The organism is Noviherbaspirillum aridicola, assembly GCF_019656455.1.
In the GTDB taxonomy this organism is placed as follows: Bacteria; Pseudomonadota; Gammaproteobacteria; order Burkholderiales; family Burkholderiaceae_D; genus Noviherbaspirillum; species Noviherbaspirillum aridicola.
The window spans coordinates 165,276-222,946 of sequence record NZ_BPMK01000007.1 but is presented as its reverse complement, the minus strand read 5'-3'; the positions used below and the strand labels follow the sequence as shown (position 1 = coordinate 222,946).

Genomic DNA, 57,671 nt, shown 5'->3' with positions numbered 1-57,671 from the left:
CAATGCGGCGGCGGCCATCATCCCGAGAAATCTGATTGGGGCCGTCCGATTCTTCGATTGTCGCCAACTTTTCCAGCGGTACGCGGCCGTTAGGCGTGTCGATGAGCAGTTGGCGAAGACCGTCTACCGACCTGGCCGTTTCCGGCAGACGCAGCATCAGGTTGAAACGCCGACTGCCTTCGATGACCTGGGTAACACGCTCGCCGTCGATAAGCGTCTGCAGCTCCGCCGTCAGCATAGAAGGCGCGATGCCGTACTGCTCGGCCCGGTCGTAGTCCACTCGTACCTTGATTTCCGGCGTCAGTACCTGCTTCTCCACCTCCAGGTCAGCTATTCCGGGAATGCGGGACAGAGCCGCGCGTAGCGACTCAGCTTGGCCGCGGAGCGTGTCCAGGTCGTCGCCAAAAATCTTGATGGCGATTTGTGCACGTACCCCGGAGAGCATGTGGTCGATACGGTGGGATATCGGCTGTCCGATGTTGACCGCGGCGGGTAGCGTGGAGAGGCGCTGGCGGATGTCGGCGTAAATCTCCTCCTTCGTCCGGTCTGACGGCTTCAGGTTCAGGTCCAGCTCAGAGACGTGGACACCTTCCGCGTGTTCGTCCAGCTCGGCTCGCCCTGAGCGTCGCCCGACATACGCAACCTCCGGCACTTGCTGCACCAGACGCTCGGCCTGACTAGCAAGACGGACCGATTCGGCAAGCGTAGTACCGGGATTCAGTCGCAAGCCGATAAGCACTGAGCCTTCGTTGAACGGCGGCAGGAAGGTGGTGGGGAAAAACGGGATGGTTGCCACTGCCAGCACAACCGCCACGCCGGCGGCTCCCAGGAGCACGCGTCCGTGTTCAAGAGCCCAACCTAAACCGTGCGAGTAGCGTTCCTTGAGCCAGCGCACCAGAGCCGGGTCACCATGGTCCAGCTGCTTCATCCGTGGCAGCAGGTAGTACGCCATGACCGGGGTCAACGTGACCGAGACCAGCATCGACGCCAGAATCGAGACGATATAGGCAATACCCAGCGGTACGAACAAGCGACCTTCCATGCCTGGCAGGACAAACAGCGGCACGAATACAAGGACGATGATGACGGTTGCGACCACAATTGCAGACCGCACCTCCAGAGTCGCTCGCGCTATCAGCTCCACTGGATTGAGCCGGTTTGCATGCCCGCGTTCCAGCTTCAACCGTCGCAGAACGTTCTCGACGCCGACAACCGCGTCATCCACTAGCTCGCCAATGGCAATGGCTAGGCCACCGAGCGTCATCGTGTTGATGGACAGCCCAAAGTACTTGAATACCAGCACCGTTATCAGTATCGAGACCGGTATTGCGGTCAACGAAATCAACGTCGTCCTGAAGTTACCCAGGAAGAAGTACAGAATGACGGCAACCAGGACCGCGGCCGTTATTAGCTTGCTCTGGAGGTTGCCAATGGACGACTCGATGAAGTTCGCTTGGCGGAAGGTGACCTGTGGCGCCTCCATCCCGGCTGGCAGGGTTTTCTTCATCTCCGCCAGCGCGTCCTCTATCTGGCGCGTCAGTTTGACCGTATCAGCATCCGGCTGCTTCTGCACGCCCAGGATGACAGCCGGGCTGCCGTTGTATCCGGCGTCGCCCCGCTTAATGGCGGGAGCGAAGGTAACGTCGGCAACCTGCTTCAAGAGGATGGACTGCCCCTCCCTTGCCGTTAGCGGCAACCGCTGCAGGTCCTCTAGTCTGGACGTGCGTCCAATATTGCGGATGAGGTACTCACGCGCGTTCAGTTCGAGGAAGCCGCCGCTAGTGTTCGCAGCAAATCCCTTTAACGCTGCCTCAACCTGTTCGACCGTGATACCGAGCGCGGACATCCGAGTGGTGTCGGGTTGGACCTGGTACTGCCGGACCTCTCCGCCAATTGGAATCACTTGAGCAATCCCGGGAATCGTCAGCAGACGCGGCCGGAGCACAAAATCTGCATACTCCCGAGTCGCCATAGGAGATATTTTCGCTGGGTCAATCGGGATTGCGATGAGCATGATTTCACCCATCACTGACGAGATTGGTCCCATTGAAGGCGTAATCCCCTCTGGCATTTGCTCCCGGACCAGATTCAGTCGCTCGGACACCATCTGGCGGGCCCGATATATGTCCATTCCCCAGTCAAACTGGACGTAGACAAACGACAGGCCGACGGATGACACAGAGCGAACCGCGGTCACGCCCGGCATACCGTTCATCGTCGTCTCGAGCGGGAACGTGATGAGCTGCTCGACCTCCTCAGGCGCCATGCCACCGGCTTCGGTCATCAGCGTGACTGTCGGCCGATTCAAGTCAGGGAATACATCGACAGGCATCCGCACAAGCGTAAGTGCACCGTAGACCATCAACACGACCGCCAAAGCCAGGACGAACAGGCGATTTTTCAGGCCTGCGCTAACAAGGTAATTGAACATCGATTACCTCACCTGGTTGACGAGTGGCGCACCCTGAACGACCACGCGCTCGCCGCCTTGCAGCCCGCTCGTCACCGTCACTGTATTTGCGTCCAAGGGCGCAAACCGGATTGGATGCTGCACAAACCTCTCAGCGCTTTCATGCACCCACACGATGTCCTGATTGCTCGGGTTCTTGACGATAGCGCTTGCTGGAACGGCGACGCCCGAGACTGTGGTTTTCGACTGGGTGATGACCTTCATCGGCTGACCGACGGTCAGGACAGGCAAAACGCCGTCCTTTACAGGGCGGGTGCGGAACTGAATTGGAACCGTCTGTTCCCGCAGTGTCCGGCCAGCGCCGACGAATTCGAGAGGTATAGATTCGCCCGAATTCGCCCGCGCCGTTGCCGTTGCGATGTTTGTTGCGAGAGTGGCGTCGTGTGCCACGGCTTCCACACGCAAGCGGCTGGGGTCGACAATCTCGAACAGGACTTCTCGCGCATCGACAACCTGCCCGGCGACGACGTTGGCTGCAGAAATGACCCCGGAAACCGGCGCGGTCAGCGCCTCCGTTGTCGACAGGCTCCCGCCGATAGCTGCCAGTCTCTCCTTTGCGCTCGCCACTTCCGCTTCGGCAGCCTCAATTTCCTTCTGCGGCACCGTGCCTTCCAGTTGCCTCAACCGCGCCACGCGCTTTTCCGCCAAAGCTCTTGTCGAACGGAGTTCCGCAGCCTGCGCAACCTGGTTTGCGCGCTCAAGCGCTCCAGTGGACGGACGCACGTAAGCTAGCACTTCACCCTTCCGAACCGTTTGCCCTAGGGAAGGCAGTCCCTTAGGACCGGGCTCTACTCGCCCCGCTACCATTGGCTGCACCTTACCGCCGGCGTTGGGGTCCATGACGACCCTTCCAACGAGTTCGAATGCTTGCGGTTGTTCTTTGCTTTCCGTGACGATGGTTCGTACTGCTAGCTGCCGTTGGGTGATTTTTGGAAGGAAGACGCTCCCGTCGGGAAGCCGCTTTGGACCGTTGGAGCTGGCCGCAGGCTCTGCGCCATGGTCGTGGTCGTGGCCGGGACCTGCAAAGGCACTTGCGGAAAAGGCAGCGGCAATCAGCCCCACCATGATAGTTTGGGATAGGTTTTTCATTATTTCAGTCCTCCTGCGCCGCGGGTCTTCTTCAGGCGACGAACGCCGAGTATCAGGAGCGCAAGCACAACCAAGGCAGCGGCTCCGATTCCAATTCGTTGATACAGTGGGCTTGAGGTGTTATCACCATGGGCATGGTCTTCTCCGGCATGACCATCAGGAATAACCAGATTCGCGGCAAGGATGTCGACATCGTCGCCTGCAGTGACAGTCAGCGTGACCGGGTATTCGCCAGGCTTCTCGAATGACTTGACGGCAAACTTGTAGTCGCCGCTATCCTCATGAAACTCGCCAACTGCCTTTGTCGACCCGCTTTCGAGCTCGACTTTGGCCTTCAGGACCGGGGCATTGTCGGCATACTGGTCAACGAACACCGATAGCTCGTGGCCCCCAAATACGCCTACAACTTCAAAGAGGTCTGAGTGCGCTTCAAACCGAGGAGACACGGAACCGGACGAAGCCACTGGCGCTTCGTCGCCGTGGTCATGTCCAGGACCTGCGATAGCTGTGCTGAATGAAAATGCCAACGCCACCAGTGGCATGGCGAAACGAGAGAAAGGTCGGTTCATGGGATGAGCCCTAGTGCTTGGTTGAGCTTAGAAATAGCGCGCCCGACCTCGAGTCGTGCACGGGTGAGTGCGAGTTCAGCCTCAAAACGGTCGTTTTCGCTGCGCAGCCGGGTCGGAAGGTCCAGTTCGCCTAGCTTGAATGCTTTGGCGTAGAGGCCTTGCGTCTCCGACGCTAGTCGGAAGCGCTCCTGTGCCAGAGCTTCTATAGCCGTTGCCTGTTCGAGCTCCGCCCTTGCCGCGTCGGACTCAGCCTGGATGCGTTCCTGCTCCAGCGACAAGGCGGCTTGCATCTCAATGAGTTCTGCATTCGCAGCGGTTACCCGAGGGGCATTGCGGGCGTGAGTAGCTAGCGGGATACGTACGGCAACACGAACCGATTTGTCGTACCCGTCCCCTGCAGTAGGGCGCTCGCGGACGAACCCCAGGGCGATTTCGGGCGGGTCCCGCCGCTCGGCACTTGCCTGAGCAAGGCGGGCTTGCCCTACTTGCACGGCCACGCTCGTGGCAGCAAGCAGCGGGTGAAGCGCAGGAGCTTGTCCGGCGTCGGACAGTGTCTCACCAGCCTCTGGAAGCTGTGCGAGGCCCGTCAGCACACTGAAAAGCCGCTGAGAGCGATTGGCACGGGCCTCCGCTTCGGCTGCCGTAGCTCTGGCAAGGCGCTCGGCTACTTGAGCCTGGTTCAGGTCGGCTCGGGCCAGGTCGCCTGCCTTGAATCGCCGTTCCACGTCTTCCAGAAGCACACCTGTTTCGCTGACCTTGCGCAGTGCTACATCCTTGTCGTTCTGGGCAAAGCGCGCTTGCCAGTACGCTTCCCGAACCTCGCCTGCAAGCTTCAGCCTCGCAGCGAGCGTTTTGGCGTCAAGTTGCGTCGTTTCTGCTGCAGCCAGACGCTGAGCTGCGTTACGCGTCCCTGGCATCCAGAGAGGTACCGCAATTTCAGCCTCAGTCTCCCGCTCGCCACGGTTTTGGTTCAATTGGTCCGTCCGTTGGGACAGACCTATGACGGGTGCGCCGGGAAACAATGCCGACGCGGCGCCCCGCTTTGCCGCCGCTTCATCTTGCCGGGCGTCAAGTGCCCGTGCTTCGGGTTGTCGAGACCACGCAGCCTCGACAGCTTCTTTAAGGGTCAGGGGGGCAGCATAGGCAGCGCTTGCGCTCCCGATAACGGCTGCCACCGCCAGTTTGGATAACAAACTAGAGGACGAACGAAATCGTCGCATTCAGATTCTCCTAAGTTAAAAGACCAGGGGAATCCGGCGGATACGTTTTATCTGCTAAGGACGGCTAAGCGTAGATTGATGTGGTCCGCCGGATTAGACGGCGGCGAACCATTTAGGCTTTTCGGGCCTGGAAGATGAAGCGGATATGAGCCGCGAAGTCGCATTGTCGGGTGGCCCTGCTATGGGACCCGCAGATGGAGTATTGAAGTTTGTAATGACCATACCACTGTACAAGCCGTGGCAGTCAAGGCAGTCAGTTGTCTTAAGACTCTTCGAGTCTTCGTCAGCATCCTGACCGATTCGGGCGTGGTGACGCTCGTGCTGATGCTCGTGATGGCCGAAATGCTTGGTCGTGACCTCAGTCTCGGGCTGACAATACGCCGCCACAACAGCCCAGGAGGACTGCAGCGGCATGACAAGCAGCAAGAGAATGAGGAAGAGCTTTTTCACGGCCGAAATCATAACATCTTGGAACCGTCTTGGTGTCAGTTAGGCGATTTGCTTACTCGATTAAGCGGCGAAGGCCGTCATCGATTGGTAGCCGCTTGAACATGCTGATGTTCGTACCACCCGTATTGCCGACTGGGACGACACCGACGGCTGAGCCGAGTGCACCGAGAACGATTCGTACCGCCTGGCCAACGACTTCCGATGTCGCGCGGCGTTTCAGGCCGATTTTCAACATCCACCAATGGGTCACCACATGCGGCATGACATGGCGTTGACCGAGGACGTGCGCGGTTTCCAGGCGCCCGAAGGATTGCCCCAACCGGCCCTTCCTGTACAAGTCGATGGCTACCGCCATTTCTGCGTCAAAAGCTGCTCTTAGCTCGCTTCTCATTCTAATTTCGCTCCCTAAATAACGTCACAGCCAGCGACGGGTCTTGCGGACGTATTCTTCGTATGTGGCGCCGTGCTGCTTCAAAAGAAAATCTTCTTCCAGTCTGACCTGAATCTGGATGAGGACGTCAGCGGCTATGGCTGCTGCCACTGTCACAACATTGGGGCGTAGCAGGACCAGGCCCAGCAAGCTCAGGCGCATGCCAAGAAATATCGGGTTCCGCGACCAGGCGAACAGGCCCGCCGTCACCAAGCTTGTCCGGTTCTTTTGGTCGATGCCTATCCGCCATGATTTCCCCATCTGGGCTTGTGCGATGACCGTCCATACCAGCGAGGCAATCAGGAGCGCCCAGCCTGCTATACGCGCCGCGGAGTGCGCCAACCAGTCGAGCGTGCCCAGCAGACTGTCGATGTCTTCCCAGACAGCCTGCACCACGACGTAGAGGCCCAGCCCCACGAGGACGAAGCGGAAGCCGGAGGTAACGAACCCATAGGCATCGTCGCTCGAGGGAAGGACGTACGGGTTGAGGCCTGTCTGCCGCCAGACCCGGACCGACGGCCAGACAAACGCCACTCCAAAGTACGTCAGGAACAACACAGCAAGAATCGACCGGTCCATTCTTCACCTCGGGCGCGCAACAACCTGAATAGCGGGCTCGGGAGCCAGTTCCGCACGAGCCTGTGTCACCACGGTACGGGCAGCCGACAGGCCCAGGACGCCCATAATGCTCGCGACAACTGTGTCCGGCCATCCAGCACCTGTCCCAAACACGCCGAGCGCCGCCAGCATCACGGCCAAATTGCCGATGACGTCGTTACGAGTGCAGAGCCAGACCGAGCGCATATTGGAATCGCCGTTTCGATAAGAGAACAAAAGCACGGCAACCAGCAGGTTTGCCAAGAGCGCAACAAAGCCGATAACGCCCATGGTCGTGTGCTGGGGCACCGTACCAGAAGCCGCGTTCCAGAGCGCTGCCCCAAGGACGAACAGGCCATAGCCGCCCATGGTCAGCCCCTTGATGAGGGCGGTACGGGAGCGCCAGATAGGTGCTAGGCCCAAGACCAATAACGAGACACCGTAATTGGCCGCGTCGCCGAAGAAGTCGACCGCATCGGCCAACAGCGAGACTGAGCCGGCGGCCCAGCCGCTAAACAACTCGACGCCAAACATGACGGCGTTTACGACCAGGGCAATCCACAGAATCCGACGGTAGCCCCGGTCAACCGGCGGTTTATCGGAGGAGCAACCTCCTGAACAGCAAGCAGACATTTCATACTCCTTTCGCGTGTACTGTCATTAAAAACCCTGTAGCGACTCCAGAGTCAAGCACTACTTGGAAGAAAGTTCGGAATGAAAGGAAGGCTTGTTGGGCGCAGTGCGCCAAGTGCTCGACAACTTGTTGGCGGCGCAGAGACACCGCCTGTCGTGGCACTGTTAGTGCACCAGCAAAGAACTTGTCGGAGCGTGAGAAAAACGCTGTCTTTTCAGTGGGTTAGCGCGTTACGAGGCTTGGACCTTGAGCCTGGCACGGTCCTCGCGAAGAGAGGGTCGAGCGCAACAAAAAGCTCGACCAAGCAAACTCACTTCCCTCTAGGAGAAACACGATGAAAGCACTGATGATTGAAGACCTCGCCATCGCCCAAGAACTCACAAGCAAAGACCTCGCCGGTGTCGTCGGCGGTTGCGGCGCCTGTTCGCCGGGCTGGGGCATGCCGAAAGTTGGCTTCGTAATGCCGAAGTACGACTACGCTGCACCGAACGTCTCCTTCGACGCGGCTCAGTCACTCGGCCAGAGCCAGAACACCACCGTCAATAACGGCAACAACGTGGCCTTCTCTTCCGGCATCAGCGCGAACGTGAACCCGACCCAAAACGGTCAGAACACCATCAACTTCGGCTAAGCAGTCACGCCGCCCTGGAGACTGAAATGTCTATTCTCTCAATTTCGGACCTGCCGTCCGCACAGGACCTTGGAAACGCCGAGCTGAGCAGCATTCGCGGTGGCTGCGGCCTCTGCTCCCTCAGCTGGGGTATGCCCAAGGTGTTCGGTGACCAGCCAAAGGTGTCGTTCGATGCTGCTCAATCGATGAGCCAGAGCCAAGGCACGACCGTGAACAACGGGAACAATGCCGCCTTTGTCGGCATGCCGTCTCCCGTCGCAGCACCTGCCACCTTGGTCAATACCGTCGGGGACTGACCGGATGTCTCGAATCGGTGGAGGCGCTGCTCTCCACCGATTCACAACGTCTACTTGCCGGCCCCAGCTTTTGCCAGCTCGTCATCGACTAGCTTCTTCAAGTGGTCAGGGCCGAACTCCGGCAGCGGTCGGCCGTTCACGAAGAACTCGGGTGTTCCCCTGACATTCAAGGCCTTCACGTCCTCCAGGTCCTGCTGAACCAGCTTCGCAAGCTCGGGCGACTTCATGTCTTCCTTCAGCCGGGGAATGTCGAGTCCCAAGCCTTCAAGGAAGGGCCAGACTCGGTCCAGGTGTGCTGCGTGTCCAAGCGCCCATTGTGGTTGTGCGACGAGAAGCGCTTCGAGCGACTCCCAGTACTTACCCTGCTTCCGCGTGGCTTCAAGCACTTTCACAACCTCGTCGGCGCCGGTATGGAATGGCGCGTAACGAATGGTCAGGCGAATCTTCTCGGGGTTTGACGTGATTATTTCTTTGACAAACGGGTAGAACGCACGGCAGGACTCGCATGCAGGGTCGAGAAACTCGACGATATGAACTGGTGCATTCGCGTTGCCGAGAGTCGGCGAATGGAAGCGTACGAGCGCCTCCTTGTTCTGGGTGACTTGCTGAGCTGCCTGCTCGTTCTTCTGTGACTTGTACAGGGTGATACCGAGCGCAAAGGCAATCGCCAGTAGGACTGCTGTCCCGATGAAGAGAGTTCGTTGTTTCATTTGGAAGCCTTGAAGTAGATTGCGATAAGCATTGCGGTGATTGCACCGAATGCAGCAACAGACAGCATTGGAATGGTCAGGAAGCCGAACCACTCGATGAGCTGCTGCGAACAGGGAACGCCCTGCGTGCAGGGCGTAAGCGTCTCCGAGACAAGGCCTTCGGACACGAGGAGGTGAAACACGGCGATTCCCAGGCCAACAAGCGCCAAGGGAAACGCATAGCGCACTACCCGAACGTCAAGTGGGAAGAGGCCGGCCGCCAGTATGAGCACCAGAGGGAACATGCAGATGCGCTGGTACCAGCACAGGATGCAAGGCGTCAGCCCCATCACCTCACCCAAGAATATGGCGCCAAGCGTGGAAACCGTCGCAATAACCCAGCTTAGGAAGACCATGGGCCAGACGGAGGCGTTTGTGTCGGTTGTTGCCATCATGTCTTAAGCAGTGTTTGGAGGTCTTTGACGATGTCGTCGACCGGCTGCGCGTCCCTGAAGAACAGCCTCAGACGGCCCTGCGGGTCGAAAGCGTAGGTCTGGCCGGAATGGTCGACGGTATAGAAGCCGTTTTCATTCGCCTTTTGCAGCACCCGAATCACCTTGAACTCCTTGGCGGCGGCATCGACCTGCTGCTCGTCCCCGGTCAAGCCAAGGAACGAGGGGTGAAACGCAGGAACGTACTTGCTCAGCACTTCCTGCGCGTCGCGCTTCGGGTCCAGCGTTACCATCAACACTTGCACCCGTTCCGAGTCCTTGCCCAGTTTTTCCATCGCCTGAGCAAGCTTGACCATCGTTGTGGGACAGACATCGGGACAATTGGTATAGCCGAAGAAGAGGACTACGGCTTTTCCCTTGAAGTCGGCAAGAGTCCGTGGTTTCCCCGTATGGTCCGTCAGCTGGAAGTTTTTGCCCCAATCGCCGCCCGTAATGTCCGCTGACACAAACTTCTGCTCAGGCGGCCGCCCGTTGTCACATCCCATCAAGAAGGTGCCAGCCAGAACCAGAGCCGCTAAGTATCGTAGTTTCATGTGCACTCCCTGCGTTACTTGCCAATCGGACGGACGGGAACGGCAACGACCGCCGTGCTTTTCACCTTCTTGGCGTCTTCGAAGGTCAACTTCACGTTCAGGGTATCCCCGGCAGCCAACGGCTTCTTCAGACCCATGAGCATCAGGTGCAGGCCGCCTGGTGCGAGCTCGACGGTCTGACCAGCCGAAATTTCTAGCTGGCCGTGCTCCCGCATCTTCATGACGCCCTCATGGTTTTGCATTGTGTGGACCTGCACCTCTTTCGCAATGTCGGACTCCGCACTCAGGAGACGTGCCGTGCTCGTGCTGCTGATTTTCATGTATGCCGCACCGACAGGTTGTCCGGGGACGGTGGCACGCGCCCAGGGTTCGTTGATAGTGACGTCTGCAGATGCAACGGGGGTCAGTCCCGCAAGAATCGAGGCAAGAACTAGGTTTTTCATCGTTAGTGTTTTGAACAGTTGTTTGTTTTAGGCCCGGTCGGCTAGGACCGGCTAGTGTGATGAAGCGCGAGTGAACAAACGGCCGGCGCTGCCCTAGCCGAGCGGCGGCCCGGCACTACGGGACACTGCAGCTCGTCCGAAGCCGGAATGCAGCAGCAACCGTCTAAATCAGGACGCGAGAGGTGGGGCGCGAGATTGCGCCGGCGCCCATGTGAATTGTGGACGCGGCGCTTGGTAGAAAAGGGATGGGTATGACTGCGATGCCGCAGGAATGAACACAATGGCTGCACTAGTCGGAGGCGGACCTATGGTATTAGCATGCGTCCTACAGAATGGGCAGTCCTCGGAGTGCTGGTCGTGCTTACCTGGCGAGAACGGCTTGCCGCTCTCGCCGTCGGTCACCTTGACCTGCTTGACGCCGGTCGACGTGCAAATCTCTGTCCACTCTTGGGTAGTCGCCTTTTTTGCGGCCAGTGCGTGCGAAATCGACGGCGCGAGCACGACCAGCAAGATGGCAACACATGCCATCCACGCCGTCACAACTCTTGCTATACGGTTCATTCGCATGCCAGTATTTTAGCTGACTCCTCCCAGCCCTCGGACTTGCCTAGACCTGTCGGGACGGCCACCGCAGTCAGGACAATTGGGACTGCAATCACTTGCATCGGCTAGAATGCCTGGAGTAACTACGGGGTTAGGTTAGGAGTGAAGAATGAGAATCGGCGAACTGGCAAAGCGAACAAGTTGCGATATTGAAACCATTAGATACTACGAAAAAAACGGTCTGCTGGCAGAGCCTGCTCGTAACAGCAACGGATACCGACAGTACGAGACCGCACATCTGGACAGGCTGCAGTTCATCCGCCACTGCCGTTCGCTCCAACTCAGCCTCGGCGAAATTCGCGTCCTCCTAGACCTTCAGACCAATCCCTCGTCGGGCTGCCATGAGGTCGATAAGCTGCTAGATGGCCACATCGCCCAGGTACGTGAGCAGATGGCCTCCCTACAGACGCTAGAGCAGCAGCTGGTCAAACTGCGCAAGCAGTGCCAGGGGCCGCACTCGGTGGAGGAATGCGGCATATTGCAAAACCTAAACGAAGCGGCAGACAATCACGATTGTGCCTGTCATGACGAGCCCCCCCGAACGATAGGATAGGGGTTGCGCGAATGGAGTCGGTCGCCTTGCGCTAACGACGGCCTAGACCGGGCGAACTTTGTCGCCTGTCCAGGAGAAGGTCCGCGGCTGTAAGATTGGCCCCGAAATCCGCTGTTCAGCTATGTCGGCGGGGAGCGCCCTTATGCTCCTTACTGGAGGCCGAGTCGCGATTTGCTGGCCCCAGCGCTGCCTGCGGCACCGGCCAGTCGAGCATGGATGCAGCGCGTCGGATAATCCATCGCGCCTCTTCCTCGGAAGTCCACTTGGTCGCAATCAACCGGGGCAGATACTGGTCCAGAATTTCCGTCTCGGACATGTGAGAGCGCTTCCCAGCCCTCGACTCAACGGCCTTAGTCGCAAGTTGCCGCGCGAGGTCTTCGCAGACATTCCAACGCTGAAAGATTTCCGGCGGAGTGCAGCCAGGTATGTAGAAGCGGCTGTTGTAGCTGGTCATCAGTAGTTTCGGCTGAACGCCGGGGACCGCACCGTGATGTACAGGGCGCGGGAAATCAGACGGGACTTGCGCGTAACGCTCCTCGTCGGCCGGTATTGACGCTGCTTCTTCTTGATTATTCATCGCGCTACCTCTTTTACCTCAAATTACTGTACTCACATACAGTAGTCAAGGTGCTTTTTGCAGCATTTGCGCTAGGTCGAAAGCCCTGAAATAGGAAAGAAGTCAAGAATCTCTCCTACTTGTAGCTCACTTCTCCCGTCATCTGTCGCGATATCGCGGCGATTATTACGCATGTGATAGTTTTGATGAAAAACGACGGCGAAAATCTCTTGTTTTCGATTCCACAAGGTAAAATGGCCCATTACTTCCCATCGAGAGTGGCCCTGAGAGCTGATTTGGGCTGCTACCGAAGCCAAAACCATGACCAATTTAGCTTTAGTAGAGCTGGAGCCCGTGGAAGCGCCGGAGGACGCGCAACACCGGTTCGCGGCTATAACGTACAAGGGCAAGACTTGGGACTTATCCCATCTCGACTCCTTTGCGTTCCGCTGTGAAGTGACTCCTGGCGTTCTCGTCGATGTGGTGGTGTTCTTCTCCTGCCACTGCTTCACGCACAGCCTGAAGAAGGACCGGCGGCCACGTCACCTGATTCCGGACGCTGAGATTTTCAACGACGGCCGCGAGGAGAGAGTGCTTGACCAAGAGCGCTACGAGCTCTCTCTCCTGCTGCTGTCGAATATGGCCCGTGAGCTGCCGAAGCGGCGCATTATCGTCGCCGACGAGAACCGGCATAACTACGTGACCTGGGAAGTCCATAACGGGGACGGTAGCAAGTCCCTGTACGCAGTGTTCTTCGAGGCCGCCCGCGACAAGAAGCGTAAGGGGCGAGTGCTCCTGTACATCCAGTCGGCGTACAGACTCGAGAAAGGCCTAAAGAAACGGCAGAAGGAAGCCGGGAAAGTCAGCTGGAGAAAGCTCGTGAAGGCCGCCTACGAGGGGAAGACAATTCGGCCCTAGAAAGGACAACGGCTGCCGTTGGCAGCCGTCGCATGCGGGGTTCTCTCCCGGTTTGACCCGGTTTCCCACTCCAGGTGGGACCTAGTTTCCTAGGCGGCACTACGTTTTTCACAACACCCGCTCGTACGTAGCTTTTCGTCGCTGCTACCAAATCGGTCTCAGCGTTGGGGAGTATATGAAAGCCGATATCGACTGTCAATTAGTAGTACTTATCGTTTGACGTGTAGCAACTTGCCAATGAAGCAAGTATCTCTGCGTTTAGCGGCAACACGTTGTAGTGCTGTGCTGGCTCCTCCGCCCCTTGGTTGCTGCGCGTACTATTCCTGATGTTCGTGCCTGTCGCCGTGTAAGCTACCAACAAGGTCTCGTTGGCACTCGTCCACGTTCCACCCCGGTGGCCCTGCAAAATACGCTCCGCTTCTAAGGTGAGAAGTCGGCTGTAGGACCTCTCACGCAGTTAGCCGTACAGCAGCAGAATACGAGGCGGGTGCGTGGAGGTGACCGGCGACTTTGACATCGCCTTCTCGCCAGACCCTTTCGAATGCGGCCCAAATTTCATCAGCGAGAGAGTGCATTTCTTCCATTTGCAACTTGAGCTTTTTGCTCGTGGGCTTTTTGTTCGTCAAGCTCAACCTACCCCCTCCCATGGAGGGAAGGTCAAGGTCAAGGTCAATTCTGGACCGAGGAAGTAGGATGGCAATGTGCCATACGCGAAGACGTCAGGGTTAAACCCTGACGCCTTCGTACTCAATCCATCTTGGTCAGCTCGACGTCTTGGGTTTCGTATCTCGGTCCATCATCTGATGATGCTGACGCATCATATCCATATGCTGCTGCATCATCTCCGGGGTCATCTGACTCATGTGCGCCATGCACATGTCCATCATCTGCTTATCCGACATCATGGCCATTGGCATAGCACCCATCGAGGCATTCGGGCGAGACGCCTCACCCATTGCGCATCCGGCCAGGGCCGCTGCAGATAGTACGGGAATTGCAAATGCTGAGAGCTTCATAGTTACCTCCTCGTGCAAAGTTGACAGGTACAACTCCCCTCCCTTGTGATAGGCGCAGCTCAAGCGAGCTGCACCGCTTATCAGACAACCTCGTTACTTCTGAACTTGAAGCGCTGTAACGACCGCAGTGCCTTTGACGTTTTCGACGTTGAACTTCACCTTGTCGCCGACTTTGACCTTCGAAAGCAGCGAGTCTTTCTCAACGGGGAACGTCATCGTCATCGGAGGCATTTCGACTGTCTTTGACTTGACCGGACCGTGCTTGAGGGTGACTGTCTTGCCGGCTTCGTCGACTGCTTTGACCTCGCCCTCGTTTGTGCGGACCGCGTCCGCGGATTTCCCTCCCATGCCGTCCATTTTCATGCCACCCATGTCCATCCCTTTGCCACCATTCATTTGGTCAGCATGGGCAGTAAGGGCAGCGGCCATCAGGCCAAGCGCGGCGATTGATTTAAACAGCGAGGTTTTCATGGAGCGACTCCTTGGTAGTTGATTTTGAAGTTTTGGTTGCGAGTCTAAGCCGGCGCTCCTGTAGGAGACGCCATGCCGCGGGTATGACGAAAAGGGACAACAGGGGAGCTGTGACCATGCCCCCTACCATCGGTGCAGCGATGCGTTGCATGACCTCGGACCCGGCTCCGGTGCCGTACATAATGGGAAGTAGGCCGGCAAGAATCACCGCGACAGTCATGGCTTTGGGCCGGACGCGCAGCACTGCCCCCTCCCGGATTGCCTCGAGAATCAGTTCCTTGGTCAGGGGTTGACCACTCCGAAGGCGGGCGTCTAGTGAGTTTCTGAGATAGACGAGCATCACAACGCCGAACTCGGCCGCCAGTCCCGCGAGCGCGATGAAGCCAACCGCTGTGGCTACGGACACTGCATGACCCAGGCCCCAGACGAACCAGAAGCCACCGATGAGCGCAAACGGAACGGTCAGCATGAGCAGCAAGGCCTCGGATGTTGACCGGAATGCCAGATACAGCAGCAGGAAGATGACAGCAAGCGTCAGCGGAATCACGGTTTGCAGCTTGGCCGCGGCGCGCTCCATGTACTCGAACTGGCCGGACCAACCTATTGAATAGCCAGGTGGGAGCTTCACCTCTTTTTGCACCGCAGCCTGCATCGCGTTGACGGCGGTTCGCAAATCAGTCCCGCGTACATCGACGTACACCCACCCCGAAAGCCGGGCGTTCTCGCTTCGAATCATCGGCGGGCCATCAGTCACCTGGATTTGCGCCACATCTCCAAGCCGAATTTGCGCGCCGCGCTCGGTGACAAGAGGAAGCTCACGAAGATTCTGCACGGAGTCTCGGTAATCCCTTGGGTACCGTACGTTGATTGGGAAGCGCTGGCGACCATCCACTACTTCCCCAACGTTCTCGCCGCCGATAGCGGAGGAAACTACGGACTGAACGTCAGTGACGGCAAGACCATAGCGAGCTGCCTGTCTCCTATCAATCGTGACATCGATGTACCGCCCGCCGCTCAACCGCTCGGCCAAAGCGGACGTCACACCCGGCACGGTCTTCACGACCGCCTCAACCTGCGTTGCAATCTGGTCTATCTGCCCCAGGTCGGCGCCAGACACCTTCACCCCAACCGGCGTTTTTATGCCGGTCGAGAGCATGTCGATGCGGTTGCGGATGGGTGGAACCCAGACATTCGACAGTCCGGGCACCTTCACGACCCGGTCAAGTTCGTCGACGAGCTTTTCCGGCGTCATGCCCGGCCGCCACTGGTCCCGCGGCTTGAACTGAATGGTGGTCTCGAACATCTCCAGCGGCGCCGGGTCCGTTGCTGATTCCGCCCGTCCTGCTTTGCCGAAGACGGTCGCCACCTCTGGGACAGTCTTAATGAGGCGGTCGGTCTGCTGCAGCAGCTCACTGGCTTTTGACGCCGACAAGCCTGGCAGCGCCGAGGGCATATACAGCAGGTCCCCCTCGTCCAGTGGGGGCATGAACTCTCCGCCAAGCCGAGAAACCGGTATCGCTGTCAGAACCAATGCGACGATAGCAACCGCGATAACCGCGACCGGGTGCCGAAGACTACCTTCGAGCAGCGGCCGGTATGCCGCTATCAGCACGCGGTTGAGCGGATTGGACGCCTCATTCGGAATACGCCCGCGAATCAGGTAGCCCATCAGCACCGGCACCAGGGTGATGGCAAGCCCCGCCGCGGCCGCAAGCGTGTAGGTCTTAGTGTAGGCCAGTGGCGCGAACAGCTTCCCTTCCTGCGCCTCGAGAGCAAAGACCGGCAGGAACGACAACGTGACGATAAGCAGCGAAAAAAATAGTGCCGGGCCGACCTCGATAGACGCCTCGGTCACAATCTTCCAACGTTCCTGGGTCGTGAGCTCCTTCTCCGGGTGCGCATGCTCATATGCCTCAAGATGCTTGTGCACATTCTCAATCATGACGATGGCAGCATCGACCATGGCGCCAATGGCAATTGCAATGCCGCCCAGCGACATGATGTTTGCGTTCACGCCTTGGTAGCGCATCACGATAAACGCTGCGAGAATGCCCAGTGGCAGCGAGACGATGGCCACGAATGCACTGCGAAGGTGGAACAGGAATATCGCGCAGACGACAGCGACGACGATGAACTCCTCAATCAGCTTGTTGCGCAGGTTATCGACCGCCGCGTTTATCAGGTTCGAGCGGTCGTAGGTCGTGATGACCTCGACGCCTCGTGGTAGCGATGCCTTGAGGGTATCCAGCTTTGCTTTGACGGCGTCAATGGTTTGCAGGGCATTCTTCCCCGAGCGCATAACGATGACGCCACCCGCGACCTCCCCCTCCCCGTTGAGCTCGGCAATCCCTCGACGCATTTCCGGACCAAGCCGAACGGTAGCCACGTCGCGCAGCAGGACTGGTGTTCCGGTCTCGTTCGCATTCAAAACGATGTTCCGGAAGTCCTCCAACGACCGCAGATACCCGCGCGAGCGCACCATGTACTCGGTTTCGGCCATCTCGACGACCGAGCCGCCGGACTCCTCGTTTGCCTTGCCAAGTGCCTCAAGCACCTTGGCGTGGGAAAGACCGAACGCGCGCAGCTTGTCCGGGTCCAGGACAACCTGATACTGGCGGACCATGCCACCAATGCTGGCGACTTCCGCCACATCTGGAACGGTCTTCAGCTCGAATCGGAGAAACCAGTCGTTCAAGGCCCGGAGCTGGCTGAGGTCATTCTGACCGGTGCGGTCGACCAGCGCATACTCGAAAACCCAGCCCACCCCGGTGCCGTCCGGGCCAAGTTCAGCTCGCACACCCTGCGGCAGGCGGCCTTGTACCTGATTGATGTACTCCAGTACCCGCGAGCGGGCCCAGTACAAGTCCGTCGCGTCGTCGAAGAGCACGTAGACGAAGGAATCTCCAAAGAACGAGTAGCCGCGAACGGTCTTGGCGCCAGGGACGGCGAGCAGCGCCGTCGTCATCGGATAGGTCACCTGGTCTTCGACTATCTGCGGCGCCTTTCCCGGGTACTGGGCGCGGATGATGACCTGCGTATCCGATAGGTCAGGCAGCGCATCCAGGGGTGTTTTCCCGAGCGACCAGAGGCCCCAAGCGGCCAGAATCACCGTTGCAAACAAGACGAAAAATCGATTTGCGATGGAGTGCCGAATGATTTGGGCAATCATTTTTTGCCTCCGCCGACCGGCTTCACGTCCTGCAGCATGTAGCTGCCGTCATCACCTTCCTTGAACGAGAATTCCACGTCTTGCCCAACCTTGGCCTCCGCAAAAGCGTCTGACTTTGGTTTGCTGAAGTCCATTGTCATGGCGGGCCATTTCAGCTCCGGAATCGGCCCATGGGATAACGTCAGTGCGCCGGGCGCAATTTTCTCGATTTTCCCCGTGGCCCGATAAACACCTGGACCTGCCTCGGTCGAAGAATGATTCGTGCCTTGCGTATGCTCCTGCTCTGGACTGGAGAACTTCGGCAGAACTGCCTTGAGCTTCGCTTCCGAATCGATGAGGAACTGGCCTGATGCAACGACCTTCTGGCCTTCCGTCAGTCCGCTCAGGATTTCGGTGTCGTCGCCGATATCACGGCCAGTGGTAACGGCTACTGGCTGGATAGTGTTGTTCTCCCCCGCTAACAAGACTACCGATTGCTTCCCGCTCGTGATGACGGCCTCGGTCGGAACCAACAACCGCGGGACCGCCTTCTCTGCACCGACTTGAACTCGCATCAGCATGCCCGGAGTTAGGCTACCGTCGCGGTTATCCAGCTCCAGCCGCGCCTGCACGGTTCTCGTAGTCGTACTCACACCCGGGAGGATTTCCCGGACTTTGCCGGAATATTTGCGGTCCGTGCCGCCTGCGAAAGTCGCTTCGACCTGCATGCCCGGGCGGACAAGGTTTGCTTGCTGCTCAGGTATTTCAGCCAGCAGCCAGACCTTGTTGAGGGCCGCCACTTTCGCCACTGTCATGCCCGGCGAAACCATGGCTCCGTCTCGGACCGCCAGTTCGGTAACAACGCCGGTCACCGGGGACGTAAGAGTGAGATTCCTTTGTGCTTTCCCGGTCTTTTCCGCCTGTGCGACCAAGCTGTCCGGAATGGACAGCGCTCGCATGCGGTCACGGGCATCAGATGCCAGGACGTCATTGCCACTTCGCTTGAGGGCCAGGTATTCCTCCTGCGGAGCTATCCACTCCGGCACGAACAATGTTGCAACCGGGTCGCCTCGCTTGATGCGCTGCATAGGGGCCCGAGCATGGAGTTGCTCGATATAGCCAGTGACGCGGCTCTGGACCACTTCTGCCACGCTCTCGTCGAATTGGGTGGTGCCAACCAGTTCGAAGGCGTCCCTGGTTTCTTCTCGGCGGACGGTGGCGTATCGAATACCCAGGTTCTGCTGCAGGGTCGGGTTGACCTTTACACCACCCTCCGTGCCGCCCTCGTCGGCAAAGACTGGTACCAGTTCCATGTCCATAAATGGACTCTTGCCGGGCTTATCAAACTTCTGGCCCGGAACCATGGGGTCGTGCCAATACAGCACCTTACGCCCAGTCTTCGAGTCGATTTTTTCTCCGGATTTCCCTGAGGCGCTACCGGATGCAGCCGCTGGCTGAATGCTTCCATGCCCTTGCGAGCCGACCCAATAACCGCCGATTGCCAGACCGGCCCCTGCCAGTACAAGGACAATAGTCTTCATTGCGATATTTGCTTTCATTGTTCTGTCCTTCCTGCTAATGCCAATCCGTGCGGCAAAATGTGGTACTCGAGCTTTGCCCAGGTAAGGGCCGCCTCTTTCTCCAATTCTGTGAGCTGCAGTTGCTGCTCGAGCAGCATCTTCCGGGCGCCAAACACGCTGCTCAGGCTGCCCGTGCCGGCCCGATAGGCCGCCGTCGCTAGTTCGGCCTGCTGGTGGGCAGCCGGCAAAAGCTCTGCGTTAAGGCGCGCGAGGCGGTCTTTGAGGCTCTCAAGAGTGGAGGAAAGCGTGCGTATCTCGGTCTGCGTCTCGCGGAGCGCGTCTTCGTACTGCAGTCTGGCCTTGGTCCCCATGGCCGCCCGCTCTGCGACATCGCGGTCCTGACGCTCCACCCTATTCACAGGCAGCGGAATGCTGACACCCACCGAGACCATGTTGGACAACTGCGGTCGCTGGCTAAAACCAGCCTCAATCGACCAGTCCGGGCGGCGTTCTCGTGTCGCCACGGCTGTTTCTGCATCGGCCAGTGCTATTACACGGCGCGCTTTAAGCACCACTGGGTGATACTTCTCTAGGTCCTCAATGGGAAGGTTTGACACATGGGAAACCAGCGTCGGCGCCTGGTCGGCAACCGCTTCCACTGGCACTGTCGTCCATCGTGCCAATGCCAGTTTTGCAGTCTTAAGCTCCTGCTCGCTCTTGCGGACAGCATCCTGTGCTTGGGTTAGAGCTAGCTGAGCCTGGACTACGTCGCCCGCGGACGCCTTGGCGCCGCGGTGAGAGGCTTCCACTGCCATCAAGTCCTGGGCAGTTTGCTGCTCCACAGCCTTGACGAGAGCCAGGGAACGCTGTGTGTAGAGCACTGTGACCCAGGCCTTTGCAGTCTCCTCTCGGACTCTTGCCAGGTCGGCCAAATAGTTGCCTTCCTCGGCCTCGGTCGCCCGGCGCGCTCGGTCGGTACGTGCGGCACGCTTGTCTGCTGACACCCATTGCTGCTCTACGGCTACCCGGCGCATGGTCATGGACTCGCGCGTCGTGCTCCAGCGCTCCGGCCCCTCCACCGGGAGATTCTCGAGGCCGAACTTGAGCATTGGGTCAGGCAGCTGTCCGGCTCTGGCTGCAGCTTCGCGGCTAGCCTGAACGGTTGCCGCGGATGCTTTAGTCAGGCTCGAGCGTTGCGACGAAAGGCGTAACGCCTCGTCCAAAGTCATGCCATCTGCTTGGGCATAGGCTATATTTGCGCCGAACACTAGCGCGATGAAGACGCTGAGGTGGCGTTGAACGCGCGGCCGGTTGCCATGCACCGGACGCACTTGTAATCGTGAAAACATGAAATCCCCTGAAGTCGAGACGAACTCCGGCCTCGGCAGGATGCCGGCCGGCGAGACAACAGAGGGTTAGGTCAAATACGCAGGCGCAGGGTGCGAAGGTAAGGCGGGTCGCTTCCAGGGTCTGGAGGTGCCTCGAAGCGGAAAGTGGCAAGAACAGTAGGAACAACCGGAGCAGGCGCCGGCATTACTGAAGTAACAGTAGACGGCGTTAGGCTTGGAGCAGACGCCAACTGCTCGAGCGCCAAGTCTTCGCCTGCCTGGGCTTTAGCACACTGGACTGGCTTTTCCACGTCCATTCCAGCACAGGGCATTCCTTCCATCATTTCGGGCATCGGCGGTGCGGCCACATCCGGGCATACGTACGCAGCCATGGCGATTCCTGACGTCAGTACCGTCATTAGCAGGACGCTGGCAACGAGCCGAAAGATTGATGTGAAGAATATACGCATGTCGCGCGCAAGCAATTTGGTAACAGTTTAGCTCACCGTACTCGAACGGACTAGAAAGCTACTCCATTTAAGCTACTAAGGGCGAACTTTACACCTTCCCACGCTAGGAAGGTCAAGGCTGCAAGCCCTTTTTCTGGTCTGACGCTCCTAGACGACGAACCTTGCAGTCGGATGATACGAGTTAGCGACCCAGTCGTACAACTGAACTTCGCCCAACGCGTTCAGCCGGTGGCCAATCGCGATGGCGAAGAACGACGGTCCTTTCAGAAACATGTGGATATGGGTCAGCCCGTACGTCGAGCGGAAATCAACAAGGGCCGCCTTAGCGTCATGAACGGCACCATTTAACGCACTGATACTAGGAATAGCTGCTGAAGTCTCCAAATACAATCGCGGCATTTTCTCGAGCGCGAAATCGCCGAAGGCGCGATGCATATCCCCGCGGGCAACATGACCAATCTGTATAACCACGACGGCCTCGGAGCCTTGACCTGGAATTATCTCCCGTGTGAAGAACGCGCCTTCATCCCGCTCTGGACTCTGCAGATGGAATTTGGCCTCTCGGTGCGTCAGCTCCAAAAGATGCCCTTTTGTTGCCTTGAATACCACTCCTAACACTACCGCAGCCGACATACGAAGCTCGGCGTCGATTTCGACCCGCCGGCGAACGCGTGACGTGTGCATGAAGTCAGCCATTGCATCTGCCGTTGAGACGAGCGCCCGCCACTCCTCTTTTGTACGCATGCCTCGGTCTTCGCCAAGAAATGGACGCAGGTCTAGGACGAGTTCATATGGGTTCGGACGAGCTTCGCCCGCTACACCCTTTTGAAGACGTACCTGCGACGGAAACTCGAGCCAGCTCGCACATTCCGCGGCCGGCAGCACGTCCAACACGGCCGCCTCTAAGTCCCGCCGCGTTATTTTCCGCTTCCCCGAATGCTGAACAAGCTCCTTCCATTTTGAGCGGAGTTCTTTGTGACGCGTACCTGGCAGCTCTTCAAGGCATGGAAGGTGCGCCGTGAGCTCACCCACGAACCGACTATCAGCCGCGCTATCGTCAAACTGAATGAAGTCAACGTACTCTAGGACAAACTCTGCCAAGTCTGCCGGTTGGCCAGCCTGGTCAACAACCCACTGGACGAAATCCCGCTTCGCGTCTATGAGCGGCTTTGCCTGCTCCTCAAATGAACTGCCGACTCCACGAATTCGGCTTAGCTTTGCAAACATCGGCGAAAGCGTCGAAGGCATTTCCGGGGCAACGAAACCAAAGCGGGTGTACAAGTCGCCGGTTACGTTGAATACCTTCTGAAACCTCACCATCTCTTCCCAAAACGGCTTCGGCGAAAGCACGTAGTTCTTCGCTTCGAAGAAAACACGTCGCTCCCCGTCCGGCGTGAAATAGCAGACTTCGATATCGCCGACGGTCTCGCTAACGACGCCTGAAAAGGCGTCCTGCGCAAGCCACTCCGGTAGTTTTACCAAGATGAAGAAATCTTGGTATCCGAACCCGTCCCGCGCGGTTTCACCGCCGGTTGCTTCCTTACCTAACAATAAACTGCTCATGTTCTTTCGATGAGAAGGTTGGAACGATAAACGGCCCCGTCCGGTAGGTACGTATGTGCAGAGCCTACCAGCTTGCCTGCCGAATCTAGCTTAAGTACAAGAAGGACAACAAAGTTTGCTCCAACCTTTGGGTCTTGTACTATCTGGCGCATTGAAGCGTGGTCCAGGGTACTGGGCTCGGGGAGAAACAGAGGATGCGAATGCCATTCTCCGAGGTAGTTGAAACGAACGTAGTTTTCGTTAGTTGTGCTGAAAAATTCGCGTAAATGCCTCACAGCGTCCGCAACCTCTCGCAGGAAACTGATAATTGAGCCCGCACGTTGGATGGTTACCTGACGGACGACAAACTGATTGTGCCCGCAATGTTCCGCCATCAATACGCCACCGCACTCGCGCTCCCCCGAAGCATGAAGTGCCTGCGTTAGCCGCCTGACTACATCAGACGGAAGGCTTATCGTCAGCATTGATATCCTCGGCGATTCCCCGCATTATTTCCTTTATCCGAGGGTCATTAGCGTCCAAGGATGGTTGCGCTTTGTCTTCAGGTTTGGCGACTGCCACCTCTAAAGGAATGGTATGGAACGGCGCCGTGAAAATCCAACCGGCGCGAAAACCCATTAGGTACGCTGAGTACGGATACGCTGTGGCTGAAGCGTCGCCGAGCGTGTCTAGCGAAAACTGGCCCATTGCAGCCGCGAGCTGTGAGACATCAGCGTCGGAGGCTATAAGGACGCGATTATCTGCAACCGCATCGTAGCTAGAGGCGACTACTTCAGGCGGCGGTGGAAGCTGTTCAAAGTACTGGTTTATACCATTACGAATCATCAGGCCATCGGCTTCGTAGCCCGGTCGGCTACGTGCCATCATCCCACCGTACCCGCCCGCGAAGAGCTCTCCCCAAACCAACGACGTTTGACGGCGGGAACACACGGCGCTAAGTAAGGCAAGCACATTAGGCGATGCCGTCGCATCGACAACGAGGTCGCAAGCACCAATCTTCTCCAAGACTGTACTTGTCAGATGGGCGTTCTCTTGACCCGCGAGCCGCAATCGACTGATATAGACATTGGCTAAGGGAGATATGAGCTTGATTGCCTTGGAAGCCGCCGTCGCTTTATGCAGTCCAACCTCGCGCCAATCTGCTGCATGTCGCACGAGATTGTGAGGAGCCAAAATATCTTCGTCGACGAGTACAAACCGACCAACTCCGGCGCGCGCAAGTGACACCGCCACCTTGCTTCCAACAGACCCTAGTCCGACTATCGCAACGGATTTCTCGGACAGCCCGATATGCGAGGCCGGTGCACGTGGGACTCCTGACTGTGGAAATTCAATCGCCTCATACTCTGACAAACCGCTTTGTCCGATTGCAAATACTCGAGGCTTTTCTCCCGGTGCCGAAAGCACGAGCAGGCGTGCCGATTGCTCCTCCTCTTCACTCCACGGCCACAAATCCAGCGTTGCAAGCAGCGACTTTAAGTCAGCGAACTCTAGCACGGTCGGAATTTCCGTAAGACGCTCGTCTACTATGGCCAGTCCAGGACGTGGCCAACTATTCAGGTCCACCATCTCGAAACACGAGACGAGGGTCGACTGATTTTCCTGCGTCTTCGCCGGACTCGCAATTGCAACGGCCGAGCCTTCTGCAAAAAGCGTACGTGTCGCGAGCTCGACAGTTCCTTGTGCGCCGAGTGCAGCTAGTGTCGCCATGAATTCTTCGGTGAGCACTAGCCGGCAGCTGCGCTGGCGCAAGCGCTGCCCCTCGGTGAGCCGGTGCCGGCTGAGCACTTCACTTTGCTCACTTGAGGCTTCGGACTCCATTGACAGAAGCTTGTAGGCACTTTCAAGGAGCATTGCACCGGTAACATCGGGGGTCCAATTGTCGGGCCCCCACTCCAGGCACAAAGCTCCACCATATCCGTACTGATGACTGCTCAAGCGCTCCTTTCCTCGCGGTTGCACTATGGCCGGAGTATCAGGAAACAAGTCCGGGTATATCAAGCGGACCTCGTAGGTTCTGTCGCCCACGGCGATGTCGACGTTAACGCAGACATCGAGCTCGTCCGTAATTCCCCATCTGAATCCGGACAGCCACTGCGCATCGGCTGCTAGCCGAGCAATCGCCTCGTGTTCACCAGCCAAGCGACCGGCTCTCTCGACAAGTACACGCACTATGCGAACCCCTGCGGCTTGTTTGGAATAATGGGCTTTGCCGGGAAAGACAAGCCTGCAGCTGCAGCAGGTCGTAGCAAATTCTCGTTTGCCGCCTTTGCCGCCGTTCCGGCTGCAGGGAAGAAGGTGCCGAAAATCTCCCGCCACTTGGCCAATTGTTTGGCACCGTCCGTTTCAGCTTGCGCGTCTGCAATCAGTCCGACATGCTTGCATATCATGTCGTAGAACTGCTTGAACTCCTCAGGCTCTACGTTCGAAAACACGTTGTTGCCCGCAACTGCCGGGTCTTCGATATAAGGCACCTGATGCAGCGCAACCGTAAGGGCGTACTCTGACTTTATCGTGCGCAGTAATTTTGCGAAGAGCTCTTCATAACTAGTCTCGGAATAGCTCATATGCTTTGCAACGAGCGCTTCGAGGATGAATCCCTTTGGGCGTTTGAGGTCAGCTAGGTGTTCCCGGCGCCACCATTTGAGAAGCTTTACCATCGGCTTGAACCGCTCACCGGCCTCTTTGTTGACGTCTGTAGCCCACTGGGTATGGCCGCGCGGATTCGTTCGCAACCACTCGTTCAGTTCCTTGTCCGGGATAAGGTGGGCCTCCCCATCAGGTGCTTCGATGATTGGAACGACGTCCATATCCACAGTGGCGAGCAGAACAGAAACGGACCGCCGGTTCTTGCGGAGATTCTTGTAGCCGCCATCGGACAGAGCGTTGTACAGCTGGTCAATTACTGTCTCGGGGGAGTCCGCCGTGGTGTGGGAGGTAATGACGATGATGTCTACGTCCGGACGGCGGAGTTCGCCGTCCCGCGTTTGCGGCCGGATAGCAGTCTTACGAACGTACGAGCCCGACAAGAAAGTACTGACATGAACCTCTTTGAAAGTCTCATGGGCTGAAAGCTTGTCTCGCAGATTCGTGTGCGCGCTGGAGCACGCAGACACAGTCGAAGTGCTCGGCTCTATCTCGTACAAAAAATCTAAGAACTGCTGTTTTGTTGCCATGCGTGCAATTTCCTTATTTGAGGTCTTCCACTGCGGCGAGAGCGGCTTTGCCACGACTGACCGTCGTTACCAACAGTTTCTTCCGGACGGCGACTGGATTCTATCCACAGTTTATCCACAGCGCAATAGAAATTTCTTGACTGCACGTTCCAAATTTGGCACTTTAATGCCTCCCAGGCGATAAAGAGAAGGAAAATTAGCTTGAATTCAACCGCTCCCCTGCAGGAATTGGCCTCGATGTCGGATGAAGAGGTATGCCAAGAAATTGGTAGGCGACTCAGAGCTGAACGCCTGCGCCGGCAGCTGACGCAGTCAGAGATGTCAGAGTTGGCAGGAATACCCTTACGAACGTACAAGCGATTAGAAGCGGACGGTTCAGGGTCTATCGCAACCTTCGTAGCGGCTGTTCGCGCGGCGGGTCGACTCCTCGGCCTACAGTTGCTCCTTCCACAGCCCGAGCTACCGGAGCGAAGGAATCCGCTCACGGACATCGCCAAGCGACGGACGGCCCGCAAGAAGCTAAAGCCAAATGACAACGACTTGGAAAGGAATCGTCTCCCATAAATTCGGGAGAGCTGTCAGGCACCGAGGTTTGCTATTCTTGCGATAAAGAAATATTTTGAAACGCTCGCATAGCAGGACGCACCAAATGACCTACGATTTCCGCCCTCTCGAACCAGACGAGGTTCGCCCGCTTCAAGTAATGCTTGCATCATGCAACATGCCTTCCTCAGACGTCACTTCCAAGAACTTCAAGGACTTCCTCGTTGCCAGAAAAGGCTCGGACGGCAAGACAATGCTCGCCTGCGTAGGAATGGAGCGTTATGGTGACTCGGCACTCGTGAAAACGCTTGCAGTCGAGCCGTCCGTGCGAGGCCAAGGCTGGGCGAAACAAATGCTCGGGTTGGTGGAAGAGCGGGCACGAAGAGAAGGCATTCGCGCGGCCTACGTGGTCACCAACGAAGCAATCGACTTTTTTACCGCCCGTGGATACGAACGAATCGTGCCGACAGATGTACCCGAAGAGCTTAGAAATACCAGGGTTTTTGCCGTCATACCGCCGATGGCCGTCTGCTTGAAAAAAACAATTTCGGCGACTTTCGTCGTGGATTATGACCGCCCGTTTCCACATATGGATGGAGCAGCTCCCGTAAGGCAGGTCCCACGCGGTTGGCGGCCACCTAAGGAATAACGGCGGCAGGTTCCCTAGCGGCTTCGTTCGGCAGTCTCATGCGGGGGTATGAACTGGAGCAAAGGCGCGCCTGCAGTAGCGGGAAGCACTTTCGGGTGCATTTGTTTCGGTTTTGCTAATCTGGCTGTAATAGCGGGGTGTTTACGCTCCTCAAATCCCGAACAAAACCAACAGCCAAGTAGTAGGCTGGCCCCGCCACAGCGGGGCACGAAGTGACTCTCCCGTGAGCCGCGAAGCACTCCGCGAAGCACTTCTGTTGAAGAGCTGCACCAGTACGGACGGCCCCCGTCGCCTCAGCGTATCCCCCGGATGTGCCCGGGAATCTCCGCGTAATCCTCGACCCGGGCCTGCATCCATTCAAGACAATCATGACCGATACCGACCACTTCCATGCCAAGCCGCGGCGCGGCGAACGGGTTTTCATGCATGCATCGGCCCAGGTGCTGGGCGATGTGCTGCTCGGCGATGATGTCTCGGTCTGGTGCAATGCCGTGGTGCGCGGCGACGTCAACCGGATCGTGATCGGCCGCGGCAGCAATGTGCAGGACCTGGTGATGTGCCACGTGTCGCACAAGAACCCGGGCAAGCCCGAGGGCTCTCCGCTGCTGATCGGCGAACGCGTGACCATCGGCCACTCGGCGATCCTGCACGGCTGCACGATCGGCGACGAATGCCTGATCGGCATGGGATCGATCGTGATGGATGACGCGGTGGTCGGCAGCCGGGTGATGGTCGGGGCGGGCAGCCTGGTGCCGCCGGGTGCGCAGCTCGACGGCGGTCATCTGTATGTTGGCAGGCCGGCACGCAAGGTGCGCGCGTTGACCGCGGCAGAACTGGAATTCCTGGGCTATTCGGCGGAGCACTATGTGCGGCTGAAGAACCGGTACCTGGCTGAGGGCTGAGGGCTGAGCAGCCTGCAGCAAGCGCATCCGGATGGCGCGACGCCCGGGTCGATACCGTGTCCGGCGCTCACCGGATCGCGCGAATGATGCCGGGTATCTCGGGATAGTCCTCGACCCAGATCACATTCACCCCGAGCGTGTTGGCATCCTGCTCCTCCAGCAGGCGGGCGAGGTCGTCGAAGGCGCTGCCGGCGCCCTGGGAGCGCGGCAGCTTCTTGATCGCATAGTGACCGATGGTCTTGTCCGGGTTCTTGCGCCAGGCGACGTCGAGCAGGCGGCGCAGGTTGGGGTCGGTGAGGCTGACGCCGACGAACAGGCAGGTGTTCTGCGTGAGCTTGTTCAGCTGCATCAGGTTGGACCAGCTGAAGGGATCGATGAACTGGTTGTGATAGGCGTCTTCGCTGAAGACGATTTCGACACCTTCGGGAATCCTGCCGCTGCGTGGCAGATAGCCGTGCACGTGGTAGACCGGCAATTCGTTCGGATCGTGGCGCACCGCCTCGGAATAGATGGCGCGGTTGCGGATGTTGGCCCGGCTCAGGTTTTCTTCCAGCAGCGCGTCGAAATTGAAGGTGATGATGGAATCGAGGGGCTTGCCGTCGCGCTCGGGGCGGGCAATGTCGACGATAGCGTCGATCAGTCCACACCCGGAGGGCTCGTTGGAATAGAGGGTATCCCTGACCTTGCGTGCGTAATCCTTTCCCAGGTTGTTCTTCAGGTAGCGGCCGAGGATCAGCGAGGAGGCGCCGTGCCGGCGGTTCAGATACTCGGCCGCCTCGCGGTCGAGGTTGAGCGCGTGGTCGCGCGAGAGCAGCTCGATCATCGACTCGAGCAGGTTCAGCAGCAGCAGGTTCCATTCCGGGATGCCGGCATCGACCGATACGCCCGCGCCGCAGACGAGGCTGAGGCGGCCGGCGCGCAGGGCCGCTCTGAGCTTGCCGAGATGGGCCGCCAGCACTTCGTCGCGCTGCGCGTTCCGGTGGCGGGCGCCGGCTTCGCGCTCGGGTGCGTCGAGCGTGCGCAACAGGGTGTCGATGCCGGCGTCGAGGCCGTTTGCCAGGTCGATCTGTGTGAACTGGGAAAGATGGCTGGGCACGGGGCTGTCATCCGCGCGCAGCAATACGATGCGGTGCCGGCTGCCCGAGACTTCGCGCAGCGCGAGCGCGGAAAACTGCTGAACCAGGCGGTGCGAGCGCAGGGCATGGGCGCTGATCAGGACGAGAAGAACCTCGGCGCGGCCGTCCGTGCCGCCGGGCGGGTCCGCCGCGCCCTCCCCGCCCGCGCCTTCCGCCGGCTTGACCGGCTGTCCGTCGACATGGATGCGATGTCCTTCCGCTTCGAGACGGGCGGCGATGGCGGCGGCAATCCGGCGGTCCTGGCTGCTTGCGCTGAGTGAGATATTCATCGAACTGGAATTGCCTGAAGTTGCCGCGGACGCGGGATGCCGACCATGTTGATGCCTGGGCAATCACTTGCCGCCCCATTTACGGAAATGGCATCATGCTCGCGTCGCCTTCCCGGCGTTCGGCGCGGGCCTCGCCCATCCTGGAGAGTAGGCGCGATTTTTCGCAGCAAGTTCGATCGGCGGGGTGGCTGTTTACCGGCGCAGGCCCGGCCGGAATTCCCGCCTGCCCGGCGGAACACCAGGTGAAATTGAAGGACAGATATCCGGCGCGGATCTTGTAGTAACATGCGCGGCCGTCCGAGCCCAATCACCAGAAAGGAACCCATGATCTCCGCACTCGATGCGCTCAAACGCCTGCGCGAAGGCAACCACCGTTTCGTTTCGGGCAACGGTCGCGACCATACGCAGCGCAGCCAGACCCTGCGCAATGAACTGGTGGACGGCCAGGCGCCGTTCGCGATCATCCTCGGCTGTTCGGATTCGCGGGTGCCGGCGGAACTGGTGTTCGACCAGGGCCTGGGTGCGCTGTTCGTGATCCGCATCGCCGGCAATATCGTGGCCCCTTCCCAGATCGCCAGCGTGGAGTTCGCGGCCGAGCAGTTCGGCACGCCGCTGGTGGTGGTGCTCGGCCATTCCCGCTGCGGCGCGGTGTCGGCCACGCTGCAGCATCTGACCAGCCCGCGTCCGCCGGCGAGCCGTTCCGAACACATGCATTCCATCGTCGCCCGGGTCAGCCCGGCGGTGGAACCGCTGCTGGCGACGGACTTGCGGCATGACCATGATGCGCTGATGTGCCAGGCGATCCGCGCCAACGTGCGGATCTCGGCCGATCACCTGCGCCACGGCTCGGAGATCCTGGAGGAGCGGATCGCGCGCGGCAGCCTGATGATCGTCGGCGCCGAGTATTCGCTGGAGACCGGCGAGGTCGATTTCTTCGACGGCGTTCCGCCGACGGCCTGAGCGGCCCGGCGCCGCGGGACTCAGACGTCCTGCGGCGCGCCTTCCTGCCTGAGCCCTTTCCGCGCGGCCTGCGCCAGCAGCATGTTCAGGCGCGCGGTGTCCATCGGCTTGACGAAATACTCGTCGAAGCCCGCCTCCAGCGATTTTTCCCTGTCCTGCGGCTGGCCGTAGCCCGTCAGCGCGATCAGCAGCGCGCCGGCGGTTTCGGGCATCGCGCGCAGCCGGCGCGCGAGCGCGTTGCCGTCGATGTCAGGCAGGCCGATGTCGAGTATGCAGACCTGCGGCCGGAAGGCGCGCGCCTGCTGCAATGCCGCCCGCGCATCGGATGCCACCATCACTTCATGCCCGGCCGCCTTCAGATACAGCTCCAGCGTGCGCACCGCGTCGGCATTGTCGTCGACCGCCATGATGCGCAGCGGGACGACCGCCGCCGGCATCGGGGACTGCTGGCGGGCGCCGGACAGCGCGAGCACGCCCGACAGCCGCGGCAGGCAGACGGCGAAGCGACTGCCCGCGCCCGGTCCCGGACTTTCCGCATGCACGCTGCCGCCATGCAGCTCGACCAGGCTCTTGACCAGCGCCAGGCCGAGCCCGAGTCCGCCCTGCGAGCGGTCGGAAGTGCGTTCCGCCTGGGCGAACAGTTCGAACACCTGGGCAACGAGTTCGGGCTTCATGCCGATGCCGTCGTCGCTGACGGTGAGCCGCAGCGTGTCGTCGCCCGCTTCCAGCGCCAGCACGATGTAGCCGGCGTCCGGCGTGTACTTGGCGGCGTTGTTGAGCAGGTTGACGACCACCTGGACCAGGCGCTTGCGGTCGCCCTTGACGCATACCACGTGCTGCGGCAGCTTCAGTTCCAGCCGGTGACGGCGCGACTTGATCAGCGGGGTGGCTTGCTCGACCGCGTCGGCGACGATTTCCTTCATGTCCAGCACTTCGACCGACAGGGTCACCAGGCCGCGCGTGACGCGCGAGACGTCGAGCAGGTCGTCGACCAGGCTGGTCATGTGGTCCACCTGGCGGGCGATGATGTCGGAGGTCTGCGCTACCTGCTCTGGACTGAAATGGCCGAGCCTGAGCAGCTGCGCGCCGGCGCTGATCGGCGCCAGCGGATTGCGCAGCTCGTGGGCCAGCATCGCGAGGAATTCATCCTTGCGCTTGTCGGCGGTGCGCAGTTCCTGTTCCGCGCGGTGATGTTCGGCTTCCTTGCGCTGCAGCGCATCGGCCATGTGATCGAGGGCGCGCGCCAGGTGGCTGATTTCCTCGCGGCCGTAGTGCAGGCCGGTGCGGGAGTCGAGCGCGCCGGCGCCGATGCGGTCGGCGGTGTCCACCAGCCGCCGCACGCGGCGCACGATCAGGATGTCGCCGACGAACCAGGCCGCCGCCATCGCCAGCAGCACCGTGACGGCCAGTCCGATCAGCGACATGATCTGCACCCGGCGCGCGGAGGCCACGATTTCACTGCTGGGAATGCCGATCGTCAGCGTGTATTCGGAGATGTCGGGGCCGCCCACGCGGGCGAAACTGTGCAGCCGGCGCACGCCGTCCGGTCCCTCGAGGTGCATCGGCGCGCGCTCGCCGTCGCGCATGGCCTGCCACAGCTCGTCGGCGACCTTCTTGCCGAACCACTGCTCCGGCTCGGGGCGCCGCGAAATGATCTGGCCTTCGCCGTCGGCGGTGATCAGGATCGAACCGGACGGCAGGTCGATGTCGGCGACGAAGCGGTCCAGCTCGGTCAGGTCCATCGCCGCGAATACCACGCCGGTGATCTCGTTGTTGCGGTCGATGACCGGATAGGTGAGGTTGATGGTGTGCTTCTGGATCACGCGGCCGAACACGTAGCTGCTGGCGATGAAGCGGCGCTCGCTGATGGCGCGCTTGAAATGCGCGCGGTCGCCGAGATTGACCGGTCGCACCGAGGGAACCGCGCTGCAGCTGACCGTGCCATCCAGCTGGATCACGCCGAAGTTGGTGTAGTTGGCGTTCTTGGCGAGGATGTCGCCGAGGATGTCGTTGCATTTCCCTGGGTCCGAGACCAGGTCGGGAATGCTGGCGAGGTCGCGCAGAATCTGCCGCGTGCCGGTCAGCGACTGCGCCTCGTTGGCGGCGGCCAGCCGCGTCAGCCGCTGCAGGTTCTCCTCCGCCACCCTGAGCGCCTGCCCGCGATCTTCCCAACCGTTCCAGATCGTCATGGCCGCCGTCGGCGTGATCGCCAGCGCCACCAGCAGCATCAGGCGGCTGCGGAGGCTGTTGAATTTGAAAAGACTTCCTGCCATCGATCCGCTTTCGTCCGGCGCCGCGCGGGCGCCGGCATGGGAATCGCCGGCGGCTCAGGCCGGCGATTCTGTCGTCAAGGGAGACGTTGCGAGCGCAGCAGCGGCAACCGAATGTTGAAGCATTTGCATCGCTTCGGTTGAAACTAACCCTGCTTCGGCTGCCTGCCGGCAAATTCGTTCCCGAATCGAATGATAGCCTCGGCGCCGCGCCGGAGTGTGGCGACGTCGTCGGAGATGAATCCGATGCGGATGAAACCGGGAACGCCGAGCGCGTCGCCCGGCATGACGGCGACCGCCTGCCTCTCCAGCAAGGCTTCGGCAAAGCCGACGGTGTCCATGGTCAGCCGCGATACGTCGCCCCAGAGATAGGGGCCGGAATCCGGCGACGGCATGTCGATCCAAGGCACCGGCGCGAACATGTCCACCACGAGGTCGCGCCGCGTCCGGTAGTCGGCGAGCATGTCGGAGGGATCGCCGCAGGCGAACGCGGCCTGAGTCGCGAGCTGCGTGAGCGCCGGCGCGGCGGCGGTGATCGGTCCCTGCAGGGTCTGCATGGCGTCCACGACGGCCGCCGGGGCCAGCGCGAAGCCGGCTCGCCAGCCCATCATCGCGTAGCTCTGGGACGCGGAGAAGATCGTGACGATGCCGAGCGCGCGCCAGTCGCACAGCGCCGCCAGGCTGTGATGGCGTCCGCTGAAAATGAGCTTTTCATAACTCTCGTCGACGATGGCGTGGCACTGCCTGCGTGCCAGCCAGGCCGCGATGGCTTCCAGTTCATCACGGCCGTAGACCTTGCCGGTGGGGTTGTGCGGATTGTTGATGATCAGGACCCTGGCCGGCGGCAGGCTGTCCAGGAATGCCGGCGTGATGCGCGCCGGCAGGTCCACCAGCAGCGGGCGCAGCCCGAGCAGTTCGGCGGTCGCCACATAGGCCGGCCAGTGCGGGCGGAACACGATGACGCTGTCGCCCGGGTCGGTCATCACATACAAGGCTTCGTACAGCGCCTGCTTGGCGCCGTTGGTGACGATGACTTCATCGCGCCGCGCGCTCAACCGGTTTTCTTCGCGCAACTTGCGCAGCAGGCTGTCGCGCAGCCCGGCGGCGCCGACCACCGCGGTGTAAGGCAGGCTGCGCTGCGACGACAGTCCTTCGCGCACCGCGCGCAGCACCGGCTCCGGGGCGGGGAAGTGGGAGATGGCGATGGAAAAGTCGATGACTTCCCTGCCCTCGAGCTTCATGGCTTCCACCCGGCCGTGCATGGCCGTGGTGGCGAGCGGACGGGATGCGGCGATGCGCTGGGATATTTTCATTCTGGTCTCTTATATTTTGGGCAACAGGGGATGTTGGTCTCGAACAAGCACGATATCGGGCATGAGGCGGCTTAAATTGCTCTGGATCAATGTTTTTTTACCGAAGCGTCGCCTATCCTCGGCCTCGAATAACCATATTCGCGCAACTGGAATAGTTTCTTTCAGGAACATTTGAACAGGGCAGCGATCTCATGCCCTTCATGCGGAGGAGAATTTGTGAAGCTTTCGGGAAAAACGGTCGGGGCTCGCCTTGGCGCCGGGTTTGGATTCATCGTCGTGTTGCTGCTAATTGTCGTCGGCATCGCTTCCTGGCGGCTGCAGTCGAACATTGCTGCAATGGAAGAAATGACGGATGTGACGATGGCCAAGGAGCGCCTGATTTCGGAGTGGGCCGCCAGCACCGGCCTCAACGGCGTGCGTACGATCTTCGTCGCCGAAACCGAAGACGCCGTGCGCAGGGAACAGTTCCAGGCGGCGATCAAGGAGACCAGCGCCCATATTTCCGGCCTGCAGAAAAAGCTCGACGCGTTCCCGCGCGACGAACAGGAGCAGCAGCAGCTGGCGCGCATCGCCGACACGCGCAAGCAATACATCGACGCCCGCGACGCGGTGTTCAAGGAAAAAGCGGTGGACGAGGCAGCCGCCCGGCGCCTGGTGCAGGAAAGGCTGGAGCCGGCGCTGCGCGAATACACCGCGCAGATCCGCAAGCTCAGTGACTGGCAGGCTGAACGCATCGTGGCCATGCGCGGCCGCATGGCGGAAATGGGGCGCGACGCGCAATGGCAGATCGCGCTGCTCGGCGCGCTGGCGGTGGCGCTCGCCGTCGCCGCCGCGGTCTTCATCACCCGCAGCATTCGGAGCGAACTCGGCGGCGAACCGGCGCAGGCGGCCGGCATCGCGTGCCGCATCGCCGAGGGCGACCTGACCCGCGAGATCGTACTGGACGGACGGGACCGAGCCAGCCTGATGCATGCCATGGGCGCAATGCAGCAGAGCCTCACCCGCATCGTCACCGAGGTGCGCGCCGCCACCGAATCGATCTCCACCGCGTCGGACGAAATCGCGCGCGGCAACCTCGACCTGTCTTCGCGTACCGAGGAACAGGCGAGCGCGCTGGAAGAAACCGCGTCGTCCATGGAAGAGCTTACGTCGACCGTGCGCCAGAACGCGGACAACGCGCGCCAGGCCAACCAGCTTGCACGCACCGCGGCCGACGTGGCCGGCACCGGCGGCGAGGTCGTGTCCCAGGTGGTGGGCACCATGGCCGCGATCGATGCTTCCTCGCGCAAGATCGTGGACATCATCGGCGTCATCGACGGCATCGCCTTCCAGACCAATATCCTGGCCCTGAATGCTTCGGTGGAAGCCGCGCGCGCCGGCGAACAGGGCCGCGGCTTCGCGGTCGTCGCCGGCGAAGTGCGCAACCTGGCGCAGCGCGCCGCCTCCGCCGCCAGGGAAATCAAGGCGCTCATCAATGACTCGGTGCAGCAGGTGGATCAGGGTTCGCAGTTGGTGGCGCAGGCCGGCAAGACCATGCAGGAAGTGGTCACGAGCATCGCGCGGGTGACCGACATCATGGCCGAGATCAGCGCCGCCAGCCAGGAACAGGCCACCGGCATCGAGCATGTGAGCCAGGCGATCGCGCAGATGGATCAGGTCACGCAGCAGAATGCCGCGCTGGTCGAGCAGGCGGCAGCGGCGTCGGAAGCGATGCGCGAGCAGGCCGCCCGGCTTGCTGCCGCGGTCGGCGCCTTCAGGCTCGCCGGCGCCCGTGCCGGGTCGGCCCCGGCCATGTCCGGCGCGGCGGCGTCCCGTTCAGTGCAGCTTGTCCAGCCCGCCGTCCCCCGGCTCCGATAGCGGATTGATGCGCGACCAGTGGCCGGTGAGCACGAGCTGCTCGAGCCGGGCGCCCGGCACCGGCGGACTGAAGATGAAGCCCTGCGCGCCGTCGCAGTCGCGTGCCTTGAGATAGGCGAGCTGCTCCGCGGTTTCCACGCCGCCCGCCACGGCCCGGATGCCGAGATTGTGGGCGAGGTTGATGATGGCGGAGGTGATCGCGGCGTCCTCGCGGCGGTGGGGCAGGTGTTCGACGAAGGCCTTGTCGATCTTCAGGGCGTCGATGGCGAAATCCTGGAAGTCGCGCAGCGCGGTGGCCCCGGTGCCGAAATTGTCGATCGTGAGCCGGATGCCGCGCTCGCGCAGCGCGGCGAGCTGCGGCTTGATCGCCGGCTGCCGCGCCAGCATGGCCTCCGGCACTTCCAGCTCGAGGCATGATGCCGCAATGCCCGCGTCGTCGAGGATGGCCGGGATCATGGCCACGAAGCGCGGGTCGCTGAACTGCCGCGCCGAGCAGTTGACCGACAGCCGCAGGTCGTGCAGGCCGTGCGCGTGCAGGCGGCGGACCTGGCGCGCCGCCTCCCGCAATGCCCATTCGCCGATCTCCACGATCATGCCGGTCTGTTCGATGATGGACAGGAAGTCGGACGGCAGCACGGTTTCCATGTCCGTCGCGTTCCAGCGCAGCAGCGCCTCGACGCTGGCGATCTTCCATTTCGCGAGGTCCACCTGGGGCTGGTAGTAGAGCTCGAACTGGCTGTTCTTGAGCGCGGCGCGCAGCGCGGCTTCGCGGTCGCGCTTCCAGCCCTGCTCGTCCTGCAGGATGGCGTTGTAGAACTGGTAGGTGTGGCGGCCCGCGTGCTTGGCGCGGTACAGCGCCAGGTCGGCGCGCTTGAGCAGCTCCACCGAGCTGCGGGCATCGCCGGGATAGAAGCAGACGCCGATGCTGGTCCCGCTCTGCACCTCCTGGCCGTCGAGCTGGAACGGCCTGCCCAGCTCGAGCACGAGCTTGCGCGCCAGCGTCTCGGCGGCCAGCGGCTGGGAGGCGTCGGCCTGGATCACGACGAATTCGTCCCCGCCGAGGCGGGCCACGAAATCGGTTTCCCGGATCGAGGACACGATGCGCAGCGCGACTTCCTTGAGCAGCAGGTCGCCCGCGTGGTGGCCGAAGGTATCGTTGACATATTTGAAGCGGTCGAGATCCAGCAGCAGCAGCGCGAACGGCACGCCGGTGCGCTGCGACGACACCATGCTCGCGTGCAGCCGGTTGCTGAAGCTGACCCGGTTCGGCAGGCCGGTGAGGCCATCGTGATTGGCGAGAAACCGGGTCTGTTCCTCGGCCAGGCGTTCATCGGTGCGGTCGCGCAGGATCTTGACGTAGCCGCGCAGCCTGCCGTCGGCATGCCACAGCGGCGTCACCCCGCCCGAGGCCCAGAAGCGCGAGCCGTCGGGGCGTACATGCCAGCGGTTGTTCTCGGCGCGGCCGGTCGCGCGTGCCGTCTCCAGCTCGCGCTGCGGCTCGCCCATGCCCCGGTCTTCCTCGGTGAAGAGCATGTCGGCGTGATGGCCGATGGCGTCTTCCGCGCGGTGGCCGGTGATGCGCTCCGCGCCCGGGTTCCAGCTCGCGATCCGGCCCTCGGGGTCGATCATCATGATGGCGTAGTCGGTGGCGCCTTCGATCAGCATGCGCAGATCATCCTGGTCCGCCTGGGCGGCGGCTTCGCGCAGCAGGATGACCGCGCCGATCGCCGCGCCGGCGGGATCGATCAGGGGCGTGGCATCGATGCTGACCGCCTTCTCCGCCGCCGGCAGCCAGGCCTGCAGCGCCGACACCGACTCGCCGCCAAGCGCGCGATGAACCGGCGATTGATCCTCCGGCAGCGCGGCGCCGCGATCGGCGCGGAACAGGCGCAGTGCCGCGACCGCGAGCGAGTCCTCGCTGCCGTCCGGCGCCAGGCCGAGCAGCGCGCGCGCCGCGGGATTGACCAGCAGCGGCTGTTCCCCGGCATCGACGGCCAGCACAGCCGCCGCCATGCTGTGCAGGACGGCGAGAAGCAGGCCGGTGCGGTCGTCATGCTCCGCACGGGGCCGATGCAAGTGTTCTGACTGGGGAGACAACGATGTCATCGGGTGTGCATTCTTCGGAGGGCAAGGGTGTGACAGCGCACGGTGTCCCGGGTTTCTGGGAATCGATCCGCCGCAAACACGGCCCTCTTTCTGCAACTTTGCGCGAGATCAATCAAATTTCCCGCGCCATCGCCAAGACTGGGCCGGATCAGCGCGAAGATCAGCCCAGATTGAGGACCCGAACATGAACCGACCGGAACGCGACCTGCAGCCGGCGGCGGCCGACACCAAGTCGCCGCCTTCACGCTTTATGCCATCCGACGTGGAATCCCCGCTGCCGTCGGACCGGCTGATCCACGCCGCGCTCGGCCGGTTCACCGGCGGCCTGTCGCCGGCCAGTCTCGCGCTGGCCTGGACCGACTGGGCGCTGCACCTGGCGGCGTCGCCGGGGAAATGGCAGCGGCTGGCGGAAAAGGCCGTGCGCAAGAGCGCGCGCCTGGCGCTGTACGGCGGCAAGCTGATGGCGGGAGGCAAGCCGGAGCCGTGCATCGAACCCCTGCCCCAGGACCGGCGCTTCCGCGGCGAGGCCTGGCAGCGCTGGCCGTACAACCTGATCTACCAGGGCTTTCTGCTGAACCAGCAATGGTGGCACAACGTCACCACCGGCATCGGCGGGGTGTCCGCCCACCATGAGCAGGTGGTGGAGTTCGTCGCGCGGCAGCTGCTGGACATGGCGTCGCCGGTCAACTTCATCGCCACCAATCCGGAAATACTCGACGCCACGGTGCGCGAGGGCGGCTGGAACCTGGTGCGCGGAGCCGCCAACTGCATCGACGACATCGAGCGGATGATGGCGGGCAGGCCGGCGGCCGGAACCGAAGCCTTCCGCCCGGGAGAACAGGTGGCCGTCACGCCGGGCAGGGTGGTCTGGCGCAACCGGCTGATCGAACTCATACAGTACGCGCCGGCCACGCCGCAGGTGCATCCGGAACCGGTGCTGTTCGTGCCGGCCTGGATCATGAAGTACTACATCCTCGACCTGTCGCCGCACAATTCGCTGGTGCGCTACCTGGTCGAGCGCGGGCACACGGTGTTCATGATCTCCTGGCACAACCCGGTCGAGCGCGACCGCGACCTGTCGATGGACGATTACCTGCGGCTGGGCGTGCTGGCCGCGCTCGATGCGATCCGCGCCATCGTGCCGGGGCAGCGGGTGAACGCGGTCGGCTACTGCCTCGGCGGCACGCTGCTGGCCATGGCGGCGGCCTGGCTGGCGCGCCGCGGCGACGACCGCCTGCGCACGATGACGCTGCTGGCCGCGCAGACCGACTTCACCGAGCCGGGCGAGCTGAGCCTGTTCATCGACGAGAGCCAGCTCAACCTGCTCGAGGACAGCATGTGGAACGACGGCTACCTCGACAACCGGCAGATGGCGGGCGCCTTCCAGCTGCTGCGCTCCAACGACCTGATCTGGTCGCTGATGGTGCAGCAGTACCTGCTGGGACGACGCCAGAAGATGACCGACCTGATGGCCTGGAACCTGGATGCGACCCGCATGCCGTACCGGATGCACAGCGAGTACCTGCACCGGCTGTTCCTGGACAACGACCTGGCGGCGGGCCGCTATCGCATCGCCGGCCTGCCGATCGCGCTCGGCGACATCCGTACCCCGGTGTTCGCCGTCGGGACGGAGTCCGATCATGTCGCCCCCTGGCGCTCCGCCTACAAGATCAACATGCAGCTGCCGGGCGAGGTCAGCTTCCTGCTGACCAGCGGCGGCCATAATGCCGGCATCATCAGCGAACCCGGCCACCCCGGCCGGCACTACCGCATCGGGCATCGCCGCGCGGGCAGTCACTACATGGACCCGGAAACCTGGTACCAGGTCCAGCAGGCGCAGGAGGGGTCATGGTGGCCGGAGTGGGCCGACTGGCTGCGCCGCCACTCCGGCGAGCCGGTGGCGCCGCCGCCGATGGGCGCGGCCGGGCAGGGCTATCCGCCGCTCGGTCCGGCGCCGGGGACCTACGTGCTGGAGCGCTGAGGGCGCGGAGGGCGCGCCGCTCAGCCGCCGCGGCCGTGGTCGCGGAAGGCCTGGTGGAAGCTGGCCAGTATCTCTTCGGCTTCCAGCACCTGCGTGGCGACTTCATTGATCTTGCGGCGCTGGGCGCGGGCGCGCTCGCGCAGCACTTCGAAGGCGGCGTCGCGGTCGGTCGAAAAGCGCGCCATCAGCACGCCCACCGCCATGCTGGTTTCGCGTCCGGCGGCCAGGGCCGCGGTCAGGTTGACTTCGCTGCGCCGCAAGCGCTTGATGTCGTCGGCGCGGGCCAGCGCCGCCTCCACCGCCGGTGTCACCTGGGCGGCTTCGATCGGCTTGACCAGATAACCGACCGCGCCGTGGGCGGCCGCCTTCCTGACGGTATCGGCGGCGTCGAGCACCGACAGGAACATGAAGGGCACGGCCGTTTCCGCCGTCAGCCGCTCCGCCAGCTCCAGTCCCGACATGCCGGGCAGATTGATATCGAGCAGCGCGAGGTCGGGGTCTTCCTGCCGCGCGATCGGCATCGCCTCCTCGGCCGAGGTCGCCTGCACCGTGTCGTAGCCGGCGTGCCGGAGCATGGTGGATAGCAGGGTCAGCAGCATGGGGTCGTCGTCGACCAGTAAAAGGCGGCGCTTGGCGGCACTTGCTGCGGGCATGTAGGTCTCCGGAGAGGCGGGCAATCGAAGCCACGATTCTAGCGGAAGCGCGCTCCCGCCTGTCGTCGCCGGTCCGCCGCGAATTCCTTTTGCATCAACATGCTACAGAAGGCTTGACGAACAGGCGGGAGATGCAACACGGCGCAGGATTCGGGATAGAATACGGACAGCCTGTCTGTTGCGTCACGGAAATTCACGTTCCCCCAGGGGGAACGACCTGACACGGCTGCCATCGCCAGGCTTCGGGCGCGTAACACGGACACGACCTCTTGCTCCTCATGCCGATTCCATTTCATGCATCTTCGCGCTTGAACCGGGCAGTCGTATCCGCTTGCGGGGCTGCCTGACCATGGAAGCCCTGCTCAAGCACATGGTGGACATCACCTGCCAGCGCGATCACGCGCTGCTGGACAGTTCGGTGGCGTCCGCCCTGCATGAACTGGTCGGCGCCGAACAGGTGCGCGTGCACGAACTTTTCCGTTTCCGCAACGAGCTTTTCATGCGTCCGCGCGCCTGGATCCGCGACGGGAAAGTGGTGAGCGCGGGCGAATCCGCCGGTGAACAGGCCGGAGAATCCGCCGCCGACTATCCGGTCCTGCTGGAATGCATGCGCCAGCGCGCCACCAGCGCGGAGGAAGTCGACGCGACCGGCCGCCATACGCTGTGGCTGCCGATCTGGCTCAACGACAAGGTCAGCACTTGCCTGCAGGTGATCGCGGACCGGCCCTATCCGGTCGAGACCCGCCACATGATCGAGGGCATCCTTGCCGTCTACCGCAATTTCCAGAACATCCTCGACTACAGCGAGCGCGACTCGCTGACCGGCCTGCTCAACCGCAAGACCTTCGACGAGAAGTTCTCGCGCATGCTCGCCGCGGCCCAGCCGGACAATCAGCAGGACCGCCCCGAACGCCGCTGCCAGCAGAGCGGCACGGTCGGCCACTGGCTGGCGGTGTGCGACATCGACCATTTCAAGCGCGTCAACGACCAGTTCGGCCACCTCTACGGCGACGAAGTGCTGATCCTGGTCGCCAACCTGCTGCGCTCCTCATTCCGCGCGCAGGACCGGGTGTTCCGCTTCGGCGGCGAGGAATTCGTGGTGCTGCTGCGCTCGACCACCCTCGAGGACGCGCGCAAGATCTTCGACCGTTTCCGCCGCAACGTCGAGCAGCATGATTTTCCCCAGGTCGGCAAGGTATCGGTCAGCGTCGGCTTCGCCAGCATCTCGACTGAATCGCCGGTGGTCATCCTCGGCCATGCCGACCAGGCGCTGTATTACGCCAAGGCCAATGGCCGCAACCAGGTCTGCTTCTATGACGAACTGGTGCAGCGCGGCGAACTGCGCTCGGAAGTGTCGAACGACACGGTCGAGTTCTTCTGAGGTCCTGCACTTCGCCCCGGCGGCGGCCTGCGACTAATCCTTGAACAGGCTTTGATGGATCCAGCCTTCGTTGGTCAGCACGAAGCCCTCGGTCACCTTGACGGGCTTTTCCTTGGACTCGACATCCTGCTTCAGTGCGGGGACCACCGCGACCAGCTCGGGTGTCAGCGCCCACTTGGGCAAGTCCTTCACCCTGTAGGTGTAGTTGACGCGGGAAATCCGGGTGCCGAGTGCGTCCGAGGGTTCGGTGTAGCGGACGATCTCGTCGACCTCGGCTTTGCCGGCGCAATAGCCGCCAGCGTCGTACCCCATCGGCTTCCCCCCATCAGACTTGTAATGCTTGCGGCCTTCTTCCGTCAGCTCGAAAGTGGATTTCACGATGAAGTCGTCTCCTTTTGCGGTCATCCAGCCGTCGGTCTTCTGCCGCGACAGTTCCTTCTCGGCCAGCAGGCCGGCCTTGACCAGAGCATGCAGGAGGTCACCGGTGTCCTTTCTGCCGGTGTGGTAAGTGGTGGTGTAAGGGAAAGTCTGCGTCACGTAGCACTTCGGGTAGACGGAATCGAGGTAGGCCTGCGCCGCCTTCTTGAAGTTGCTTTCGCTGGCTGCTTTTGGATCGGAACAGCCGCTCAGGAGAAGTACGAGAGCGAGAGACAGAGAAGTCGTTTCTTTCATTGTGCTTCCTTCTTCAAAGGGATCGGAGAGTTGCGAGAGCTTTCTGCCCGGAGCTGCCCCTGCGGACATGGCCACACTGGCTCGCGACGGGGCAATCATTTTATTAATATTTTTTCAACATTGACGCGACGATTTGTTACCAGTAATTGCTGGCGGCCGCTGAACAGCCCGTCTGCCCTCGCTTGACTTTCCCCATGCGGCCCGAGGGGAAGTTTGCCCCCGCCCCGCATTCCCACTACACTTCCTGACATGCCATTCCGCCAACGGAACGGCATCCGCTATCCGCGGCCCGGCAGCCTGACCTTCTCCCGTCTTACCCGGCGGTTACGGTGGGGCGCCATCCGAATCATCCATTCTGGAGAGAGACACTCATGCAAGCCACACCCGCAGCGGCCGCTGCCGGGCGGGCATCCGCCCCTGCCCTCGCCCCCGTCAGGCTCGACGACAAATACACTTCCACCTCCGGCAAGATCTTCATCTCGGGCATCCAGGCCCTGGTGCGCCTGCCGCTGATGCAGCGCCAGCGCGACCTCGCCGCCGGGCTCAATACCGCCGGCTTCATTTCCGGCTACCGCGGCTCGCCGCTCGGCGGGCTGGACGAGAATCTGTGGAAGGCGCAGAAACTGCTGGAGGAAAACCATGTCCGCTTCGTACCCGGCGTGAACGAGGACCTGGCGGCGACCGCGGTCTGGGGCACGCAGACGGTCGACCTGATCGGGCCGGCGAAATACGACGGCGTGTTTGCGATGTGGTACGGCAAGGGGCCGGGCGTGGACCGCTGCGGCGATGTCTTCAAGCACATGAACCACGCCGGCACGGCGAAGCACGGCGGCGTGCTGCTGGTGGCGGGTGATGACCATGGCGCCTACTCCTCCACCCTGCCGCACCAGTCAGACCACATCTTCGCCGCCTGCATGATCCCGGTGCTGTATCCGTGCAATGTGCAGGAATACCTCGACCTCGGACTGCATGCCTGGGCGATGTCGCGCTATTCAGGCTGCGCGGTCGGCTTCAAGGCGCTGGCCGACACGGTGGAGTCGACGGCGTCGGTCGATGCCGATCCGTTCCGCCTGAAGATCGAATACCCGACCGATTTCGTCATGCCGGAAGGCGGCCTCAACACCCGGCTGTCCACCGACACCCTCGGCATCCAGGCGCGCAAGCAGGAAGCGCTGATGCAGGACTACAAGATTTATGCCGCGCTCGCCTATGCGCGCGCCAACAGACTCAACCACACCACCATCGACAGCCCGAAGGCCAGGCTGGGGATCATCGCCTCGGGCAAGTCCTGGCTCGACGTGATGGAAGCGATGGAAGAGCTGGGCATCGACGACAGGATGGCGGCCGACATCGGCATCCGCGTGTTCAAGGTCGCGATGCCGTGGCCGCTGGAGCCCGACGGCGTACGCGAGTTCGCGCAGGGCCTGGACGAGATTCTGGTGGTCGAGGAAAAGCGCCAGATCGTCGAATACCAGCTCAAGGAACAGCTCTACAACTGGCGCGACGACGTGCGCCCGCGCGTGATCGGCAAGTTCGACGAAAAAGGCGAATGGGTGCATCCGCGCGGCGAATGGCTGCTGCCGCCGAAGGCGGATTTCTCGATCGCGCAGATCGCCCGCGTGATCGCGCAGCGCATCGCCCGCTTCCACACCAGCGACCTGATCAGGGCGCGCCTGGCCTTCCTCGAAGCCAAGGACAAGGTCCTGTCGAAGGCCGTGAACACGCCGCCGCGCCCGGCGTATTACTGCTCCGGCTGTCCGCACAATACCTCGACCAGGGTGCCGGACGGATCGCTGGCGCTGGCCGGCATCGGCTGCCATGTGATGGCGACCGCGATCTACCCGGAACACAACAAGCTGACCACGCACATGGGCGGCGAAGGCGCGCCCTGGATCGGACAGGCGGCATTTTCCGCGCTGCCCCACGTGTTTCAGAACCTCGGCGACGGCACCTATTTCCACTCCGGCTATCTCGCCATCCGGGCGGCGGTGGCGGCGAAGGTCAGCATCACCTACAAGATCCTCTACAACGACGCGGTGGCGATGACCGGCGGCCAGCCGGTCGACGGCATCACCTCGGTGCCGATGATCGCGCAGCAGATGGCCGCCGAGGGCGTGAAGCGCATCGCGCTGGTGAGCGAAGACCTGAGCCGCTACGAAGACCGGTCTTCGCTGCCGTCCATCGTCACCCTGCACGACCGCAAGGACATGGACGCGGTGCAGCGCGAACTGCGCGAGGTACCCGGCGTCTCGGTACTGATCTACGACCAGACCTGCGCCGCCGAAAAGCGCCGCCGCCGCAAGAAGGGCGAATATCCCGATCCGCCGAAGCGGCTGTTCATCAATGAACTCGTCTGCGAGGGCTGCGGCGACTGCGGCGTGCAGTCCAACTGCACTTCCATCCTGCCGCTGGAGACCGAGTTCGGGCGCAAGCGCGCGATCGACCAGTCCTCCTGCAACAAGGACTATTCCTGCGTGAAGGGCTTCTGCCCGAGCTTCGTCACGGTGGAAGGCGGCAGCCTGAAAAAGCGCGGCGGCGGCAAGCGCCAGGACGTCGATTTCGGTCCGCTGCCGGAACCCGTGCTGCCGGCCTGCGACACGCCCTACAACATCCTGCTCAACGGCATCGGCGGCACGGGCGTGATCACCATCGGCGCGCTGGTCGGCATGGCCGCGCACCTGGAGGGCAAGGGGGTGTCGGTGCTCGACATGACCGGCATGTCGCAGAAGAACGGCTCGGTGACTTCGCACATCCGCATCACCCGCGTGCCCGGCACGATACGCGCGCAACGCATCGCCACCGGCGAGGCCGACCTGGTGCTGGGCGCGGACATGCTGACCGCCGGCGCGCAGGACGCGATCGCGAAGATGCGGCCCGGCCGCACGCGGGCGGTGATCAACACCCATCAGCAGCCGACCGGGCATTTCACGAAGAACCGCGACTGGGAATTCCCGTTCGCCGAGGTGCAGGCGCTGATCAACGAATCGGTGGCCGGCCGCGCCGACTATATCGACGCCACCCGGCTGGCGACGGCGCTGATGGGCGATGCGATCGCGACCAATCTGTTCATGCTCGGCTATGCCTGGCAAAAGGGTGCGCTGCCGGTATCGGAAGCCGCCCTGCTGCGCGCGATCGAACTCAACGGCGTCGCGGTCGAGGCCAACAAGCAGAGCTTCGCCTGGGGCCGGCGCGCGGCTGTCGATCCGGCGCGGGTCGAGCGCGTCGCCACGCCGGCGCAGCCGGTGACGCTGCAGCCGCCGCAGGGTCTGAACGCGCTGCTGCGGCGCCGCGTCGCCTTCCTGACCGACTATCAGGATGCGGACTATGCGGCGGGCTATGCGTCGCTGGTCGAGGCGGTGCGCGAACGGGAAAGCACGCTCGGGCTCGGCGACAGCCTGGCACGGGCGGTGGCGAAGTCGTACTTCAGGCTGCTGGCGTACAAGGATGAATACGAGGTGGCGCGCCTGTACACGGACGGCCGGTTCACGGAGCAGCTCAGGCAGCAGTTCGACGGCGACTTCACCCTGAAATTCAACCTGGCGCCGCCGCTGCTGGCGAAGAAGGATGGCCAGGGAAGGCTGGTCAAGGCGGAGTATGGCTCCTGGGTGTGGCAGGCTTTCCGGATGCTGGCGCGGATGCGGCGGCTGCGCGGCACCCGGCTCGACGTGTTCGGCTATACCGCCGAGCGCCGGATGGAAAGACGGCTGGCGGCGGAGTACCGGGAAACCGTGCTCGGCCTGCTGGACGGGCTGCGTGCCGACAACCATGCGCTGGCGGTGCGGATCGCCGCTCTTCCGGAACAGGTGCGCGGCTTCGGCCATGTGAAGCTGGCGGCGGTGGAGGCCTATCGCAAGGAAAGAGCGGCACTGCTGGCGCAGTTTGCGTTGCCGCAAACCGGGCTGCCGCACGCGGCGTAGGTTGCGCGTGAGCAGGTAGTGCAGGCGTCCCTGCCTGCACGGCGGACGTGGACCGGAGAGCCAGCGACCCTTCTCTCCGGTCCGGCCGGTTTTGTGCAGGCACGGAGGCCTGCACTACCGGGGCAGAGCAGGTAGTGCAGGCGTCCCTGCCTGCACTGCGGACGTCGGCCGGAGAGCCGCCCCTTCTCTCCGGTCCCGCTGGTTTTGTGCAGGCACGGAGGCCTGCACTACCGGGGCAGTGCAGGTAGTGCAGGCGTCCCTGCCTGCACGGCGGACGTCGGCCGGAGAGCCGTCCCTTCTCTCCGGTCCCGCTGGTTTTGTGCAGGCACGGAGGCCTGCACTACCGGGGCAGAGCAGGTAGTGCAGGCGTCCCTGCCTGCACTGCGGAAGTGGACCGGAGAGCCAGCGCCCCTTCTCTCCGGTCCGGCGCGTTTTGTGCAGGCACGGAGGCCTGCACTACCGGGGCAGAGCAGGTAGTGCAGGCGTCCCTGCCTGCACTGCGGACGTGGACCGGAGAGCCAGCATAGCCTTCTCTCCGGTCCGGCTGGTTTTGTGCAGGCACGGAGGCCTGCACTACCGGGAAGAAATGTCGGCCGGACGACGGAAAACCGGTTTGACGCCATGCTAGATTGACGTTAACGTAAACGTCAAAATAAAACGAAGCGCCGGGCCAGCCCCGGCGCTCCCATGAGAGAGTTCAAAGAGACAAGCCATGACCGATCTGTCCGTATCGCGCAAGCTCACCGAGTACAAGCCCGCCAACAAGGTCCGTTTCGTCACCGCCGCCTCGCTGTTCGACGGCCACGACGCCTCGATCAACATCATGCGCCGCATCCTGATGGCCAACGGCGCCGAGGTCATCCATCTCGGGCACAACCGCTCGGTGGATGAAATCGTGACCGCCGCCCTGCAGGAAGACGCGCAGGGCATCGCGGTGTCGAGCTATCAGGGCGGGCATGTCGAGTATTTCAAGTACATGATCGACCTGCTGCGGCAACGCGGCGGCGCCCATATCAAGGTCTTCGGCGGCGGCGGCGGCGTGATCGTGCCGAGCGAGATCGAGGACCTGCATGCCTACGGCGTGTCGCGCATCTTCAGTCCGGAAGACGGCCAGCGGCTCGGCCTGGCGGGCATGATCCTGTCCATGATCGAGGCCTGCGACACAGACCTGTCCGGCTATGCGCCGACCTCGGTGGAGGCGCTCGCCGAGGGCGAAATGGCGGCCCGCCACCGCCCGCTGGCGCAGTTCATCACCGCGCTCGAGAACGGCAAGGCCGCGCCGGCGCTCAAGACCGAACTGCACAAGCGCGCCGACACCATCAAGACACCGGTGCTCGGCATCACCGGCACCGGCGGCGCGGGCAAGTCCTCGCTCACCGACGAGCTGATCCGGCGCATCCGCCTCGACCAGGATGACGCGCTCGACATCGCGGTGATCTCCATCGATCCCTCGCGCCGCAAGTCCGGCGGCGCGCTGCTCGGCGACCGTATCCGCATGAATGCGATCAATCCCTGGAACGGCCAGACCCGGGTCTTCATGCGCTCGCTCGCCACGCGCGAGGCGGGATCGGAGATTTCGCAGGCGCTGCCTGACGTGATCGCGGCCTGCAAGGTGGCGGGCTTCGACCTGGTGATCGTCGAAACCTCCGGCATCGGCCAGGGCGACGCGGCGATCGTGCCGCACGTGGACGTGTCGATGTATGTGATGACGCCGGAGTTCGGCGCCGCCTCCCAGCTGGAAAAAATCGACATGCTGGATTTCGCCGATTTCGTGGCGATCAACAAGTTCGACCGCAAGGGCGCGCAGGACGCGCTGCGCGACGTCGCCAAGCAGTACCAGCGCAACCGCGAACTGTGGATGAAGCGGCCGGAAGAGATGCCGGTCTTCGGCACCCAGGCTTCGCGCTTCAACGACGACGGCGTGACCGCGCTCTACCAGGGTCTGCTGCCTCGGCTGACGGAACTGGGCCTGAAGGCCGGGCCGGGCAAGCTGGCGCGGGTGGACGTGCGCCACTCTTCCGGCCGCAACGCCATCGTGCCGCCGGCACGCAGCCGCTACCTGGCGGAGATCGCCGACAGCCTACGCGGTTACCACGCCAACACGGCAAAGCAGGTGAAGCTCGCGCGCGAACGCCAGCAGTTGCAGGAAGCGAAGCGGATGCTGGCGGCCGCCGGCCAGAACGCCGGCTTCGATGCGCTGATCGCCGAGCGCGACGGCCATCTCGATCCGGCGGCGAAGAAGCTGCTGGCAATGTGGCCCGACATGCAGGCGGCCTACTCGGGCGATGAATACGTGGTGAAGATCCGCGATAAGGAAATCCGCACCCGCCTCACCTACAAGACCCTGTCGGGCAACATCATCCGCAAGGTGTCGCTGCCGAAGTTCGAGGACCACGGCGAAATCCTGCGCTGGCTGATGCGCGAGAACGTGCCCGGCTCCTTCCCCTACACCGCCGGCGTGTTCGCCTTCAAGCGCGAGAATGAGGACCCGACCCGCATGTTCGCCGGCGAGGGCGACGCCTTCCGCACCAACCGCCGCTTCAAGCTGGTCTCCGAGGGCATGCCGGCCAAGCGCCTGTCGACCGCCTTCGACTCGGTCACGCTGTACGGCGCCGACCCCGCCCCGCGCCCCGATATCTACGGCAAGATCGGCAACTCCGGGGTATCGATCGCCACGCTCGACGACATGAAGGTGCTGTACGACGGCTTCGACCTGTGCGACCCGGCGACTTCGGTGTCGATGACGATCAACGGGCCGGCGCCGACCATCCTGGCGATGTTCATGAATACCGCGATCGACCAGCAGATGGACAAGTTCCGCGCCGACAACCGGCGCGAGCCGACCGACGACGAAGCGCAGAAGATCCGCGCCTGGGTGCTGCAGAACGTGCGCGGCACGGTGCAGGCCGACATCCTCAAGGAAGACCAGGGGCAGAATACCTGCATCTTCTCCACCGAGTTTTCATTGAAGGTGATGGGCGACATCCAGGAGTTTTTCGTCCACCACCAGGTGCGCAATTTCTATTCGGTGTCGATCTCCGGCTATCACATCGCCGAGGCCGGGGCCAACCCGATCTCCCAGCTTGCCTTCACGCTGGCCAACGGTTTCACCTTCGTCGAAGCCTATCTCGCGCGCGGCATGCACATCGACGATTTCGCGCCCAACCTGTCGTTCTTCTTCTCCAACGGCATGGACCCGGAGTACACGGTCCTGGGCCGGGTGGCGCGCCGCATCTGGGCGGTGGCGATGCGCGACAAGTACGGCGCCAACGAGCGCTCGCAAAAGCTCAAGTACCACATCCAGACCTCCGGCCGCTCGCTGCATGCGCAGGAGATCGATTTCAACGACATCCGCACCACGCTGCAGGCGCTGATCGCGATCTACGACAACTGCAATTCACTGCACACCAACGCCTTCGACGAAGCGATCACCACGCCGACCGACGAATCGGTGCGCCGCGCGCTGGCGATCCAGCTCATCATCAACCGCGAGTGGGGCCTGGCCAAGAATGAAAACCCGAACCAGGGCAGCTTCATCATCGAAGAGCTGACCGACCTGGTGGAAGAAGCGGTGCTGCAGGAGTTCGAGCGCATCGCCGAGCGCGGCGGCGTGCTCGGCGCGATGGAGACCGGCTACCAGCGCGGCAAGATCCAGGAAGAGTCGATGTACTACGAGCACCTCAAGCACGACGGCACGCTGCCGATCATCGGCGTCAACACCTTCCGCAATCCGAAGGGCGACGCGACCCCGCAACAGCTGGAACTGGCGCGCTCGACCGAGGAAGAGAAGCAGTCGCAGCTGGCGCGCCTGGCCGAATTCCAGCAGCGCAATGCCGGCGCGGCGCCGGCGATGCTGGCGCGGCTTCAGCAGGCGGTGATCGAGGACCGCAACGTGTTCGAGGTGCTGATGGACGCCGTCCGCGTATGCTCGCTCGGGCAGATCAGCAATGCGCTGTTCGAGGTGGGCGGGCAGTACCGGCGCAATATGTAGGTCCCGCGCCGCTTCGATCCATGCTGCCGGGAGCCGGCGTCGCTACCGGGTGGTGTCGGGTGAGCCGGGAGGCGGCTCGCCGGGATCCGGAGTATAAAAGCGCCCGCTCCCGCCGGAAGAGCCGGATCTCGTACTGGCGTTGCCCGGTATGTCCGGCTCGTTCACGGGAGGCAGGGCTGCGTGGCGCTGATGCGGCCTGTGCGACCTCGGAGAATTGATAGTCGAGCCCGGTCTTCCGGGCTCCTGCGCGGGCGGCTCCGGGTCGATTGCCTGTCCGGCACTTATCGCCAGCGAATATAGACTCCTGAGCGCGTCGACATCTCTCTGTGCTTCGATCAACCTTGTCGCCGCCACGGCAAGTTCGTGTATGGTCCCCAGCACCTCTTCGTTCTCTTCCCTCGGAATTTCGCCGCGGAGAAGTTGCAAGGCGCGGTTTCGAAGCGCATCGCTCGGCAGCCAGCGGATGAGGACTAACCACGGCATGGCATTGGGATCATCTGGCCCCACAGACGCAATACTTGCTTCACCTTGTCCTGCCAGAGAGGACAGACGGGCCTGAACGGCGGACGAGATGGACGGCGCGTATTCCACATCCCGAATCACTTTGGTGATTATGTCGGCAATCTTCGGGATTACGTCCAGGAGTTTCTCCCGTTCTGCCAGCCCGACGGGAAGTTCCCCGCTACGCAGAAGCTCCACGACGATCGCTCTCTGCAAGCTGTTGCCGAAGCTGTTCTCCAGTACCCACGGCAGCACGATCTCGGCCTGCTGAGGCGAGGGCAAGGAATCCGCGCTGACGCTGACCAGGCTTGCCACGCTGGCAGGCGAATCGCTTATGGGGAGCGCAACGCCCCCCGGCTCATCGTCGCCGGGCGCCAGTTCCTCTTCCATGGAATCCGGCTCGCTGATCATCGAAGTCGTAGCGCTCGCGGCGGTCGACGGGCGCATGTTTGCATGCTCATCCGGCACCGGTGTACGTTCCGGTGCCAGCTCCTCACGCCTGAGGGCGCCGCCGGTGCCGTCGGCAATACCGTTTGCCCGGGCTACCTCCCGCAGCACCCGCTGGGGATCGTAGCGTGAGCCCGGCCCCTGAGTTGGCCCGGGCGCCGATGGCTGGACGGGACGCTCTTCAGGGTCGCGCTCAAAGCCGTGCTCGCGATCCGCGAGTTGCAGCGCACGCCGCAGGTCGTAGCCCAGCCCCTGCAATTCAGGCGGAGCCGCGGGACCTGACTGCTCCGTCCGGGTCGTTTCCAGCAGCTTGCGCTGAAGCGCGCCGACCCGGCGGGGTCCCTTGGCGGAAACGCCGCTTGTTCCGTGCGTACCGGCCCCGGTCAGGGCGCGCCCTTCCGGGGCGGGGCGGGAAGCAGCTTCGCTCCGCACCGCCGAATCGGAAACGCCGGGTGATGCGGGTGCGGCCGGATCGCTCACGACGCTCGCGGCGGCAGCGCCCGGCCCTGCTTCGCCGACCGGTCCCGCGCCACGCATGCGCGCCGTGTCAGGCATGGCCGGGCCGCTGATCGCGCTCACGCCTGTTTCGACAGGCTGCGGCTTGTCCTTCTTGCGGCGTCGCATCAGTCCCTGCAGTTTTTCCCGCAACCCCTTGCCGCCCGTGCTCGCCCGGTATGCCCGCCCGGGCGGCCCCGGCTCCGCGGGAGCGCCTGCGTTCCCCGAGCCACCGGCCGCGCGTGCGCCCTCACGCTCTTTCGGGGCATCGTGATGATGAGAGGTGCGAAAGGGCGTAACCCTTCTGAGAAAACCAAACACAGTTGCCTCCGGCAGTGAGCGGTCATGTCGATGAGTGGCGGGATGCGGGCATACCGTTCCGTCATCGCCCGCACGGCACCGGGCAGAGCGTCGACAATCCTGGTGTGAGTGCCCGCCATCGTCCGCCTTTTTCTCCCCCGGCGGGCGCTTGTCGGCGCTTGCGCATTCTTTCGGGCGCCGGCGCGCGGGCAACGGAATACTGGGATAATCCCCCACCTCACGTTTCGCTAAGCCGCCATGAATCCTGGAGTCCTGTCCGCCGCCAGCGCCTACGCCATCTGGGGCGTGTTCCCGCTTTACTTCAAGGCGCTGCAGGAAGTGCCGCCGCTGGAGATCCTGCTGCATCGGATGCTGTGGTCGCTGGTGTTCGTTGCCGCCGTGCTGGGCTGGCGCCGTCACTGGGGCTGGCTGCGGGAGGTGTTCGGCAAGCCGCGCGTGGTGGCGGGCTTCGCGCTGTCGGCATTGCTGCTGTCGGCCAACTGGTTCATCTACATCTGGGCGGTGAACAACGGCCATGTGGTCGATTCCAGCCTCGGCTACTTCATCAATCCGCTGTTCAATGTGCTGCTTGGCGCCGTGGTGCTGCGCGAGCGGCTGCGGCCGGTGCAATGGGCGGCGGTGTCGCTGGCGGCGGCGGGCGTGGCCTGGCTGACGTGGCAGGCGGGTTCGCTGCCGTGGATCGCGCTGCTGCTGGCGGCGACCTTCGGCCTGTACGGCCTGCTGCGCAAGACGGCCTCGCTCGGCGCGCTGGAAGGGCTGGCGCTGGAAACCCTGCTGCTGTTTCCGGTTGCCGCGGCCTATCTCGGCTGGCTGGCGCTGCACGGGCAGAACAGCTTCATCGCCGCCTCCACCAGCACCCAGCTGCTGCTGGCCGCGGCCGGGCCGATCACCGCGATTCCGCTGCTGCTGTTCGCCTCGGGCGCGCGCCGGATTCCGCTGTCGCTGCTCGGTCTGCTGCAGTACATCGGGCCGACGCTGCAACTGCTGCTCGGCGTGTGGCTCTATCACGAACCCTTCGGCGGCGCCCGCCTCGCCGGCTTCGTCCTGATCTGGAGCGCGCTGGCGGTGTATTCGCTCGAGAGCCTGTGGCGCGCATGGCGCGCGCCGGCGGTCAAATCGTGATCTGCGTGCCGAGTTCGATCACACGGTTGGACGGTACCTGGTAGTAGTCGGCCGCGCCGCGCGCGTTGCGCTGCATGGCGACGAACAGGTGCTCGCGCCACGGCGCCATTCCGCGCTGCGGCCCGTGGATGACGTTCTGGCGGGCGATGAACCAGGAAGTCTCCAGCGATTCGAAACTCATGCCCTGCTCGGCCGCCGCCTCCAGCGCCAGCGGCAGGTTGGCCTCGTCCTTGAATCCGTAGTGCACATTGAGCTGGAAGCAGTTGTGGCCGAGCGGATGAATACGCACGCGCTCGGCGACCGGCACCCACGGCACTTCGTGGATGTGCACGGTCAGGAACACCACGCGCTCATGCAGCACTTTGTTGTGCGCCAGGTTGTGCAGCATCGCGTGCGGCACGCCGTCGGTCTCGCCACGCAGGTAGATGGCGGTGCCCGGCACCCGCGCCGGCGGCGCGACGAACAGCGACTGCAGGAAATCCTCCAGCGGTATCGTGTGCTTCTGCAGGTTGTCGAACACCAGCGTGCGGCCCCGCTTCCAGGTCAGCATGATGGAGAACAGCACCACGCCGAGCAGCAGCGGGAACCAGCCGCCGTGCAGGATCTTGAGCACGTTGGCGGAGAACAGCGCGGCGTCGATGGTGAAGAAGAAGCCGGTGGCGAAAACGCACAGCGCCAGCGGATAGTTCCAGCGGTAGCGGATCACGAAGAAGGTCAGCACCGTGGTCACCAGCATGGTGCCGGTATTGGCGATGCCGTAGGCGGCCGCCAGGTGGGTGGACGAGCCGAAGCCGATCACCGCCGCCAGCACCACGGCGAGCTGCAGCCAGTTCACGGTGGGGATGTAGATCTGGCCGAACTCGCTCTCCGACGTGTGCTCGATGCGCATGCGCGGCAGGAAGCCGAGCGCGATCGCCTGCTTGGTCATCGAGAAGGTGCCGGAAATGGTGGCCTGCGAGGCGATCACCGCCGCCATGGTCGACAGGATCACCAGCGGATAGACCGACCATGCGCCGAGCTGCTGGAAGAAGGGATTGCCGACCGCGCCCGGATTGTGCAGCAGCAGCGCACCCTGCCCGAGGTAGTTGAGCGCCAGCGCCGGAAAGGCGACGAAGAACCAGGCCATGCGGATGGGCGTGCGGCCGAAATGCCCCATGTCGGCGTACAGCGCCTCCGAGCCGGTGAAGGCCAGCACCACCGCGCCGAGCGCGATGAAGGCAACCAGCCGGTTCTGCTCCAGAAAGCGCAGCGCATGCAGGGGATTGAGCGCGGCCAGCACGCCGGGTTCTTCCACGATGTTGATGACGCCCATGACGGCGAGGCTGGCGAACCAGACCACCATCACCGGCCCGAAGAACTTGCCGATGCCAGCGGTGCCGCGCGCCTGCAGCATGTAGAGCGCGACCAGCACCGCGACCGTGACCGGCACCACGTACGGATGCAGCGCCGGCGCCGCCACTTCCAGCCCCTCGATGGCCGACAGCACCGAGATCGCCGGCGTGATCACGCTGTCGCCGTAGAACAGGGTGGCGCCGAACAGGCCGAGCAGCATCAGCGGATAGTGCGCGCGGCTGTGCCGGCTGACCGACGACAGCACCAGCGCGGTCAGCGCCATGATGCCGCCCTCGCCGCGGTTGTTCGCGCGCAGCACCAGGGTGACGTACTTGAGCGAGACGACGACGATCAGGCCCCACACGATCAGGGACACGATGCCGAGGATGTTGGCGGGGTTGAGTGCGAGTCCATGCTCTTCGGCGAACGCTTCCTTCATCGCGTAGAGCGGGCTGGTGCCGATGTCGCCGTAGACGATGCCGATGGCGGCGAGCGTCAGGGCGGCGAGGCTGCTTTTCGGTTGGGCGGTAGACAAGGATAGGGCGACGGTAGTTTTATTGCGTCGCACAATATGCCGCGACGCGCCGGAAAGCAAGTGCTTTTCCGCTGGAATATGAAGTGCAATAAAAAAAGCCGGTCGCGAGACCGGCTTCCATTGTGGCTTGCCGGCATGGCGCCGGCTTGCGTGCTGTCAGAAGCGGTAGCCGATGCCGACGCCGATGAGCAGCGGGTCGACCTTGACCTTGGCGACCGTTGCGCCGCCTGCGGTCACGTCGCTGCGGATCTGCACTTTCTTGACGTCGAAGTTGATCGACCAGTTCTTGTCCAGCTTGTAGTCGAAGCCTGCTTGCAGGGCGAGGCCGAAGCTGTCGTTTTCCAGGTCAGCGCCCCCACCCAGCTTGACGCTGCTGATGCGGGTGTAGTTGACACCTGCGCCGACGTACGGGCTGAACGTGGACTTCGGCGTGAAGTGGTACTGCAGGCTCAGCGTCGGCGGCAGGTGCTTGAAAGTGCCGAGGCGGCCAGCATCCCTATGACGCACCGTGTGCTTCTGCGGGTAGGTCAGGATCAGCTCAGCGGCAATGTTCGGCGTGAAGAAGTAGGAGATGTCCAGTTCTGGGATGGTCTTGTCGCTGACACGGATGGCGTTGTCGCCGCCAATCAGACCGCTCGACTTGTTCGCGGTATCGATATTCACCACGCGCGCACGCACCAGCCACGGGCTTTCCTGTGCCATGGCTTGTCCGGCGAGCAGGCCGAGAGCCGCGAGTGCGAGTACTGTCTTTTTCATGTTGATTCCCCTTATGAAGGTGCTTGTGTGAGTAACTGCGGCCGAGTGTAGTGAGCGGAAGAAACAATTTGATTGATGCAAGTCAAACGGTCCCGAGATGCGAAGATTCCCGAACACGAGAACCGGCGTGGCCTGCGCGGCAAGTGGGTGCTTGCGGCACGCCTTCCCTTCCGCGGTCCGCACCTGGCGACGGTCTGGCGAAAACGGCATTTTTTGAAAGCGCCGCGGCGGCATCGATGGCACAATCCTGTCCTCGACCAGGCGGACGCATTGCGCCGTCTTCCGCCATTTCTCCGGTTTCACATTCCTACTCGAAAGCACCATGGCTCAATACGTGTACACGATGAACCGCGTGGGCAAGATCGTTCCGCCCAAGCGCCAGATTCTCAAGGACATCTCGCTGTCCTTCTTCCCGGGCGCCAAGATCGGCGTGCTCGGCCTGAACGGCTCCGGCAAGTCGACGCTGCTCAAGATCATGGCCGGCGTCGACAAGGACATCGAAGGCGAGGCAGTGCCGATGCCGGGCCTGAACATCGGCTATCTGCCGCAGGAGCCGCAGCTCGATCCCGAGCAGACGGTGCGCCAGGCGGTGGAGTCGGGCCTGGGCGAAGTCGCCGAGGCGCAGGCCAAACTTGACGCGGTGTATGCGGCATATGCCGAGCCCGACGCCGACTTCGACGCGCTGGCCGCCGAGCAGGCGCGGCTGGAAGCCATCCTCGCCACGTCCGGCGGCGGCAACCTTGACCAGCAGCTGGAAATCGCCGCCGATGCGCTGCGCCTGCCGCCGTGGGACGCGAAGATCGGCGTGCTGTCCGGCGGCGAGAAGCGCCGCGTGGCGCTGTGCAAGCTGCTGCTGTCCAAGCCCGACATGCTGCTGCTCGACGAGCCGACCAACCACCTCGACGCCGAGTCGGTGGAATGGCTGGAGCAGTTCCTGCAGCGCTTCCCGGGCACCGTGGTCGGCATCACCCACGACCGCTACTTCCTCGACAATGCCGCCGAATGGATCCTCGAACTGGACCGCGGCCACGGCATTCCGTGGAAGGGCAACTACAGCTCCTGGCTGGAACAGAAGGAAGCCCGCCTGAAGCAGGAGGAAGCCGCCGAGTCCGCGCGCCAGAAGACCATACAGAAGGAACTGGAATGGGTGCGGCAAAACCCGAAGGGCCGCCAGGCCAAGAGCAAGGCGCGCCTGGCCCGCTTCAACGAACTGTCCGAACACGAATACCAGAAGCGCAACGAGACGCAGGAAATCTTCATTCCGGTGGCCGAGCGTCTCGGCAATGAAGTCATCGAATTCAAGAACGTCAGCAAGTCCTTCGGCGACCGCCTGCTGATCGACGACCTCAGCTTCAAGATCCCGGCCGGCGCCATCGTCGGCATCATCGGCCCCAACGGCGCGGGCAAGTCGACGCTGTTCCGCATGATCGCGGGCAAGGAGCAGCCTGACAGCGGCGAAGTGGTGATCGGACCGACGGTCAGGCTGTCGCTGGTGGATCAGTCGCGCGAGGAACTGAGCAACACGAAGACGGTGTGGGAAGACGTTTCCAACGGCGCCGACATCCTCACCGTGGGCCGTTTTGAAATGCCGTCGCGCGCCTATCTCGGCCGCTTCAACTTTAAGGGCAGCGACCAGCAAAAGATCGTCGGCAACCTGTCCGGCGGCGAACGCGGCCG

The 57,671-nt window shown here is 62.3% G+C and carries 45 protein-coding genes (2 of these 45 cut by a window edge); 14 read left to right on the top strand and 31 right to left on the bottom strand.

Annotated features, from left to right (window positions below; all coding sequences use genetic code 11):
• The 7 genes from NCCP691_RS09730 to NCCP691_RS09700 all read right to left on the bottom strand — a co-directional run.
• Positions 1-2,431: the 5' portion of an efflux RND transporter permease subunit gene (locus tag NCCP691_RS09730; RefSeq protein WP_220808069.1), read on the bottom strand. The gene continues 674 nt to the left of window position 1, outside the view; the window shows 2,431 of its 3,105 coding nt (coding positions 1-2,431); the start codon lies at positions 2,429-2,431; its stop codon lies off the left edge, out of view.
• 3 nt (positions 2,432-2,434) lie between these two features.
• Positions 2,435-3,559 carry an efflux RND transporter periplasmic adaptor subunit gene (locus NCCP691_RS09725; protein ID WP_220808068.1) on the bottom strand — a complete coding sequence of 375 codons (1,125 nt, stop codon included), beginning with the start codon at positions 3,557-3,559 and terminating at the stop codon, positions 2,435-2,437.
• Positions 3,559-4,128 carry a hypothetical protein gene (locus NCCP691_RS09720; RefSeq protein WP_220808067.1) on the bottom strand — a complete coding sequence of 190 codons (570 nt, stop codon included), beginning with the start codon at positions 4,126-4,128 and terminating at the stop codon, positions 3,559-3,561. Before NCCP691_RS09720 ends, NCCP691_RS09725 begins: the two co-directional genes overlap by 1 nt.
• Complete coding sequence (locus NCCP691_RS09715) at positions 4,125-5,348, bottom strand: TolC family protein (protein ID WP_220808066.1); 1,224 nt, start codon at positions 5,346-5,348, stop codon at positions 4,125-4,127. Before NCCP691_RS09715 ends, NCCP691_RS09720 begins: the two co-directional genes overlap by 4 nt.
• Positions 5,349-5,850: 502 nt before the next feature.
• On the bottom strand, positions 5,851-6,189 hold the full coding sequence (locus NCCP691_RS09710; protein ID WP_220808065.1) for a DUF3703 domain-containing protein: 339 nt from the start codon (positions 6,187-6,189) through the stop codon (positions 5,851-5,853).
• 24 nt (positions 6,190-6,213) lie between these two features.
• A complete protein-coding gene (locus tag NCCP691_RS09705; protein ID WP_220808064.1) occupies positions 6,214-6,807 on the bottom strand; it encodes a methyltransferase family protein in 594 nt (197 codons plus the stop codon).
• A gap of 3 nt (positions 6,808-6,810) precedes the next feature.
• Positions 6,811-7,458: a cation efflux transmembrane domain-containing protein gene (locus NCCP691_RS09700; RefSeq protein ID WP_220808063.1), complete on the bottom strand. Its 648-nt coding sequence runs from the start codon at positions 7,456-7,458 to the stop codon at positions 6,811-6,813.
• Positions 7,459-7,793: 335 nt separating this feature from the next.
• On the opposite strand from NCCP691_RS09700, the gene NCCP691_RS09695 reads away from it, so the two are divergent.
• Together NCCP691_RS09695 and NCCP691_RS09690 are read left to right on the top strand one after the other, a co-directional pair.
• The gene (locus NCCP691_RS09695; RefSeq protein WP_220808062.1) at positions 7,794-8,090 is read left to right on the top strand and encodes a hypothetical protein; all 297 of its coding nucleotides are present in this window, start codon (positions 7,794-7,796) and stop codon (positions 8,088-8,090) included.
• 26 nt (positions 8,091-8,116) lie between these two features.
• The gene (locus tag NCCP691_RS09690) at positions 8,117-8,386 is read left to right on the top strand and encodes a hypothetical protein (RefSeq protein WP_220808061.1); all 270 of its coding nucleotides are present in this window, start codon (positions 8,117-8,119) and stop codon (positions 8,384-8,386) included.
• Positions 8,387-8,436: 50 nt separating this feature from the next.
• On the opposite strand, the gene NCCP691_RS09685 is transcribed toward NCCP691_RS09690, so the two are convergent.
• From NCCP691_RS09685 to NCCP691_RS21610, 5 genes are all read right to left on the bottom strand, one after another.
• Positions 8,437-9,096 (bottom strand): DsbA family protein, encoded by a 660-nt coding sequence (locus NCCP691_RS09685; protein ID WP_220808060.1) that lies wholly within the window; start codon positions 9,094-9,096, stop codon positions 8,437-8,439.
• Positions 9,093-9,530, bottom strand: a complete 438-nt coding sequence (locus NCCP691_RS09680) for a disulfide bond formation protein B (protein ID WP_238482383.1) — start codon at positions 9,528-9,530, stop codon at positions 9,093-9,095. Before NCCP691_RS09680 ends, NCCP691_RS09685 begins: the two co-directional genes overlap by 4 nt.
• Positions 9,527-10,120 (bottom strand): SCO family protein, encoded by a 594-nt coding sequence (locus tag NCCP691_RS09675; protein ID WP_220808059.1) that lies wholly within the window; start codon positions 10,118-10,120, stop codon positions 9,527-9,529. The genes NCCP691_RS09680 and NCCP691_RS09675 overlap by 4 nt, the downstream gene beginning before the upstream one ends.
• Positions 10,121-10,134: 14 nt before the next feature.
• Positions 10,135-10,563 carry a copper chaperone PCu(A)C gene (locus NCCP691_RS09670; protein ID WP_220808058.1) on the bottom strand — a complete coding sequence of 143 codons (429 nt, stop codon included), beginning with the start codon at positions 10,561-10,563 and terminating at the stop codon, positions 10,135-10,137.
• 168 nt (positions 10,564-10,731) lie between these two features.
• Positions 10,732-11,091: a DUF2946 domain-containing protein gene (locus NCCP691_RS21610; protein ID WP_373870344.1), complete on the bottom strand. Its 360-nt coding sequence runs from the start codon at positions 11,089-11,091 to the stop codon at positions 10,732-10,734.
• A 184-nt stretch (positions 11,092-11,275) separates the two neighbouring features.
• On the opposite strand from NCCP691_RS21610, the gene cadR reads away from it, so the two are divergent.
• Positions 11,276-11,719: a Cd(II)/Pb(II)-responsive transcriptional regulator gene (gene cadR / locus NCCP691_RS09660; protein ID WP_220808056.1), complete on the top strand. Its 444-nt coding sequence runs from the start codon at positions 11,276-11,278 to the stop codon at positions 11,717-11,719.
• A gap of 115 nt (positions 11,720-11,834) precedes the next feature.
• Here cadR and NCCP691_RS09655 read toward each other — a convergent pair whose 3' ends face one another.
• On the bottom strand, positions 11,835-12,296 hold the full coding sequence (locus NCCP691_RS09655; RefSeq protein WP_220808055.1) for a hypothetical protein: 462 nt from the start codon (positions 12,294-12,296) through the stop codon (positions 11,835-11,837).
• A 300-nt stretch (positions 12,297-12,596) separates the two neighbouring features.
• Between NCCP691_RS09655 and NCCP691_RS09650 the strand changes: the two genes are divergently transcribed.
• Positions 12,597-13,193, top strand: coding sequence for a YjaZ family protein (locus NCCP691_RS09650; protein ID WP_220808054.1), 597 nt, complete (start codon positions 12,597-12,599; stop codon positions 13,191-13,193).
• A gap of 761 nt (positions 13,194-13,954) precedes the next feature.
• Here the strand turns inward: NCCP691_RS09650 and NCCP691_RS09645 are convergent.
• The 9 genes from NCCP691_RS09645 to NCCP691_RS09605 all read right to left on the bottom strand — a co-directional run bounded on the left by NCCP691_RS09645 (position 13,955) and on the right by NCCP691_RS09605 (position 25,885).
• The gene (locus NCCP691_RS09645) at positions 13,955-14,209 is read right to left on the bottom strand and encodes a hypothetical protein (protein WP_220808053.1); all 255 of its coding nucleotides are present in this window, start codon (positions 14,207-14,209) and stop codon (positions 13,955-13,957) included.
• Positions 14,210-14,302: 93 nt separating this feature from the next.
• Positions 14,303-14,680, bottom strand: coding sequence for a copper-binding protein (locus NCCP691_RS09640; RefSeq protein ID WP_220808052.1), 378 nt, complete (start codon positions 14,678-14,680; stop codon positions 14,303-14,305).
• Positions 14,661-17,849, bottom strand: coding sequence for an efflux RND transporter permease subunit (locus NCCP691_RS09635; protein WP_220808051.1), 3,189 nt, complete (start codon positions 17,847-17,849; stop codon positions 14,661-14,663). The genes NCCP691_RS09640 and NCCP691_RS09635 overlap by 20 nt, the downstream gene beginning before the upstream one ends.
• The gene (locus NCCP691_RS09630) at positions 17,846-19,387 is read right to left on the bottom strand and encodes an efflux RND transporter periplasmic adaptor subunit (RefSeq protein WP_220808050.1); all 1,542 of its coding nucleotides are present in this window, start codon (positions 19,385-19,387) and stop codon (positions 17,846-17,848) included. Before NCCP691_RS09630 ends, NCCP691_RS09635 begins: the two co-directional genes overlap by 4 nt.
• On the bottom strand, positions 19,384-20,697 hold the full coding sequence (locus tag NCCP691_RS09625) for a TolC family protein (protein ID WP_220808049.1): 1,314 nt from the start codon (positions 20,695-20,697) through the stop codon (positions 19,384-19,386). Before NCCP691_RS09625 ends, NCCP691_RS09630 begins: the two co-directional genes overlap by 4 nt.
• 596 nt (positions 20,698-21,293) lie before the next feature.
• Positions 21,294-22,709, bottom strand: a complete 1,416-nt coding sequence (gene cap4 / locus NCCP691_RS09620; protein WP_220808048.1) for a CD-NTase-associated endodeoxyribonuclease Cap4 — start codon at positions 22,707-22,709, stop codon at positions 21,294-21,296.
• Positions 22,706-23,173: a Mov34/MPN/PAD-1 family protein gene (locus NCCP691_RS21605; protein WP_220808047.1), complete on the bottom strand. Its 468-nt coding sequence runs from the start codon at positions 23,171-23,173 to the stop codon at positions 22,706-22,708. Before NCCP691_RS21605 ends, cap4 begins: the two co-directional genes overlap by 4 nt.
• The gene (locus tag NCCP691_RS09610) at positions 23,148-24,851 is read right to left on the bottom strand and encodes a ThiF family adenylyltransferase (RefSeq protein WP_220808046.1); all 1,704 of its coding nucleotides are present in this window, start codon (positions 24,849-24,851) and stop codon (positions 23,148-23,150) included. The genes NCCP691_RS21605 and NCCP691_RS09610 overlap by 26 nt, the downstream gene beginning before the upstream one ends.
• Positions 24,852-24,880: 29 nt before the next feature.
• Positions 24,881-25,885 carry an SMODS domain-containing nucleotidyltransferase gene (locus NCCP691_RS09605; protein WP_220808045.1) on the bottom strand — a complete coding sequence of 335 codons (1,005 nt, stop codon included), beginning with the start codon at positions 25,883-25,885 and terminating at the stop codon, positions 24,881-24,883.
• Positions 25,886-26,534: 649 nt separating this feature from the next.
• Here NCCP691_RS09605 and NCCP691_RS09600 point away from each other — a divergent pair.
• A complete protein-coding gene (locus tag NCCP691_RS09600; RefSeq protein WP_220808044.1) occupies positions 26,535-27,077 on the top strand; it encodes a GNAT family N-acetyltransferase in 543 nt (180 codons plus the stop codon).
• Between the two features lie 368 nt (positions 27,078-27,445).
• Complete coding sequence (locus NCCP691_RS09595) at positions 27,446-27,979, top strand: gamma carbonic anhydrase family protein (protein ID WP_220808043.1); 534 nt, start codon at positions 27,446-27,448, stop codon at positions 27,977-27,979.
• 67 nt (positions 27,980-28,046) lie between these two features.
• Here NCCP691_RS09595 and NCCP691_RS09590 read toward each other — a convergent pair whose 3' ends face one another.
• Entirely contained in the window at positions 28,047-29,384 is a 1,338-nt protein-coding gene (locus NCCP691_RS09590; protein WP_220808042.1) for an SIR2 family protein, read from the bottom strand.
• 324 nt (positions 29,385-29,708) lie between these two features.
• Here NCCP691_RS09590 and NCCP691_RS09585 point away from each other — a divergent pair, with 324 nt between their 5' ends.
• Complete coding sequence (locus NCCP691_RS09585) at positions 29,709-30,344, top strand: carbonic anhydrase (RefSeq protein ID WP_220808041.1); 636 nt, start codon at positions 29,709-29,711, stop codon at positions 30,342-30,344.
• Between the two features lie 20 nt (positions 30,345-30,364).
• Here the strand turns inward: NCCP691_RS09585 and NCCP691_RS09580 are convergent, their stop codons facing one another.
• Complete coding sequence (locus NCCP691_RS09580; protein ID WP_220808040.1) at positions 30,365-32,617, bottom strand: ATP-binding protein; 2,253 nt, start codon at positions 32,615-32,617, stop codon at positions 30,365-30,367.
• 143 nt (positions 32,618-32,760) lie between these two features.
• On the bottom strand, positions 32,761-33,927 hold the full coding sequence (locus tag NCCP691_RS09575; protein WP_220808039.1) for a pyridoxal phosphate-dependent aminotransferase: 1,167 nt from the start codon (positions 33,925-33,927) through the stop codon (positions 32,761-32,763).
• Positions 33,928-34,143: 216 nt separating this feature from the next.
• On the opposite strand from NCCP691_RS09575, the gene NCCP691_RS09570 reads away from it, so the two are divergent.
• A complete protein-coding gene (locus NCCP691_RS09570; protein WP_220808038.1) occupies positions 34,144-35,784 on the top strand; it encodes a methyl-accepting chemotaxis protein in 1,641 nt (546 codons plus the stop codon).
• Here the strand turns inward: NCCP691_RS09570 and NCCP691_RS09565 are convergent.
• Complete coding sequence (locus tag NCCP691_RS09565; protein ID WP_220808037.1) at positions 35,743-37,860, bottom strand: putative bifunctional diguanylate cyclase/phosphodiesterase; 2,118 nt, start codon at positions 37,858-37,860, stop codon at positions 35,743-35,745. The genes NCCP691_RS09570 and NCCP691_RS09565 overlap by 42 nt on opposite strands.
• Positions 37,861-38,140: 280 nt before the next feature.
• On the opposite strand from NCCP691_RS09565, the gene NCCP691_RS09560 reads away from it, so the two are divergent.
• Positions 38,141-39,871, top strand: coding sequence for a PHA/PHB synthase family protein (locus tag NCCP691_RS09560; protein ID WP_238482388.1), 1,731 nt, complete (start codon positions 38,141-38,143; stop codon positions 39,869-39,871).
• Positions 39,872-39,891: 20 nt separating this feature from the next.
• Here NCCP691_RS09560 and NCCP691_RS09555 read toward each other — a convergent pair whose 3' ends face one another.
• A complete protein-coding gene (locus NCCP691_RS09555; RefSeq protein ID WP_220808035.1) occupies positions 39,892-40,524 on the bottom strand; it encodes an ANTAR domain-containing response regulator in 633 nt (210 codons plus the stop codon).
• A gap of 349 nt (positions 40,525-40,873) precedes the next feature.
• On the opposite strand from NCCP691_RS09555, the gene NCCP691_RS09550 reads away from it, so the two are divergent.
• Positions 40,874-41,905 carry a GGDEF domain-containing protein gene (locus NCCP691_RS09550; protein ID WP_220808034.1) on the top strand — a complete coding sequence of 344 codons (1,032 nt, stop codon included), beginning with the start codon at positions 40,874-40,876 and terminating at the stop codon, positions 41,903-41,905.
• Between the two features lie 33 nt (positions 41,906-41,938).
• On the opposite strand, the gene NCCP691_RS09545 is transcribed toward NCCP691_RS09550, so the two are convergent.
• Complete coding sequence (locus tag NCCP691_RS09545) at positions 41,939-42,577, bottom strand: SEN1982 family lipoprotein (protein ID WP_220808033.1); 639 nt, start codon at positions 42,575-42,577, stop codon at positions 41,939-41,941.
• A gap of 371 nt (positions 42,578-42,948) precedes the next feature.
• On the opposite strand from NCCP691_RS09545, the gene NCCP691_RS09540 reads away from it, so the two are divergent.
• Together NCCP691_RS09540 and icmF are read left to right on the top strand one after the other, a co-directional pair.
• Complete coding sequence (locus NCCP691_RS09540) at positions 42,949-46,494, top strand: indolepyruvate ferredoxin oxidoreductase family protein (RefSeq protein ID WP_220808032.1); 3,546 nt, start codon at positions 42,949-42,951, stop codon at positions 46,492-46,494.
• A 712-nt stretch (positions 46,495-47,206) separates the two neighbouring features.
• Entirely contained in the window at positions 47,207-50,485 is a 3,279-nt protein-coding gene (icmF, locus tag NCCP691_RS09535) for a fused isobutyryl-CoA mutase/GTPase IcmF (RefSeq protein ID WP_220808031.1), read from the top strand.
• A gap of 42 nt (positions 50,486-50,527) precedes the next feature.
• On the opposite strand, the gene NCCP691_RS09530 is transcribed toward icmF, so the two are convergent.
• Positions 50,528-52,057 carry a hypothetical protein gene (locus tag NCCP691_RS09530; protein ID WP_220808030.1) on the bottom strand — a complete coding sequence of 510 codons (1,530 nt, stop codon included), beginning with the start codon at positions 52,055-52,057 and terminating at the stop codon, positions 50,528-50,530.
• A gap of 429 nt (positions 52,058-52,486) precedes the next feature.
• On the opposite strand from NCCP691_RS09530, the gene rarD reads away from it, so the two are divergent.
• On the top strand, positions 52,487-53,371 hold the full coding sequence (gene rarD / locus NCCP691_RS09525) for an EamA family transporter RarD (protein WP_220808029.1): 885 nt from the start codon (positions 52,487-52,489) through the stop codon (positions 53,369-53,371).
• Here rarD and NCCP691_RS09520 read toward each other — a convergent pair.
• Together NCCP691_RS09520 and NCCP691_RS09515 are read right to left on the bottom strand one after the other, a co-directional pair.
• Complete coding sequence (locus NCCP691_RS09520; RefSeq protein ID WP_220808028.1) at positions 53,361-55,238, bottom strand: potassium transporter Kup; 1,878 nt, start codon at positions 55,236-55,238, stop codon at positions 53,361-53,363. The two genes, rarD and NCCP691_RS09520, sit on opposite strands and share 11 nt — an antisense overlap.
• A 156-nt stretch (positions 55,239-55,394) precedes the next feature.
• A complete protein-coding gene (locus tag NCCP691_RS09515; RefSeq protein WP_220808027.1) occupies positions 55,395-55,994 on the bottom strand; it encodes an OmpW/AlkL family protein in 600 nt (199 codons plus the stop codon).
• Between the two features lie 322 nt (positions 55,995-56,316).
• On the opposite strand from NCCP691_RS09515, the gene ettA reads away from it, so the two are divergent.
• Positions 56,317-57,671, top strand: the 5' portion of a protein-coding gene (gene ettA, locus NCCP691_RS09510; protein ID WP_220808026.1) for an energy-dependent translational throttle protein EttA. Its footprint extends 313 nt past the window's final position; 1,355 of the gene's 1,668 nt are visible here — the first part of the coding sequence; it begins with the start codon at positions 56,317-56,319; the stop codon falls past the right edge of the window.

Bases quoted from the DNA above. Each gene is read 5' to 3' on its own strand.
- rarD (WP_220808029.1), top strand. From the start codon at position 52,487: ATGAATCCTGGAGTCCTGTCCGCCGCCAGCGCCTACGCCATCTGGGGC.
- NCCP691_RS09655 (WP_220808055.1), bottom strand. From the start codon at position 12,296: ATGAATAATCAAGAAGAAGCAGCGTCAATACCGGCCGACGAGGAGCGT.
- NCCP691_RS09715 (WP_220808066.1), bottom strand. From the start codon at position 5,348: ATGCGACGATTTCGTTCGTCCTCTAGTTTGTTATCCAAACTGGCGGTG.
- NCCP691_RS09625 (WP_220808049.1), bottom strand. From the start codon at position 20,697: ATGTTTTCACGATTACAAGTGCGTCCGGTGCATGGCAACCGGCCGCGC.
- NCCP691_RS09540 (WP_220808032.1), top strand. From the start codon at position 42,949: ATGCAAGCCACACCCGCAGCGGCCGCTGCCGGGCGGGCATCCGCCCCT.
- NCCP691_RS09515 (WP_220808027.1), bottom strand. From the start codon at position 55,994: ATGAAAAAGACAGTACTCGCACTCGCGGCTCTCGGCCTGCTCGCCGGA.
- cap4 (WP_220808048.1), bottom strand. From the start codon at position 22,709: ATGAGCAGTTTATTGTTAGGTAAGGAAGCAACCGGCGGTGAAACCGCG.
- NCCP691_RS09585 (WP_220808041.1), top strand. From the start codon at position 29,709: ATGATCTCCGCACTCGATGCGCTCAAACGCCTGCGCGAAGGCAACCAC.
- NCCP691_RS09720 (WP_220808067.1), bottom strand. From the start codon at position 4,128: ATGAACCGACCTTTCTCTCGTTTCGCCATGCCACTGGTGGCGTTGGCA.
- NCCP691_RS09675 (WP_220808059.1), bottom strand. From the start codon at position 10,120: ATGAAACTACGATACTTAGCGGCTCTGGTTCTGGCTGGCACCTTCTTG.
- NCCP691_RS09680 (WP_238482383.1), bottom strand. From the start codon at position 9,530: ATGATGGCAACAACCGACACAAACGCCTCCGTCTGGCCCATGGTCTTC.
- NCCP691_RS09705 (WP_220808064.1), bottom strand. From the start codon at position 6,807: ATGGACCGGTCGATTCTTGCTGTGTTGTTCCTGACGTACTTTGGAGTG.
- NCCP691_RS09725 (WP_220808068.1), bottom strand. From the start codon at position 3,559: ATGAAAAACCTATCCCAAACTATCATGGTGGGGCTGATTGCCGCTGCC.
- NCCP691_RS09650 (WP_220808054.1), top strand. From the start codon at position 12,597: ATGACCAATTTAGCTTTAGTAGAGCTGGAGCCCGTGGAAGCGCCGGAG.
- NCCP691_RS09695 (WP_220808062.1), top strand. From the start codon at position 7,794: ATGAAAGCACTGATGATTGAAGACCTCGCCATCGCCCAAGAACTCACA.
- NCCP691_RS09685 (WP_220808060.1), bottom strand. From the start codon at position 9,096: ATGAAACAACGAACTCTCTTCATCGGGACAGCAGTCCTACTGGCGATT.
- icmF (WP_220808031.1), top strand. From the start codon at position 47,207: ATGACCGATCTGTCCGTATCGCGCAAGCTCACCGAGTACAAGCCCGCC.
- NCCP691_RS09530 (WP_220808030.1), bottom strand. From the start codon at position 52,057: ATGCGACGCCGCAAGAAGGACAAGCCGCAGCCTGTCGAAACAGGCGTG.
- NCCP691_RS09700 (WP_220808063.1), bottom strand. From the start codon at position 7,458: ATGTCTGCTTGCTGTTCAGGAGGTTGCTCCTCCGATAAACCGCCGGTT.
- NCCP691_RS09640 (WP_220808052.1), bottom strand. From the start codon at position 14,680: ATGAAAACCTCGCTGTTTAAATCAATCGCCGCGCTTGGCCTGATGGCC.
- NCCP691_RS09555 (WP_220808035.1), bottom strand. From the start codon at position 40,524: ATGCCCGCAGCAAGTGCCGCCAAGCGCCGCCTTTTACTGGTCGACGAC.
- NCCP691_RS09550 (WP_220808034.1), top strand. From the start codon at position 40,874: ATGGAAGCCCTGCTCAAGCACATGGTGGACATCACCTGCCAGCGCGAT.
- NCCP691_RS09690 (WP_220808061.1), top strand. From the start codon at position 8,117: ATGTCTATTCTCTCAATTTCGGACCTGCCGTCCGCACAGGACCTTGGA.
- NCCP691_RS09630 (WP_220808050.1), bottom strand. From the start codon at position 19,387: ATGAAAGCAAATATCGCAATGAAGACTATTGTCCTTGTACTGGCAGGG.
- NCCP691_RS09635 (WP_220808051.1), bottom strand. From the start codon at position 17,849: ATGATTGCCCAAATCATTCGGCACTCCATCGCAAATCGATTTTTCGTC.
- NCCP691_RS09575 (WP_220808039.1), bottom strand. From the start codon at position 33,927: ATGAAAATATCCCAGCGCATCGCCGCATCCCGTCCGCTCGCCACCACG.
- NCCP691_RS09670 (WP_220808058.1), bottom strand. From the start codon at position 10,563: ATGAAAAACCTAGTTCTTGCCTCGATTCTTGCGGGACTGACCCCCGTT.
- NCCP691_RS09600 (WP_220808044.1), top strand. From the start codon at position 26,535: ATGACCTACGATTTCCGCCCTCTCGAACCAGACGAGGTTCGCCCGCTT.
- NCCP691_RS09645 (WP_220808053.1), bottom strand. From the start codon at position 14,209: ATGAAGCTCTCAGCATTTGCAATTCCCGTACTATCTGCAGCGGCCCTG.
- NCCP691_RS09605 (WP_220808045.1), bottom strand. From the start codon at position 25,885: ATGGCAACAAAACAGCAGTTCTTAGATTTTTTGTACGAGATAGAGCCG.
- NCCP691_RS21605 (WP_220808047.1), bottom strand. From the start codon at position 23,173: ATGCTGACGATAAGCCTTCCGTCTGATGTAGTCAGGCGGCTAACGCAG.
- NCCP691_RS09710 (WP_220808065.1), bottom strand. From the start codon at position 6,189: ATGAGAAGCGAGCTAAGAGCAGCTTTTGACGCAGAAATGGCGGTAGCC.
- NCCP691_RS09545 (WP_220808033.1), bottom strand. From the start codon at position 42,577: ATGAAAGAAACGACTTCTCTGTCTCTCGCTCTCGTACTTCTCCTGAGC.
- cadR (WP_220808056.1), top strand. From the start codon at position 11,276: ATGAGAATCGGCGAACTGGCAAAGCGAACAAGTTGCGATATTGAAACC.
- NCCP691_RS09595 (WP_220808043.1), top strand. From the start codon at position 27,446: ATGACCGATACCGACCACTTCCATGCCAAGCCGCGGCGCGGCGAACGG.
- NCCP691_RS09580 (WP_220808040.1), bottom strand. From the start codon at position 32,617: ATGGCAGGAAGTCTTTTCAAATTCAACAGCCTCCGCAGCCGCCTGATG.
- NCCP691_RS21610 (WP_373870344.1), bottom strand. From the start codon at position 11,091: ATGGCATGTGTTGCCATCTTGCTGGTCGTGCTCGCGCCGTCGATTTCG.
- NCCP691_RS09560 (WP_238482388.1), top strand. From the start codon at position 38,141: ATGCCATCCGACGTGGAATCCCCGCTGCCGTCGGACCGGCTGATCCAC.
- NCCP691_RS09590 (WP_220808042.1), bottom strand. From the start codon at position 29,384: ATGAATATCTCACTCAGCGCAAGCAGCCAGGACCGCCGGATTGCCGCC.